A 55,126-nucleotide genomic window follows, 5' to 3' on the forward strand; every position below is an offset into this window, starting at 1 on the left:
CGACGCTACCAAGACCTGCGCCAGCGTGGAAAACCCGCCAAGGTAGCCCTGATCGCCTGCCTACGCGTCTTGCTGATTCGGCTCAATGCCATGCTCAGGGACGGTACTCCTTGGCGATCTGAGCCCGCTTGAGAAGACAGTTGCTCCTACGGGAAGAGGTACGCCGGTTTGACGTGATCTTTGCCGTGGCTGATGGAAACTGAACGCCTGCTCGGATAGCCCCCTCTCCCCTCGGGAGAGGGTTGGGGTGAGGGCCTCCTCGCCACCAAGTCTCCAGTGGAAAAGGCTGCGCCGTTTTCCACGCTACGTGAGGTATCCCCACAGCGATAAGACGGTTGCTCCTACAGGTACCGATTTGTTCCGTAGGAGCGACCGCATCGGCGGACCGCCATGGCTACGATGCGAGCTACCGCCAGCTGAGGATCGGCCAGCCGGCCTGTGCCGCGCGCTCCCGCAGGACCGGGTCAGGGTTCACCACGTGCGGCTTGCCCACCGCTTCGAGCAGCGGCAGGTCGTTGCGCGAGTCGGAGTAGAAGCTGGCAGTCGCCAGCAGACTGCGGTCGCCGTCAAGCAACTCCAGCAGACGGGTCAGCTTGCCTTCGCGGAAGGTCATCACGCCTTCCACCTGGCCACTGTAGACGCCGTGGCTGACCTGCAGGTCGATGGCCAGCACCTCCTCGACGCCCAGTCGTTCGGCGATGGGTTCCACCAGGTGTAACCCGGAGGCCGAGACGATGACCACCCGGTCGCCGGCAGCGCGATGGGCGGCGATACACTTCATGGCATCGCTGAAGATCAGTGGCTCGATGACGTCCTCGACCCAGGGGCCGACCTCGAAGTCCACTTCCTCGGGTGTGCGGCCTACCAGAGGTTCGAGATGGAAGGCCATGTAGTCTTCCATGGCCAGTTCGCCTTGGGCGTAGGCCGCCATCAGCTCGGTGTCGCGCCGCACGAAGGCTTCGCGGTCGACCCAACCGAGCACGCCCATCTGCTGGCTCCAGAGGCTGGAGCAGTCGCCATCGATGAGGGTTTCGTCGAGATCGAAAATCGCCAGGGTCATGCCACTTCTCTCAGGCTGTCGGAATCGACGGCCAGGGTGACGGCTGTGCCGTTCGGCTGCAAGGCCGTCGGGCCATGGTTGAGAACGTCGACATTGAGTTCGCAGGCTTCGGTGGCGATCCGGTAGCGGATCACGTTGCCCAGCAGGCTGTGGCTGACGATGCGCCCGGTGATGCCACCCGCGACGCCCAGGCGAATGGCTTCGGGACGAATCGCCACCTGGTGCTGGAAGGTCTGGCCGAACAGCCGGCTGGCCTGGTCGGCGCTGAGCAGGTTGTAGTTGCCGATGAAGCCGGCGGCGAAGGCGTCCACCGGGGCGGTGTAGAGGGTTTCGGCATCGCCGCTCTGGACGATGCGGCCCTCGCGCATCAGCACGATGCGATCGGACAGGGTCAGGGCCTCTTCCTGGTCGTGGGTGACGAACACAGTGGTCAGGCCCAGCTCCTGCTGGATGGCGCGGATCTGCTCGCGCAGATGACGGCGGATCCGGGCATCCAGCGCCGAGAGGGGTTCGTCCAGCAACAGCAGGCGTGGCCGCACGATCAGCGAGCGCGCCAGCGCCACGCGCTGGCACTGGCCACCGGAGAGCTGGTGCGGATAGCGCTCGGCGAAGCCTTGCAGCTCCACCAGCGTCAGGGCCTCGCTCACCCGCTGGCGGACTTCGTCCTGTGCCAACCGCTGCATGCGCAGGCCGAAGGCGACGTTCCGCGCCACGGTCATGTTGGGAAACAGGGCATAGCTCTGGAACACCATGGCCATGCCGCGGCGCTGGGGCGGCAGCTGGGTGATGTCCTGACCGGCCAACACGATGGTGCCGTGGTCGACCTCGGTGAGGCCGGCCAGGCAGCGCAGCAGGGTGGACTTGCCGCAGCCGGAGGGCCCGAGCAGGGTGACCAGTTCGCCCTGTTCGGCGTGGAATTCGATGTCGGTGAACAGGGTGTTGGCGCCGTAGCGCTTGTGCAGTCCCTTGACCGCGAGATAGCTCATGTCCGCTCCCGATTCAGGCGATTGGCGATCCAGGTCATCAGCAGGACCGCGAGGAAGTAGGAAATCACCAGGGCGCTGGTCAGGTGGCCGCTGCCGTTGCGCAGGTTGTAGAGGTAGATCTGCAGCGTCTCGTAGCGCGTCCCCACCAGGAGATTGGCGAAGACGAACTCGCCGATGAGGAAGGAGAACGACAGGAACAGCGCCACCATCAGACCGGTGCGCAGGTTGGGCAGTACCACCAGCAGGGCGGCGCGCCAGGAGCTGGCGCCTAGCAGGTGGGCGGCGTCCATCAGGTCACGCAGGTTGAGTGCCTGCAGGTTGTTGCTGATGGCGCGGTACATGAAGGGCAGAGCGATGGTGAAGTAGCAGAACACCAGGATCCAGGGCGTACCGGTCAGCGGCAGCGGACCGCTCGCATAGAGCTGCAGCAGCCCTACCGCCGAGACCACCGGCGGCACGGCGAAGGGCAGCAGGATCAGCACGTTCATCAGCGCATCCAGCCGCGGGAAGTGGTAGGCGATAACGAACATGGTCGGCAGGATCAGCACGCAGGACAGCGCCAGGGCGCCGAAGCAGATCGCCAGGGAGCGGCCGAAGGCGGCGAGGAAGCGGGGATCGCTCCAGAGCTGCAGATACCACTTGAAGGTGACGCCTGCTGGCAGCAGCGTCGCCGACCACTGGGTGGCCAGGGAATAGATGAGCGTCGCGGCCAAGGGCGCGACCAGGATCAGGAACAGCAGCCAGACCACTGTCCGATGATAGAGGCGCTCAGTTCTGGACATGACGACTCCGCCGCAGCAGCCATTGATGGACGAGGGTGATCAGGGTCATGAAGGCTACCAGCAGCATGGCCAGCGCCGCGGCCAGGTTGGGTTCCAGGTAGATGTCGCCGGAGACCAGGGCGGCGATGCGCACCGGCACCACGTTGAAGTTGCCGGTGGTGAGGGCATAGACCGTGGCATAGGCGCCCAGGGCGTTGGCCAGCAGGATGATGAAGGTGCCGACCAGCGCCGGGCTGAGCACCGGCAGGCCGATGTGCCGCCAGTACTGCCAGGTGCCGGCGCCGAGCAAGGCGGCGGCGTCGCGCCAGTCCTGCTTCAAGGCCTCGAAGGCGGGAAACAGCAACAGCACGCCCAGGGGAATCTGGAAGTAGGTGTAGATGAGGATCAGGCCGCCCTTGGTGTAGAGATTGAAGCCTTCGATCACGCCGAGTTGCTTGAGGGCCAGGGTCAGGCAGCCGTTGATGCCAAGCAGGATGATGAAGGCGAAGGCCAGCGGCACACCGGCGAAGTTGCTGGTCATGTTGGTGAAGGCCACGACGAAGCCGCGCAGCCGCGAGTCCACCCGGGTCAACGAATAGGCACCGACCAGGGCGATCGGCAGGCCGCAGACGCTGGACCAGAGCGAGATCTCCAGGGAGAAGCGGATGGCCTGCAGGTAGAAGGGCGAGCTGAGGATCTCGGCGTAGTTGCCCAGGCCCCAGCCGCTTTCGCTGGAGTTGAAACTGTTGAAGGCGATCCAGGCCAGCGGCGCCAGCTGGAAGGCGCCGAACACCAGCAGGAAGGGCAGGGTCAGCAGCAGGGCGAGCCAGGGGCGCCTCATGCCAGTAGCTCCCGGCACAGTGGCTTGTCGTGGGCGAGGCCCAGCAGCGTGCAGACGGTGCCGCAGATCTCCACCTGAGCGGGTTTGGCGTCGTCCAGGGAGAAGCCGGCGCCGAAGACGAACAGCGGGACTTCACGCTCTTCCGCCAGCGTTCCGCCGTGACTGCGGTCGTCGTTCATGCCGTGGTCGGCGGTCACCAGCACCTGGTAACCGGCGTCCAGCCAGGTCGGCAGGTAGTGGGAGAGCAGGCCGTCGGCGCGGCGCGCGGCGTTGCGGTATTCGGGACTGGAGAGACCGTGCCTGTGACCGGCGTCGTCGATGTTCATCGGATGCACCAGCAGGATGTCCGGATCATGGGCCAGGCGCAGGTGCTCGGCATCGTCGAACAGATGGGAATCCGGATAGTGGTCGGCGTAGTAGAAATGACCGTGCTGGATGGGCAGGCGGGTGTCGCTGACGTGCCTGTCCCGTGCCCGATCGAAGGGGGTGCGGTTGTAGAGTTCGCTGACCCAGTGATAGGCCGCCGCCGCCGTGACGAGGCCGGCGGCCTGGGCCAGGTGGAAGAGGCTGGCCTGGTTGGACAGCCGATCCACCCCGTTGTGGACGATGCCACTGCGCACCGGCGTTACGCCGGTGAGCAGGCATTCGTAGAGCGGGCGGGAGAGCGAGGGCAACTCGCACTCCAGCCGATAGAGGCGACCCCGGCCGGCCAGGCAGAGCGCCTGGAGGAAGCCGAGCCCGTGTTCGGCGACTCTCAGGGCGAGTCCGTCCAGCACGACCAGGATGACCTTCATGACGTCACTGCTGCATGTTGATCAGAACGTGCTCCTGCCAGAGGCGCGGCAGGCGCTTGGAGGTCTCTTCCCAGGCCTTGGCGTCGGCGATGGGCCGCGCCTTGGCGTACTGAGCCTGGGGCAGCAGCTTGGCCTGGACCTCGGCCGGCAGGGTCAGGTGCTCGGCGCGGATCGGCCGGGCGTAGCCCTGGGCCAGGTTGATCTGGCCGGCGTCGGAGAAGATGTACTCGCGCGTCAGCTTGGCGGCGTTGGGGTGCTTGGCGTACTTGTTGATGATGGTGGTGTAGCCGGAGGTCACCGAGCCGTCGGACGGGATCAGCACCTCGAAGCGCGAACGGTCGATCTGATCGCGATAGTTCAGGGCGTTGAAGTCCCAGACCACGCCGACTTCCACCTCTCCCTTCTCGATGTTGGCCACTACCGGGTTGGTGAAGGACAGGCGACCCTGCTTGGCCAGCTTGGCGAAGAAGTCCAGTGCCGGCTTGATGTTCTTCTCGTCGCCACCGTTGGCATAGGCGGCCGCCAGGACGCCGCTGACCGCCTGGGAGGCCGCGCTGACGTCGCCGATGGTGACCTTGTAGTCACCCTTGAGCAGGTCGGCCCAGGAGTGGGGCACGTCCTTGACGGTCTGCTTGTTGACGATGAAGGCGATGGTGCCGGTGTAGGCCAGTGCCCAGTGACCGTCACTGTCCTTGGCCCAGGCGGGGATCTGCTCCCACGTGCTGGGTTTGTAGGGTTGGGTAACGCCTTTCTGGACGGCGATGGGACCGAAGGAAGCACCGACGTCACCGATGTCGGCCGAGGCATTCTCGCCCTCGGCGGCGAACTTGGCGATCTCCTGGGCGGAGCTCATGTCGGTGTCCTGGTGCTTGAGGCCATACTTCTTGGCCAGGTCGTCCCAGGTGCCTTTCCAGTTCGCCCAGGTGTCGGGCATGCCGACGCTGTTCACCTCGCCTTCCTTGCGGGCGGCGTCTTCGAGGGCTTTGAGATCGACGGTATCGGCGAAGGCGGTACCGGCCTGTACCGCAACGGCGGTGGCCAACAAGGAAGCAAGCAGACGGGTCATACGGGTGCTCCAGGTTCGAGGGCTTGGTCTAGGTCAGCAAGACACAGGCCAATCTAGGAGTCAGGTATGACGGTTTGATGGCAATACGACCCTTTCCGCCGCTGGCACGGGGTCTGCTACCGTCACCTGACGGTCATCTGGCCGTCTTAGTCTCAAGCGAAACCCTGGTCGAGGAGTAGCGGGTGCACCAATCCGAAACTGGTCTAGTCCAAATGAGTGCGTCAGGGGCGGGTGCGATTCGCCAGGCCTTGCGGGAGCAGATCGCCCATGGGCTGCTGCCGGCCATGGGCAAGTTGCCGTCCGAGCGCCAGCTGAGCGAACTCTTCGCCACCACGCGCATCACCCTGCGCGAGGCCCTGCTGCAGCTGGAGGCACTGGGCCTGATCTATCGCGAAGAACGGCGTGGCTGGTTCGTCGCTCCGCCGCGGCTGGCCTACAACCCCCTGGCACGGACCCATTTCCATGCCATGGTGGAGGCCCAGGGACGGGTACCGGCGACCGAGGTACTGGCGGCGCGGCAGATGCTGGCGTCCGCGGAGATCTGCCGCCTGCTGGAGTTGCCGGCGCTGTCCAGCGTCTACCAGATCCGGCGGGTGCGGCGCGTGGATGGCCGGTTGGTGCTCTATGTCGAGCACTACCTCAATGCGGCCTATTTTCCCGGTCTGCTGGAACACGACCTGCAACGCTCCCTTACCGAACTCTATCGGGACCGCTACGACATCCGCTACGGCGAAGTGCGCTTCGAGATCCTGCCCACGGCGCTGCTGCCGGAGGCGGCTCAGGCATTGCGGGTGGCGCAGGGCAGTCCGGCGCTGCACATCACCCGCATCAACCACGATCAGCAAGGGCGACTGATCGACTGCGACCTGGAGTTCTGGCGGCACGATGCCATCCAGGTCAGGGTCGAGGTGCCTTGAGGTGTAGGTGCTGCTCTACCAGCTCAATGAGGATATGAAGGACTTTGATATGTAGCTCCTGGACGCGATCGGCGAACTCGCCACCGGGCGTGCAGATGGTGATGTCTGACAGAGCCTCAAGAGGAGAGTCGCGACGTCCGGTGAGAGCGACCACCGCAAGCCCCATGTCGCGCGCGATCGGCAGCTCGGAGGACGTTAGGACTACCGCCGCTGGTGCTAATGGCGATCAGCACGTCACCCGCGCGGCCATGAGCTTCCAGATAGCGAGAAAAAATCTCCTCGTATCCATAATCATTGGCCACACAGGTGATATGACTGGCATCGGAAATCGCCATGGCCGCGATGGCTGAGCGGTCCTTGCGAAAACGGCCGGTAAGCTCTTCCGCAAAGTGCATGGCATCGCACATTGATCCGCCGTTGCCACAGGAAAACGCCTTGCCGCCATCCTCGAACGTCTCTCCAAGTAGTTTTCCGGCCGCCAAAATTTTCTCCAGCGTCGACGTTTCCTTGAGCAGTGCATCTAGCGCTTCCCTCGCTTCATTCAGGCTATAGCGGATGGTCTCTAGCATGGCAGTTCGCTGCTCGAATAGAAGGCGGTCAGTACCTTGATCAGGTAGCCCAGGTCACGGCTACCGGCCAATTCGCGGATGGAGTGCATGGCGAAGGTGGGCAGGCCGATGTCCACGGTGCGCACGCCCAGCTGCCCGGCGGTGATGGGGCCGATGGTGGAACCGCAGGCCATGTCGCTGCGCACCACGAAGCTCTGCACCGGGACCTCTTCGCGCTGGCAGAGATCGCGGAAGAAGGCGGCGGTTTCGCTGTTGGTGGCGTAGCGCTGGTTGGCGTTCACCTTGATCACCGGCCCGGCGTTCAGTCGCGGTCCGTGATTGCCGTCGTGCTTCTCGGCATAGTTCGGATGCACGCCATGGGCGTTGTCGGCCGAGATCAGCAGGGAGCGTTGCAGGGTGCGGGTGTAGGCATCGCCGGCGGGCAACAGCCGTTGCAGCACCTGCTCGAGGAAGGGGCCGTCCGCGCCGCAGCAGGAGGTGGAACCCACTTCCTCATGATCGGTGCAGACCAGCACGGCGTTCTCGTCGCCCTCGCTCGCCAGCAGGGCTTCCAGACCGGCATGGCAGGACAGCAGGTTGTCCAGGCGGGCGGCGGCGATGAAGTCGTCGTCCAGACCAACCAGGGCGGCGGGTTGGACGTCGTAGAAGCTCAGCTCGAAGTCCAGTACCTCGGCGGTGCCGATGCCGTGTTCCTGCTGCAGGCGCGCTGCCAGCAGCGTGCGGAAGTCACGGCGCTCGCCCGCGGGCAATTGCGCCAGGATAGGCGGCAGCTCGTTCTGGGCGTTGATTGCCCAGCCCTGGTTCGCCTCGCGGTTGAGGTGGATGGCGAGGTTGGGAATGATCGCCAGCGGCTTGCGGAAGTCGATGAGCCGGCTCTGTACCCGGCCCTCGGCGCGGAAGGTCACTCGGCCAGCCAGCGACAGATCACGATCGAACCAGGGCGCCATCAGCATGCCGCCGTACACCTCTACGCCCAACTGCCAGAATCCCTGGCGATAGAGCTCGGGTTGCGGCTTGACCTTGAGGCAGGGGCTGTCGGTATGGGCGCCCACGAGGCGCAGGCCACGCTCCAGGGGTTTGCCACCAAGACGCACGGCGATCAGCGAGGAGTCGTTGCGGGTGACGTAATAGCGGCCCCCCGGCTGCACCACCCAGGTCTCGCGTTCGTCCAGACGCTGGTAACCCGCTGCTGCGAGGCGGCGAGCGAGGCTGGCGGTAGCATGGAAAGGGGTAGGCGAACTGGAGAGGAAATCGATGAGGCCTTGGATCTGATCGGTACGCATGGATGACTCCGGACGACAAGGCGTCCAGTCTAGGTTCTGCACCGAGGGGAGTCGAGGGTAGCGCCCTGGCTCGACGTGACCAGGGCATTCATCGTCGGCGCAATACCAGATGGTGGATATGCCAATGCTTGGGCTTGCCGACGGCGGTGTGACCGTCCTCTTCTTCTTCGCGGTGGTGCAGTACTTCCCAGTCGCGAAGCAGTTCCGTCAGTTCGGCAGGATCCACCACCGTCACGCCGCGGCTGGCCCAGCTGTCCCGTGTGCCGAGGAGTTGGCCGCAGAACAGGCCGCCCGGGCGCGTCGCAGCGGTGATCCGCGCCCAGAGGCCGGGGAAATGGGCGGGGGCACAGAAGGGCAGGGAGAAACTGGCGTTGACCAGCTCGTAGCGGTCCAGCACCAGTGTCTCGAAGCGGGCGTGGCGTGTGTACAACCGGCTGCCCGGAGCGGCAGGCACGCGCTGGCGCAGTTCGACCAGCGCCTCGGCTTCGGCGTCGGTGGCCAGCACCTGCCAGCCACGCTCCAGCAACTCCAGGGTATCGCGCCCGGTGCCGCAGCCGAGGTCCATGGCGATTCCCGGTGGCTCCGACCAGAGTGCCAGGGCACGCAGCAGGGTATCGCGCGGACCGCCGCCCGCCGTGGCGGCGTAGTAGGCTGTCCAATCCGACATAGGCCTGCTCCTGGGATAGCGGCGCCGGTACGTTGGCGCCTAGGGATGGATCAAAATGGCGCTGGGCTGGTGAATCTCATCCGCTCGCCGCTGGAGGGGTGGGTGAGTACCAGTAGGCTCGCGTGCAGACACAGGCGCGAATAGGCGGCCAGGGCCTCGCCCTGGGCATAGAGCTGATCGCCCAGCAGCGGATGGCCGATGCTGAGCATGTGCACCCGCAACTGATGGGAGCGACCGGTGATGGGAGTGAGCTCCACCCGGCTGTAGTGGCCGTGGCGCTCCAGCACCTGCCAGAAGGTCAGGGCATGGCGACCCAGTTCGTGATCGACCACGTGGCGCGGCTTGGTCGGCGGGTCGTAGCGCAACGGCAGCTCGATCCGGCCGCTGTTGGCTTCCGGCTCGCCCCAGCAGAGCGCTGTGTAGGCCTTCTCGGTTTCGCGATCATGGAATTGCCGTGACAGCTCGCGATGGCTGTCGGCATCCCGTGCCAGCACGATGACGCCGGAGGTTTCCCAGTCCAGGCGATGGACGATGCGCGCCTCGGGGTAACCGTTTTCCTGCAGGCGGGTCACCAGGCAGTCACGGTTGTCCTCGGCGCGGCCGGGTACGGACAGTAGCAAGGTGGGCTTGTCGACCACCAGCAGGGCGTCGTCCTGATGAATGATGCGGATGTGGGAGAGGGGCATGGGATTCCTAAACGCCAACGGCGGCCCGAGGGCCGCCGCTGTCATGCGCTACTCGCCTCAGAACCTGTTCACGATCTCGCGAACTGGAGCTAAACGAGGCCTTTTCAACGCCGTTTGGCCGACGCGCAGCAGGTCGTGAACAGGTTCTCAGCGGTCGGGCAGGGTGATGTTGAGTTCCAGGATCGAGCAACTGCCCTGGTTCTCCAGTTCCACCTGGATCTGGTCCTGCTCGATCGGTACGTACTTGCGGATGACCTCCAGCAGGTCCTTCTGCAACTGCGGCAGGTAGTCCGGCTGGGCGTGGCGACCGCGTTCGTGGGCGACGATGATCTGTAGCCGTTCCTTGGCTATCGAAGCGCTGTTCTGCTTCTTCCGATCGCGAAAGAAGTCGAAGATGTTCATTCGCTACCACCTCCGAACAGACGTTGCAGGAAGCCTTTCTTCTTCACGTCGAGGAAGCGGTAGGCCACTTCCTTGCCGAGCAGTCGCTCTACGGTATCAATATACGCCTGACCCGCGTCGCTCTGTTCGTCGAGAATGACCGGGATACCCTGGTTCGACGCCTTGAGTACGGCCTGGGACTCGGGGATCACGCCCAGCAGGCGAATGGACAGGATCTCTTCGACGTCCTCGACGCCGAGCATCTCGCCCTTGGTGACGCGCTCGGGGTTGTAGCGGGTCAGCAGCAGGTGTTCCTTGATGGCTTCCTCGCCCTTTTCGGCGCGGCGCGACTTGCTGGCCAGCAGGCCGAGCATGCGGTCGGAGTCACGCACCGAGGACACCTCGGGGTTGGTGACGACGATGGCCTCGTCGGCGAAATACATCGCCAGGTGGGCCCCCTTCTCGATACCGGCCGGGGAGTCGCAGACGATGAAGTCGAAGGTCTGCTTGAGTTCGTTGATCACGCGCTCGACGCCGTCCTGGGTCAGGGCGTCCTTGTCACGGGTCTGGCTGGCGGCCAGCACGAACAGGTTTTCGAGGCGCTTGTCCTTGATCAGGGCCTGGGTCAGGGTGGCTTCGTTGTTGATCACGTTGACGAAGTCGTACACCACCCGGCGCTCGCAACCCATGATCAGGTCGAGGTTACGCAGACCGACGTCGAAGTCGACGATGACGGTCTTGTGTCCGCGCAGGGCGAGACCGGTACCGATGGCAGCGCTGCTGGTGGTCTTGCCGACGCCGCCCTTGCCGGAGGTGACTACGAGTACTTTGGCCAAACTGATTCACCTTGATCGAAAGTAATAACTGAAGCGACTCGACGCCCTCGATGACGAGATTGCAGGCGTTGTCGCGCTTCGTCCGAGCGTTGGCGGCGCATCCGCCAAGTGGGAAAAATTCGCGGAAGTATCCGTTAAAGACGGGTGATGTTCAACACATCTCCCACCAGACTGACCTGGACCGGATTGCCCCATTGTGGATGGCGTCGCAGGTCTTCGGCGACCTTGTACTGGCCGGCGATGGACAGTAGCTCCGCGGTCAGCTGCTGGCAGAAGATCCGCGCTTTAGTATCACCTTTGACACCGGCCAGGGCACGTCCGCGCATGGGGCCGTAGACGTGGATGTTGCCATCGGCGAGCAATTCGGCGCCTGGACTGACCGGTGCCAGCACCACCAGGTCGCCTGCCGGAGCGTACAGCTGCACCCCGCCGCGTACCGGCGCGGTGATGATCTTGGTCGGATTGATGGTCGGGGCCGGCGGCTTGGGCGGTTCCACGGGCTTGGCCGGTTCGCGGTCGCGCGGTTCGATCTGGCGTTCGCGACCGCCGGCGCTGGGCGGCAGGATCGGCAGGTCGTATTCGTTGGCCGCGGTCAGGTCCTCACTGCGACTGGCGCGCAGGGCGAGGGTACGCAGGCCGTGGCGGCGACAGAGGTCGAGGAGGGCGCCGAGGTCGAGTTGACCTTCGTTCTCGCCCAGCTTGTCCAGGGCCAGCACCAGTGGCGTTTCCTGGAAGAAGTTCGGCGCCTGGGCGACCTTCTGGGTCAACTGCCGGTCCAGGCGCCCAAGGTCGTTGCGGAGAAGCTCCAGGACGGTCACGGCGAGCATGTTGCCCTTGAGCTGGAAGACGGAGTCGCTATCGGAAGGGTCGGCTGCGGTCATGGTGGGTACTTGTGCTTGGATGGCGGGACTTATAGCGGGATGCCCCGCGTGTCGCAACCCTCGCCGGGCGAAGGGGGTTCTGACTGTGAAGGCTACGGGAAAACTGCACGAGGCCTGTAGAATGGCGCGACTTTTTCATGCAGGAGTTCCGATGCAGCGGCCGTCTTTCCGCCCAGCCTTCCTCAATCCCCGCTACTGGCCGCTCTGGCTGGGCCTTGGCCTGCTCTGGCTGCTGGTACAGTTGCCCTATGCCGTCTTGCTGCGGCTGGCCGACGGCCTGGGCTGGGTGTTCTACCGGCTCGCCGGCCAGCGCCGGGCGATCGCCCGGCGCAATCTGGAACTCTGCTTTCCGCAACTGGACGACCAGGCGCGTGATCGCCTGCTGCGGCGCAATTTCGCCAGCAGCGCCATGGCGTTGCTGGAGATGGCCATGAGCTGGTGGTGGCCGCGCCGGCGGCTCGCCCGGCTGGCCCACATCGAGGGACTGGAACACCTGCAGGACGCCCAGCGCGAGGGCCAGGGCGTGATCCTCATGGCGCTGCACTTCACCACCCTGGAGATCGGTGCCGCGTTGCTGGGGCAGCGCCACACCATCGACGGCATGTATCGCCAGCACAAGAACCCGGTGTTCGACTTCATCCAGCGGCGCGGACGCGAGCGCCACAACCTGGATGCCACCGCCATCGAGCGCGAGGATGTGCGCGCCATGCTCAAGGTGCTGCGCGCCGGGCGGGCCATCTGGTATGCGCCGGATCAGGACTACGGCGCCAAGCAAAGCCTGTTCGTCCCGCTGTTCGGCATCTCCGCGGCCACCGTGACCGCGACCACCAAGTTCGCCCGCCTGGGTCGTGCCCGGGTACTGCCCTTCACCCAGGAACGCCTGGCGGATGGTTCCGGTTATCGCCTGGTCATCCATCCGCCGCTGGCGGATTTCCCGGGCGAGAGCGAGGAGGCCGACTGCCTGCGCATCAACCGGTGGGTCGAGCGCTGCGTCAGGGCGCTGCCGGAGCAATACCTCTGGGCGCATCGGCGCTTCAAGACGCGTCCGCCGGGCGAGCCCAAGCTGTATGCCAGGAAGCGGCGCTAGATGAGCGGGTCGTCCGAGCGGCGCACGGGACTCATCCTGGCGGGCGGTGGCGCCCGAGGGGCCTATCAGGTCGGGGTGCTGCAGGCCGTGGCCGCGAACCTGCGCGTTCCCGCCGACAATCCTTTTCCGATCCTGGTCGGGACTTCGGCGGGCGCGCTCAATGCAGCGGTGCTCGGCTGTGGCGCGCTGGATTTCGGACGTGCGGTGCAGCGCCTGGCGGCGGTGTGGTCGGGTCTGGAGACGGGGATGATCTATCGCAGCGACTGGCTCGGGGCGACCCGCCAGGCGACGCGCTTCGGTCTGCAGACGCTGTTCGGAGCCTGGCGCCAGGAACCCCTGGCGCTGCTCGACAACGCGCCGCTACGGACGCTGCTGACGCGGGAGCTGGATTTTTCCGGCATCACGGCGGCCTTGCGCCATCGGGCGCTGCGGGCGGTGGCCGTGACCGCCTTCGGCTACGCCTCGGGCCAGGCGATGACCTTCTACCAGAGCCTGGGCACGCTCGATCCCTGGTTCCGGCATCGGCGAGTCGGCGTGCCGGCCCGGTTGGCGGTGGATCATCTGATGGCCAGCACCGCCATTCCGCTGTTCTTCCCGCCCGTGAAGATCGGGCGCGAGTACCTGGGCGACGGTTCGGTACGGCAGACCGCACCCATCAGTCCGGCCCTGCACCTGGGGGCGGATCGCATCCTGGTGATCGGCTTGGGCGCGCCGGGGGGCAACGAGCGCGGCGTGCAGGGCAGGCCGCCGAGCGTGGCGCAGATCGGCGGTCATCTGCTCAACAGCACCTTCGTCGATGCCCTGGACAGTGACACCGAGACGCTGCGTCGCCTCAATCTGCTGAGCAACGCCCTGCCGGCGGGGGACCCGGTGACCGGGCGTCTGTGTCGACCGGTCGAGATGCTGGTGATCTCACCGAGCGAGCCGCTCGGCGATGTGGCCGCCCGGCATCGCAAGCGCATGCCGCCGGCCTTGCGCCAGCTGTTGCGCGGCGTCGGGGTGAATCGGCCGTCGGGCAGTGCCCTGCTCAGCTACCTGCTGTTCGAGTCTGCCTATTGCCAGGAGCTCATGGCGCTGGGGCGGGCGGATGCCCAGGCCCGGTTGCCCGAGCTCCGGGCGTTCCTGGCCGAGGTCTGAGCGTCACTCGGCGATCTGCAACTCACGCGCCTTGGTGTAGAAATAGCGGATCTTCTCGTACTCGAAGGGCGAGTTGAGCTGGCCGTATCTCATGTCGGTCACGTATCTGAGGTTGATGCCACGCAGCAGGATGATCTCCGGATGGCGGCTGCTCTCGTCGCTGACGTTGAGGAAGTTCACCTGGCCTTCGGCCGCGAAATCCACCGCCAAACCGCCCGTGTCGCGCAGGTTCGACGGACCCAGGATCGGCAGCATCAGGTAGGGGCCGTTGCCGACGCCATAGAAGCCCAGGGTCTGGCCGAAGTCTTCCGGCTGCTTTATCAGCCCCATCTTGGTCGCCGGATCCCATAGGCCGAACACGCCCACGGTGGTGTTCAGCAACAGGCGGCCGGTGGTATCGAGGGCGCGGCGGCCCTTGAACTGCAGCAGGCTGTTGAGCAGGTTGTTGACGTCGCCCAGGTTGCTGAAGAAGTTGCTCACGCCCGAGCGGACGAAACGCGGCGTGATCCAGCGGTAGCCATCGACCACGGGCAGCAGCACCCACTCGTCCAGGCGGTAGTTGAAGTGATAGACGTAGCGGTTCCAGGATTCGAACGGATCATAGACATCCAAGGCGACCAGAGACGCCCGTTCGAATTCGCGCTGGTCCAGGCCCGGGTTGTACTTGAGGGTGGACAGCGGGTTGGTAAAACCATCGGCCCCCACCGGCGCGGCGGGCATGGTGTCGGAGCCGATGGTCAGGGTCGAGGAGGGTGGCGGGCTCGCTTCGGCGGCGAAGGTCGAGGCACTGGCCAGCAGGAGTAGGGCGAGCAGGGACTTAACCACGGGCGAAGAACTCCAGCATGGCGTTGGCATTGACGCGGTAGTTGAGATTGCCGCAATGACCGCCGTGGGGATAGACGGTCAGGCGGTCGCCGAAGGTCTTGCGCAGGAAGCCGAGGTCGCCGGGGCCGAGGATGATGTCGTCGGCATTGTGCATGACGCCGATCTTGTCGCTGTCCTTCAGGTAGTCCTCCAGGGCGGTAAGGCTGGACTTGCGCGCCAGGTCGTCCAGGTTCTGTCCCTTGAAGTTCTTCTGCCAGAAGGGCATGACCTGCTCGGTCATGTAGCAATCGAAGTCGCATTGCAGCGAGCGGGCGAAGAAGCGCGTCAGGCTGGTGCCTTCGTTGATGGGGTAGGTGGGCGGCGTGATCAGGCCGCGCCGGTTGATCAGGTCGGAGGTGAAGGCGATGTCCGCCGCCGAGAAGCGGAAGGACGAGCCGATCAGCATCGCCAGCTCTTCGTTGCTCAGGCGTTCCGGCGAGCGCTGGAAGTCGCGTACCACGGCGTCGTTGAAGTCGACGTAGCCCTTGTCACGGAAGTAGCGAGTCAGCTTGGCCAGGATGAGTTCGTAGAAGGTGCGGTTGTTGGTGACGCCCTTCACCTCGGTCTGCACCAGGCGATCGAGGTTGCGCACCGAGGTCAGCAGGTTGACTGGCGGATTGACCATCAGCACCTTCTTGAAGTTGAAGCTGCGCTGGCTTTCGTCGAGATAGGAGACGAAAGCCGCGTCCAGGCCGCCCAGGCTATAGCCGGTCAGGAAGTACTCGGTGACGGGCAGCTTGGGATGCTGGGCGCGGACCGCCTGCATCGCCCGATAGAGGTCCTCGGCATCGTGCGGGGTGTAGCCCGGGGTGGCGGTGCGCGAGACCGACACCATGAAGTCCCAGCTGGTGGGGGACGACAGCTGTACGACATGGTAGCCGGCCGCGTAGTAGAGCCGCTTGAGGTACTCCTGGGTACTGGAGGAATAGTTGGCGCCGGTGCCCGCGATGAGGAAGATCAGCGGGGCAGGATGATCCTGGCGGGCGAGCCGGTAGTGGAATTTCTTCACCGGCCAGAAGTTGCCAGGGAGCTGGTGCTCGCGCTCAGGCCGCAGATTGAGGCTGTAGTCGTCCTGGTCGATGGTGCTTTCCGGCGGCAGCTCGGGGCGGAGCTTCTCCGGCGTGGTGACGATGGTGGCTTCGAAGGGGTTCACCAGCGGATAGCCGTAGGTGGCGGCATCCACTTCGATCGCCGCCTGCGCGGTACCGTAGAGGCCGGAAAGCAGCGCGCCCAGCAGGGCGGCGACGCGCAAGGGAAGACGCATGGACAGAGTCCTTTCAGAGGGCTGAGAGCGTTAGTAAGACAACGGCCCGCCGATAGGTTGCATCGACCTCCGTAGCTTTTCGCGAGGCGTCGATTACAGAGCGGTCCGGGCGTGGCGTCAAGCGACATCCGCTGTCGTGGAAAGTGCGGCTGTTGTCGTTAACCGGTCGTTACGCGTCGTGCCGATGGTAGTGCCCCGCTTGCGTAAGCCGAATCATTGGTATGGGGCAACCGCCCGGAATTCCATTGCGAGAGGACTGCTGCATGAGCATGGTGAAGAAACTGTTGGGGATGGGACTGGGTGTCGCGCTGACCACTGCCATGAGCCTGGCCCAGGCGGCCAAGCCGGAAATCACCATCGGCTACGTCGATGGTTGGGCCGATAGCGTGGCCACGACCCATACCGCAGCTGAAGTGATCCGCCAGAATCTGGGGTACGAAGTCAAGCTCATGCCGGTCGCCGCGGGCATCATGTGGCAGGGTGTCGCTCGTGGCAAGCTCGATGCCATGCTTTCCGCCTGGTTGCCGGTCACCCACGGCGCCTACTACGACAAGATGAAAGACCAGGTGGTCGATCTGAACGTCAACACCCCCGATGCCAAGATCGGCCTGATCGTCCCCGAGTACGTCAAGGCCAACTCCATCGCCGATCTGCAAGCGATGAAGGACGAGTTCGGTGGCCGCATCGTCGGTATCGACGCCGGCGCCGGCGTGATGCTCAAGGCCGACCAGGCAATCAAGGACTATGGTCTGGACTACAAGCTGGTGGCCAGCTCGGGCAGTGGCATGATCGCCGAGCTGACCCGTGCCGAGAGGGACCAGAAGCCGGTCGTGGTGACCGGCTGGGTGCCGCACTGGATGTTCGCCAAGTGGAAGCTGAAGTTCCTCGAAGATCCCAAGGGCGTGTTCGGCGGTTCCGAGCACGTGGATACCGTCGCCAACCCCGCCCTGGAAGCCAAGGCCAAGCCGGTGTGGGATTTCCTGAAGAAATTCGCCTGGCAGCCGGGCGAAGTGAACGAGGTGATGCTGGCGGTGGAAGAAGGCAAGAAGCCGGAAGAGGCCGCCAAGGCCTGGATCGCCGCGCATCCGGATCGCGTGAAGTCCTGGCTGCCCTGACCGGCAGAGAAATGAAAAACGGGCCCTGCGGGCCCGTTTTTTTGGGCGTCAGCCGTGGAGCTGCTCGGCGGCGTAGAGGGTGTTCTCCAGCAGGCAGGCACGGGTCATGGGACCGACCCCGCCCGGTACCGGGGTGATCCAGCTGGCCCGCTCGCGAGCGCTTTCGTATTCCACGTCCCCTACCAGGCGGCCATCGGCCTGCCGATTGATGCCGACATCGATGACGATGGCGCCGGGCTTGATCCATTCGCCCTTGACCAGGCCCGGCTTGCCGACGGCGACCACCACCAGATCCGCCTGGCGCACATGGTGCTCGAGCGAGCGGGTGAATCTATGGGTGACCGTCGCGGTGCAGCCGGCCAGCAGCAACTCCAGCGCCATGGGGCGACCGACGATGTTGGAGGCGCCGACGACCACGGCATCCAGGCCATAGAGATCGACCCCGGTGCTGTGCAGCAGGGTCATGATGCCCTTGGGCGTGCAGGGGCGCAGCTGCGGGTTGCGTTGGGCCAGGCGGCCCAGGTTGTAGGGGTGGAAGCCGTCCACGTCCTTGTCGGTGCGGATGCGTTCCAGCAGGGGGGTGGCATCCAGGTGCGCGGGCAGGGGCAGTTGCAGCAGGATGCCATCCACGCTGGTGTCGTCGTTCAGGCGATCGATGAGGGCTTCCAGGTCTTCCTGGCGGGCGGTGGCCGGCAGGTCGTGGGCATAGGAGTCGAAGCCGACCTCTTCGCAGTCCTTGCGCTTGTGCGCCACATAGACCCGCGAGGCGGGATCGTCGCCGACCAGAATGACGGCGAGACCGGGGGCGCGCAGTCCGGCGCTACGACGTTGAGAGACTCGCTGGGCAATATCCTGGCGCAGGCGGGCGGCAATGGACTTGCCGTCGATCAGTTGGGCGGTCATGGGCGATTTCTGGGGTGACGGGAAAAAGGTCGCGTATTTTCGCATGGACGGGCCTGCTGGCAACAGCGACCGCTCAGCGACGGCTAACTCATTCTTCTGCTTAAAATTTTTTCAGAAATTTGTTGACGGGCAGGCGGGAGCTTTATAACATGCGCCCCGCTTGCCGAGCACAGCCCAAGTCACTGACGAAGGGCAAAGCCAGAGGCTTCACACCAAAAGAAGTCTCGGCGAGGGCAGCTGCCGAACAGGCGCCCGTAGCTCAGCTGGATAGAGCATCCGCCTTCTAAGCGGATGGTCGCAGGTTCGAGTCCTGCCGGGCGCGCCATTGGCGGTTCGGCGACGGCAAGCAAAAGCGATATGGTGGGCGTAGCTCAGTTGGTAGAGCACAGGATTGTGGCTCCTGGTGTCGTGGGTTCGATTCCCATCGTCCACCCCATATTCTGCGAACGCCAGACCCCGTGTCTGGCGTTCGTCTTTAAGCGTCTCGCGGACGTGGTGGAATTGGTAGACACACCAGATTTAGGTTCTGGCGCCGCAAGGTGTGAGAGTTCGAGTCTCTCCGTCCGCACCAATCAAAGATGCACGTCAGAAGAACCGGCCTCGCGCCGGTTTTTTTGCGCCTGCGATTCGCCCGGCGCGGGCGCACAGGCCGACTCGAATCCCCTGGTTCGTTTTCGTCCCGCTCGAGAATCGCCCCAGGTGCCCGACAGGCAGCGGTCAGGTGAGGCTCAGGCTAGGCGTTTCGCCGATGCCAGCCGGCGCCAGCCTTGGCGTTGCTAGGCTCTGTACGAAAATGCCTGCGCTCGGTGATGCTTCGTTGAAAAAGGCACTCGGAATGCTCATTTACCGCTCGTAAACTCCGCTTCCTCGGCCTTTTTCGCCTCGCCTGACCTTCGCTCGGCGACTTTTCGTACAGAGCCTAATAAAGATGCTGGAGCAGCGGATTGAAGATGGCCCCGAGGTAGGTGAGTGACAGGCCGAGCAGCAGGGTATTGAGGGTTTTCTCCGATTGTACCTGCGCAGGGCGGTCCTGGCTGCGTGGCGAGACGTGGGATGTCGCTGAAGGTATCAGGCCCTGATCGTCGAACAGGGTGATCGAGCGGGTGAGCTGGGTGCGCATGGTTCGGTTCTCCAGGCGTCGACGCTTCTTGTTATTCGAATAGCCTAAGAGTAACGCCCGGGACAGGTATTGCAAGTAACCGAAGCGGCCTTCCGGTGCCTGGATGGGCCCCGCCTGTCCGGGGCGCCAAGTCAGCAGTGCGGCATGCCGACGGGGCGGCAGGCCAGTGATTCAGCCCAGCAGGAAGAAGACGCCACTGATCATGCCGCTGCTGAGCAGGATCAGGCTCATCAGGGTGCCCCCGACTACGTGGGCGATGTCGTCACTGATTTCATAGTCCGATTTCATGCCAGGCTCCAGGGAAGGGGACAGCCAAAAGCTAGCAGCCGTTGGTTACAGCGAAACGACGTGCAGGCACGAACCGGCTGGCGACCTTCTCAACTAGTCGCCCAGCGCAACCAGAGCGCCTGCTCTTCGCTGAGCTGGCCGACCTCGCGCAGAGCCCTTTCCAGATCCTCGCGGACCCGGTGCTTCAATTCGACGTTGAGATCTGCTTGGCCGGCTTCCGCGAGGCGGTCGGCGAGCGAGAGATCGGCCGCGAGCTGGCGTAGGCGTGGATCGGTGAAATCCTTCTGCTGCATGAGTCCCTCCTGTCCCCTTGACCCCCGAGTGTGGCACGCAGTATCCAGGCTGAATATGGGCGGAAAAAATATTGTATGACTTCTTTGGAAGAAACTTTCGGCCGCTCGTGGTCTCAATCGATTCGGATGTCGGCAACTGGAATTAAGCAGTAGGGAAGAAGATGACCATGAGTGGGAGTTCGACGCGCAAGCTGTTGCTGTTGAGTCTGGGGTTCGGCGTGCTGGTCGTGGCGGCGGTGCTGACCACGCATCGTAGCGATTCCACCAGTAGCGAACCTGCGGTGGTGGCCACTACCGCACCGCCGCTGGCAGCCCATGCCCCGACCACGGGAACCCACCCGGTCTCCGAAGAGCACAAGCAGGAGCTGTCGACCTTTCTCGCCCAGACGAGCCTGACGCCCTGCAGTGCGCCGCTGCCGAACAGCGTGACCGAGCCAGCCTGCCGGGAGGCGGTGGAGGCCCATGCCCGTCGCGCGGGGTATGGTCAGGACGAGATCGACGCCTATCTCGATGCCCATCGCGCCCCTGGTGGTGGTCATCCTTAGGTGTGACGCCCTTGCATGATGCGTCCCGGACCTGGGCCGACCTTCGGACCTTACCCGGTGCCGGTTGACGGCGGCATCGGAGAGTAGCAGCTCGTCGCGCCGCTGCCTGGCGAATGGTTATAAGTAAAGATTTTTTTAATATATGCCGACATAAGCCTAATGTTTATGCTGTGCGGCCTCTGAATGAGCCGACAACGGCAATTGGGACGGTAATGGAAGTAGGTGCAATAGGCTTCGTCATCGCGGGGCTGGTAGTGGGATTCATCGTTGGCCTGACGGGTGTGGGCGGCGGCTCCCTGATGACGCCCATCCTGCTCTGGTTCGGCATCAATCCAGCGGCGGCGGTGGGCACCGATCTGCTGTATGCGGCCATCACCAAGGCGGGTGGCGTCTGGGTCCACCAGCGCAATCGCAACATCGACTGGTCGGTGACCGGTTGGCTGGCCGCGGGCAGCGTACCGGCCGCGGCCCTGACGCTGGTCGCGCTCGCGCTGCTGCCAGGCGACCAGCACGCCACCAATGCGCTCATCAAGCATGCCCTGGGCGTCGTGCTGTTGCTGACGGCCAGCGCCATACTCTTCAGGAAGCAGATCTTCGCCTTCGCCAGCCGCCACGCTGGCGACCGCTTCCATCTGAGCGCCGGGCGCCTGAATGGGCTGACGGTACTCACCGGGGCAGTGCTGGGCTTCATGGTCACCCTGACATCCATCGGTGCCGGTGCCCTGGGGACGGTGGCGCTGTTCATGCTCTATCCCTTGATGGCTACCCGGCGCCTGGTAGGGACCGAGATCGCCCATGCGGTACCTCTGACGTTGGTAGCCGGACTGGGCCATGCCGGCCTGGGTAACCTGGACTGGCAGGTGCTGGGCTTCCTGCTGCTAGGCTCGTTGCCGGGCATCTTCTTGGGCAGCCATCTTTCCGGGCGGGTGCCGGACACGGTACTCAGGCCCTGCCTGGCCGTTATGCTGATGGTTATCGGCGCCAAGCTGGTGGTCTGAAACGCCGCCTCGCGCGTGGCGACCATTCGTCGGCCGACTGCTGTCGGCCGTTGAAAAATAACGCTTCGATGATGGCTGTTTGCTCAATTTGTTATCGCAATTGCCGATAGCCTGGGGCACAAGAACCTTTCCCGGAGCTACCCATGATCCCCACCGCTGCTGAGCCCGCTGCCGTCGATGTAGCTTCCGTCTACCAGAGTCTGCGCCAGGCGCTGGACAAGTCCCTGGCCATCATCGAGTTCGATCTCGAAGGCACCGTACTGGCGGCCAACGACAACTTCCTGCAGACCTTTGGCTACACCCTGGACGAGGTACGCGGACGCCATCATCGGCTGTTCTGTCCGCCAGAGGTGCTGGAAAGCGTCGATTACCAGAGCTTCTGGGAGACGCTGGGACGGGGCGAATTCCACAGTGGCGTCTACCGCCGGCAGCGCAAGGAGGGTGGCACCGTCTGGATCCGCGCGACCTACAAACCGCTGCTCGACGCGGCGGGGCGGCCGGTGCGCATCATCAAGTTCGCCACCGACATCACCGAGAGTCGCCTGCAGGCGGTGGAGTACGAGGGCAAGATCGCCGCCATCCATAGATCCCAGGCGGTGATCGAATTCGACCTGCAGGGCAACGTGCTCTGGGCCAACGACAATTTCCTCGGGATGACCGGCTACGCACTGGAAGAGCTGCGCGGCCGCCATCACAGCCTCATGTGCCCGGCCGACTACGCGCGGTCGGCGGATTACGCCTTGCTGTGGAATCGGTTGGGGCAGGGGATCTTCGATTCCGGGGTCTACAAGCGCATCCGCCGTGACGGTCGGCCGATCTGGATCCAGGCGACCTACAATCCCATCCTGGATGCCGAGGGCCGAGCCTACAAGGTGGTCAAGTTCGCCACCGACGTGACGGCTGCGCAACTGCAGGCGGCCGAGTTCCAGGGCAAGATGGCGGCCATCGACCGCGCCCAGGCGGTGATCGAGTTCGATCTGCACGGCAACATCCTCGACGCCAATGAGAACTTCCTGTCCGCGCTCGGCTACAGCCTGGAGGAGGTGCGGGGCAAGCATCATCGGATCTTCTGCGAGCCGGACTTTGCACGCTCGCCGGGCTATCGGCTGTTCTGGGAAAAGCTCGGGCGTGGCGATTTCGATACCGGGTTGTACAAGAGACGCGCCAGCGATGGCCGCCAGATCTGGATCCAGGCCACCTACAACCCCATCCTCGATGCCGAAGGGCATCCGTACAAGGTGGTGAAGTTCGCCAGCGACGTGACCGAGAGCCAACTGCGCAACAGCGACTACGAGGGCAAGGTCGCGGCCATCGACAGGTCCCAGGCGATCGCCGAGTTTTCCCTCGAGGGCACGGTGCTCACTGCCAACCGCAATTTCCTCCTGGCCCTGGGCTACCAGGCCGACGAGGTGGTGGGCAAGCATCACCGGATCTTCTGCCCGGACGACTATGCCCGCTCGGCCGAGTACCGACTGTTCTGGGACAAGCTGGCGCGGGGTGAATTCGACGCCGGGGTGTACAAGAGGCGCAACAGCCGTGGCGAGGAGATCTGGATCCAGGCCACCTACAATCCGATCTTCGACGCCGACGGCAAACCGTGCAAGGTGGTGAAGTTCGCGGTGGACATCACCGAAAGCCAGATTCGCAACAGCGACTACGCCGGCAAGGTGGCGGCTATCGACCGGGGCCAGGCGATGATCGAGTTCGACCTCACCGGCAAGATCCTCGATGCCAATCGCAACTTCCTGGCGACCCTTGGCTATCGCCTGGAGGAAATCCGCCATCAGCATCACCGCATCTTCTGCGAGGACGAATACGTCACCTCGGGCGAGTACCGCGAGTTCTGGGCGCGGTTGGCGCAGGGCGAGGTGTTCGGCGGCCGCTTCATGCGGCTGAGCAAGTTCGGCCAGCGGATCTGGATCCAGGCCACCTACAACCCGATCTTCGATGCCGAGGGCCAGGTGCACAAGGTGGTGAAGTTCGCCACCGACATTACCCGCCAGGTGGAAATGGAGCAGCACGTGCGGCAGAAGATCGAGCAGATGAATCTGTCGCTGCACGCCTTGACCCGTTCGATCAACCAGATCGCCGAGACCACCGACGAAGCCAATCGCATCGCGCGCCGTACCCTGGAGGAGGCGGAACGCGGTTCACTGACGCTGAACCGGTCGCTCGATGCCATGGAGACCATAGGCACTACCGCGGGTGGCATCCAGGACATCGTCCAGGTGATCAGCGACATCGCCAACCAGACCAACATGCTGGCCTTCAACGCCGCCATCGAGGCCGCGCGGGCCGGGGAGCATGGCCTGGGCTTCTCGGTGGTGGCCGACGAGGTGCGCAAGCTGGCGGAGAAGTCGTCCCAGGCGACCAAGGAGATCAACAAGCTGATCCTGGAGTCGGTGAAGAGCATCGCCCAGGGCAGCGAGATCTCGCGCAGTGTCGGGGAAGCCTTCGGCCTGATCGCCGAAGGCATGGGCAAGACCCAGCAGTCCATCGAGGCGATCAATGGCTCAACGGCACTGCAGCTCGACGATGCGGCCCGGGTCAATCAACTGATCCAGGAGCTGGATGCGGCGACCAACGCGGCGAGCCCGACGCTGCCGGGAGGGCGTTCGTGAGTCTGGCGCAGGGCGTGGTCCGGATCGGTGACCTGGAGGTCGCCGTGCCCGCTCTGGCACTGGAGCGCGTGGTGTCCTGGCCGGAGCGCCTGACCGCCCATCCCAGTCCTGCGCCCTGGTCGCTCGGCCTGTTCGAATTGAGCGGTCGGCCGCTGCCACTGGTGGATGGCCATGGGCTGTTGGGATTGCCGCCGCCGGATACGCCGCGCCGGGTCGCGGTGATCCGCCACGGCGGTGGTCGCTTCGGCCTGAGCGTCGATGGGGTGGTGGACGTGCTGCGACTGGCGGACGAACTGATCGATCGCCTGCAGGGCCCGGCTGGCCGATTGCTGGGGCGAATCCACCTCGATCCGGATAGCGGACGGCTGGTGCATCTGCTCGACCTGGATGCCCTGGTGGCGCTGCCGGATTTCGAGCTCAGTAGCGATTCGCTGCGGGACCGGCGGGAACTGGCCGGGGCTGGCAGTGGCCAGGAGCGGCTCTATCTGCTGTTCGAGTGCGATGGCCGCCGCCTGTGCCTGGATGCGGCGGTGGTGCAGGAGCTGGTGGACCGGCCGCAGTTGAGCGCCAGCGACTTCGCCAGCGACTGCTGCCGCCAGGAGGTCGAGCTACGCGGACAGCGATTGCCGGTGCTGGAGTTGTGCGAGCTGTTGGGGCTGGCCCGCTCGGCGCCGACGCAGCGCCAGCAGTTGCTGGTGCTGGTGGCCGGCGAGCAGGGGGAGTATCGCGTGGCCTTCGGTTTCGACCGGCTGCTCGGCATGTGGCGGCGTGATCCGGCGCACTGCGCGCCGCTGCTCGGCTTCGGTCTGCAGCAGCCGGACTTGTTGCGGGGGATCTTCACCGATCCCCAGGGCGAGGCGGCGGTGGTGATCGATCACCTGGCGCTCGGGCGCCTGGAGGCGACGCTGGCCTATGCGCGTATCTATCGAACCGACCGTAATCTGCTGGTCGAGCAGCGTAGCCAGGCGCGTCGCCAGCCCTGCCTGACCTTCCTGGCCGGGTTGGCGTTCGCCGTGCCCCTGGATCAGGTGGCCGAGGTGTTACCGCTACCCGGACATTACCTGCGCCTGGGGCAGCCCGATACCCGGCTGCTGGGCATGATGGAGGTGCGCGGCCAGCAGATCACCCTGATCTGCCTGCGCACCCTGGCGGGCGAGCGGGCCGTCGCGACCGGGAGCGGCGACCAGGTGATCGTGGTCGAGGGCCAGCATCTCCGGCTGGGCTTCGTCGTCGAGCGGGTGGAAGCCATCGATACCTTCACCGGCCTGCGCGAGGACGCGCTGGCGCGCAGCTGGCAAGCGGCCCTCGAAGGAGGCGTGCCACCGGCGCTGCGTGCGCAGAGTTGGGTCGGTGTCGGCGCGCCGGGCAGCAGCCGCCAGGCGACCCTGATCGACCTGTCCAGCCTGGCGCGGCGTCTCGAAGCGGGGACGCGGCAGCCCGTGCCGCGTCCAGCGACCGCCACCTGTGCCTGACCGCTGGTCGTTTCGCTGAACGGTAGTCCGAGACGATTATCCTGACCGTCGCACGGCTACCGGCTGCTTCCAACCAAGGCGATGGGTGCAGGCTAGAGCCGCCGCGGTTTCGCGGCGGGGCGCGGGTGGCCAGCGCCGCCGGGCGTCGCGCGTGGGGCGAGGTCGGACAACTCGTCCGGCGGGGCGTCAAGAAATGTCCTGGCGCGTCGAACCAGAGAAAGACACAACTTTCCTGGGTGATCCCATGTTCAACTCGTCGCTCAAACGTCGTATTGCCGAACTCGAAGCCGAACTGGCGGACCATCGCCAGCTGCGCACGGCGTTCTGTAACGATGCTCTCTGCCTACTGCTGGACGCCCAGGGCCGGATCGAGGATTTCAACGAGAACTTTAGCCTCTGCCTGGGCTATGCCCCCGGCAGCCTGAGCGGTCGCCAGCTGGACGACATCATCCCCGACTACGTGAAGCGGCTGGTCTGCTACCGGGAGTTGAAGCAGAGCTTCAGCGAGGGCCGCCAGGCCAGCGGCATCTACCGCTTGCTGCGCGGAACGGGCGGTGTGGTGTGGCTCTATGCGATCTGGACGCCGGTGCGCGATGCCCAGGGGCGAGTCAAGCAGATCCGCTGCTATGCCTACGACCGGACCGCACAGGTGGAAACCTCCACCGAGCACTCCGGCATCATCAATGCGCTGCTGCGCTCCACCGCGGTGATCGAATTCGACCTGTCCGGCGAGGTGCTCACCGCCAACGAGCGCTTCCTGCAGGGTATGGGTTATTCGCTGGCGCAGATCGTCGGCAAGCACCATCGGATGTTCTGCAGTCGCGAAGAAGCCGACTCGGCCGAGTACCGGGCTTTCTGGGAACGGCTCAACCGGGGTGACTACGTGGCCGGTCGCTTCAAGCGCATCGACAGCCACGGCCGTACGGTCTGGTTGGAGGCTTCCTATAACCCGGTACTCGATACCCGTGGCGAGCTCTACAAGGTGATCAAGTTCGCTACCGTCATCACCGAGCAGGTGGAGCAGGAGCTGGCGGTGGCCGAGGCGGCGCGGGTCGCCTTCGACATCTCCCAGACCACCGATGAAAGCGCGCGCCAGGGCGCCGCCGTGGTGCAGGACACCGTCGCGGTGATGACGCGCATCGCCGATGAGATCCAGGTCGCCGCCAATGGCATCGAGGACCTCGGCAAGCAATCGCTGGTGATCAGTGCCATCGTCAAGACCATCAGCGGCATCGCCGAGCAGACCAACCTGCTGGCGCTCAACGCGGCCATCGAGGCGGCGCGGGCGGGCGAGCAGGGTCGCGGTTTCGCCGTGGTGGCGGACGAGGTACGGCAACTGGCCGGCCGCACCAGCAAGGCCACCGAGGAGATCGTTGGCGTGGTGCAGCAGAACCAGCAACTGGCGCAGACGGCGGTAGCCAACATGGCGGCCAGCCGGCAGCAGGCGGAACAGGGGCTGCAGCTGGCAGGGAATGCCGGCGTACGCATCACCGAGATCCAGGACGGCGCCCGCCAGGTGGTGGGTGCGGTCAGTCAGTTCGCCCGGCGGCTGAGCTGAGGCGGACTTCCGGGTCCGCCGCTTCCTCCGCCCAGCCGGCGGCGCTGTACCAGCGATAGCCGCGCGCGTCGAGTTCGAGCCAGCGGCCCTGGTGGATGACCAGTTGGGTGGCCTCCCGGGGTACGGCCAGGCCGGTCGCCACCAGCAGGCTGCGGATCAGTCCGCCATGGGCCACCAGCAGGGTGGGGCCGGCAAGGCTGGCCAGTAGCGGGCGCAGGCGCTCGGTGACATCCGCGTAGCTTTCGCCGCCCGGTGCTCTGAAGCCGTAGGGCTCGCGGGCGCGTTCGGCATGTTCGCGGGGATAGCGTGCGGCGATGGTCGGCCCATCGAGGCCTTCCCATTCGCCGAAGGCCTTTTCCATCAGGCGATCGTCGGTGCCCAACGTGCGGGGCGTACCTGGCAGTTGCGCCAGGATCAGCGCCAGGGTCTCGCTCGCCCGCGCCAGCGGACTGCTCAGGCAGGCGAAGGTAGTCACGTCGAGGCGATCGCGCAGTGCGCAGCCCACGGCCTGGGCCTGGGCCCGGCCACGTGCGTTCAGCGGGATGTCCTGGCGTCCTTGCAGGCGCCCGCTGGCATTCCAGTCGGTTTCGCCGTGACGGATCACCAGCAGGGGGGAGGGTAGCGACAAGGGTTTCAGTCCAGGGCGGTGGGCAGGGTCAGGGTGAGGCGATTGCGGCCGTCCTGGGTCCGGGCGGTAAGGACGCCGCCATGGCCTCGAACGATTTCCTGGGCGAGGTAGAGCCCGACTTCCAGGCGTGGGGAGGCGTCGGTCCCTGATGTGACCAGCCGCGGCTGGAACAGTTGGGGCAGGGTCGCCGCTTCCAGCGGCGGGCCTGGGTACTCCACCTGCAGCCGATAGGTGCGCTCCTTGATTTCTCCTTGCAGGTGAATGACCCCTCCCGGCGCGCTGCCGGCGACGCCAAATTCCAGCACCGCCTCCAAGGCGCGCAGCAGATGAGGCAGATCGAGGCGCAGGGCACCTGGCGAGGCGGGCAGGGCGGTACTGAAGCGACGGTCCGGGCAGCGCACGACCAGCTCGCCGATCAGTGCCTCGAAGGCTTCGTTCACCCCGTTCACCAGCGTCGGCTTCAACAGCGGTCCATGTCCCAGCCGGGCGCGGACGAAATCCGCGCCGTCGGCGCTGCGGCGTGCCAGTTGCCGGGCTTCGGCCTGCCAGGGGTGCACCGCGGGAAGCTGCTCGGCCCAAGCCGCCGCGGCGTGCGACAGTCGTTGCAAGGGTCGGTGAAGGTCGTCATCGAGGAGTGCCAGCAACTGTTCGCGAAGCGCCTGCAGATCGCTGTCGCTGCGCGGACCAGGCGTTTCGTCGCGCCGCTGTTCCTCGTGGGCGATCAGCTCGCCCAGCAGTCGGGCGAAGCCCTCCAGCGTCACTATCGTGGACGGCTGAGCGAGCAGCGGTGCGGGCACGCGGTCGAAGCCGCACAGGGTGCCGAAGAAGGTACCGTTGGGACGGAACACCGGCAGCGAGACATAGCTACCCCAGCCGTAGAGCTGGGGCAGCGGGTGATCGCAATAGGCGGGATCCTGCGCCACGTCGGCGATGATCACCGGGTCGTGGGAGGAGCGCACATGGCTGCAGAAGGTGGCTTCGAGTTCCAGCTCGGTACCCACCGCCAGGCCGTAGTCCAGGCGGTCGTGGACGGCACAGGCAGTCCAGCGCTGCTCGGAGACTTCCGCCACCGCGGCAAACTTCAGCCCGCTGAGATCGCAGACGACGCGGAGCAGGGTGGTGATGGCGTCGAGCGACGCCAGCAATTCGATGCTTTCGATGGCGCTGGAGGTTTGACTGGGCATCGCATGGCAGCTTTCTGGCTAGTCGAATCCTGAACGCTAGGCCAGGTCGCGGCGAAGGGCAACCGGCATCCGCCGGTTCGCGCCCGGTCGTCGCCCGGAATCACCTGCACCGAAGACCTGGCTAGCCCATGAGATTGGTGGCATAGGCCAGCACGGTGAGGCAGAGCAGGATCAGCAGCAGGTTGCCCGGTGTTATTCTTTTCATCAGCGAGATCCTCTCACACAAGAACTTTTCCCTGTCCAGGCACGCCTGGCATGACGAAAACGGTGGGGGCCACCTTGGCGGTGGGAGCGGACGGATTCATCTCTGCATCTCGATACGGCTGGCAAAGGACAGCTGTCGGAGCGTCACTCTGGCGGTTTGTTCAGCGGTGCGGGCGGAGGTACGACGTTTGGTCGAAGCGGCGGAGCGAGCGGTGTGGTCGTGTCGCGCAGGAGCGGGTTGCCAAGGGCCGGGCGACTCGGTAGCGTGGCGTCCATGCGTATCTTCCTTTGCCCCATCAGCGCCTATTACGACTACCTGACCAACATCGGGTGGTAGGTACTGCGCTGCATGACCGAACCGCCTAGGGCGGCTCGGTCAAGGCAACTTCTCCCGGTCTCCCTGGCACCGTCCAGCCACAGGAGACTTCCATGGACAGCACCACCCAAGACCTGCTCGCCACCCTCGAAGCCCGCGGTTTCGTCCACCAGACCACCGACCGTGACGGGCTCGCCCAGGCCTTCGCCGCCGGGCCAGTCACCGGCTATCTCGGCTTCGACGCCACCGCCGACAGCCTCCACGTCGGCCATCTGCAGGGCCTGATGCTGATGCGCTGGCTGCAGCGCGCCGGCCATCCCATCCTGCTGCTGATCGGTGGCGCCACCACCCGTATCGGCGATCCGAGCTTTCGCGACAGCGGTCGTCCGGTGCTCACCGATGGCCAGATCGCCCGGAACATGGCCGGCATCGCCAAGGCCTTCCACCGGTACCTGGACGTGGGCGACGACCATGGCCGTGCCCAGGTGGTGGATAACGCCGAATGGCTCGATGGCCTCGGCTACCTGAATTTCCTCGGCGCCGTGGGCCGGCATTTCTCCATCAATCGCCTACTGACCTTCGATGCCATCAGGAACCGCCTCGACCGCGAGCATTCGTTGTCCTTCGAGGAATTCGGCTACACCCTGTTGCAGGCCTACGATTTCGTCGAGTTGTCGCGCCGCTACGGCTGCACCCTGCAACTGGGTGGCGCTGACCAGTGGGCCAACATCATCAATGGCTTGGAGCTGTCGCGCCGGCAGGGCGGTCCGCAACTCCATGGCCTGACCATGCCGCTGCTGGCTACCCGCGATGGTCGCAAGATGGGCAAGTCGGCCCAGGGTGCGGTCTGGCTCAACGAGGAGCGGCTGTCGGCCTTCGACTTCTGGCAGTTCTGGCGCAATTGCGACGATGCCGACGTCGAGCGTTTCCTGGCACTGTTCACCGAGCTGTCGCTGGATGAAGTCCGCCAACTGGGCGCCCTGGGCGGCGCGGAAATCAATCTGGCCAAGACAGTGCTGGCCAACGAGGTGACCCGGCTCGCCCATGGCGAGGTCGCCCAGCGTGAAGCCGAGCGAGCCGCGGCCGAGGTGTTCGCCGAGCGGGAAGAGGGCGGTCAATTGCCCGCGCTCGCCTTGAGCCGCGCCCAGTTGGCGGCGGGCGTCAGCTTTGTCGAATTGCTGGTGCAGGCGGGCCTGCAGCCGTCGCGCAGTGCGGTTCGCCGTCTTGCGGAGGGTGGCGGCCTGCGGCTGGATGAGCAGGCGGTGGTCGACCCCGATGTTCGGCTGGTCGTGACCGACGCCGGTCGACGGGTGAGTCTGGGCAAGAAGCGACATCTGCGTATTGCCCTGGTGGATTGAGGAGGAGCGATGAACGTCTGGGTGATCGGTGCCTCGCGAGGCATAGGGCTTGGATTGCTGGAAGATTATCTGGCTCAGGGGGCGTAGGTGCTGGCGGTGGTGCGGACGCCGAATGCGAGTCTGCAGGCGTTGGCGGCGCAGGCCGGTGGGCGGCTGCGGGTGGTGCTCGGCGATCTGTGCGAGTCGCGGCTGGGTGGGCGCCTCGCGGAAGAACTGCAGGGCGAGCCGCTGGACCGACTGATCGTCAACGCCGGCATCATGGGACCGCTGGAGAGCGAGGGGCAGCGCGCGACGGCGGCCGAGCTGGGCGAGCTGTTCCTGACCAATGCCGTGGCACCCCTGCGGGTGCTGGAGGCCCTGGCGCCGTACATGGCTGCCAAGGGCGTCGCGGCCTGTTTGAGTTCGCAGATGGGCAGCGTCAGCCTGGCGCGCGCCGTGGAGATGCCCCTCTATGGCGCCAGCAAGGCGGCGCTGAACAGCCTGTTGCAGAACTGGATGGCCGGGCGGCAGCCGTCCTTCGCGGTGCTGGCGCTGCATCCGGGCTGGGTGCGGACCGAGCTGGGCGGAGCGAGCGCGCCGGTGGCGATCAGTGACAGCGTGGCCGGGCTGGTGACGGTGATCGAATCCCGCGCGGGCCAGGCGGGTTGCGCCTTCCTGGACCATCAGGGCCAGGTATTGCCCTGGTGAAGGGTGGCCGAATCGCTCAGCTCCAGTGAGCGATTCGGCCCTTGTCCGCCCTCTGGGTGCGATCGAAGATGCAGGCAGTCTCTCATGGAGTTCAGGCATGCGTATCGATGAGCGAACCTTCCTGGTCACTGGCGCCGGTTCCGGCCTCGGCGCCGCTACCGCCCAGGCGCTGGTGGCCGCGGGGGCGCGGGTGGCCTTGCTGGATCTGCAGGCCGAGACGGTGCAGGCCCAGGCCGAACGCCTGGGCGGTCAGGCCTTCGCCCTGCCGGTCGACGTCACCGATGCCGAGGCGCTGACGGCGGCGGTCGAGGCCATCCTGGCGCGTTGGGGGGGCTTGCACGGGGCGATCAGTTGCGCCGGCATCGTCGGCGGGGCGCGCATCCTTGGCCGCAATGGCCCGCACGATCTGGCTGCTTTCGCCCGGATCGTCAACGTCAACCTGGTGGGCAGCTTCAACGTCCTGCGGCTGGCCGCAGCGGCCATGGTCGAGAGCGAAGCCGATGTCGGCGGCGAGCGTGGCGTGATCATCAACACCGCCTCCATCGCCGCCTTCGAGGGCCAGGTCGGCCAAGCGGCTTACGCGGCGTCCAAGGGCGGTGTCGCGTCGCTGACCCTGCCGGCCGCCCGTGAGCTGGCCGGGCAGGGCATCCGCGTCATGACTATCGCCCCCGGCGTCTTCGAGACGCCCATGATGGCGGGCATGACCCCCGAGGTACGCGAGGCCTTGGCCGCCAATGTGCCCTTTCCTCCACGGCTCGGGCGCGGCGAGGAATTCGCTGCCCTGGTCCGCCATATCATCGAAAACCCCATGCTCAATGGCGAGGTGATCCGTCTCGACGGCGCCTTGCGCATGGCCCCGCGCTAGTGTGGTGTTTCAGAAGTCAACTGCACAATTTTGGCGGCGCTTTTTTTGCCCGGGCGGCGTTGCCACTCCTCGCCATAGCCCTGCTATGGCTCGTCGCGGCCCCTGGCCCGAGCAGAAGAATCACTCGCCAATTCTTGCGCGAACTTCTGAAACACCACACTAGGACCTGTACGAAAGGTCGCCGAGCGATGGTCAGGCGAGGCGCAATGACCAACGAAAGTAACAGCCAACGGCTGGCCCGAAGGGTGAGCGCCAGCGAATCAAAGCGCTGAGGAAGCGGGCCGGGCTCGCGCTCGAGTTTACGAGTGGTAAACGAGCCTTGCGACGGGGCTGGCCACCAGGCGCTTTTCAACGAAGCATCACTGAGTGTAGGCACCTTTCGTAAAGGGCCTAGGAGAGTTGCCATGAACGATCCCATCGTCATCGTTGCCGCCGCCCGTACGCCCATGGGGGCCCTGGGCGGCGAGCTGGCGGCGTTGTCGGCGCCGCAACTGGGTAGCGCCGTGGTGCGCGCGGTACTGGCGCGGGCCGGCTGGTCGCCGCAGCGGGTCGACGAGGTGCTCCTGGGCTGTGTACTGCCCGCCGGTCTCGGCCAGGCGCCGGCCCGCCAGGCGGCGCTGGGGGCGGGGCTGGCACAGAGCACCCGATGCACCACCCTGAACAAGATGTGCGGCTCCGGCATGCAAGCGGCCATTCTCGGCCATGACCTGCTGCGCGCCGGCAGCGCCGAGGTGGTGGTGGCCGGTGGCATGGAAAGCATGAGCCGGGCGCCCTACCTGCTGGAGAAGGCGCGCAGCGGCTATCGCCTGGGCCATGGTGCCCTGATCGACAGTATGTTCCTCGACGGCCTCGAGGACGCCTACGAACCCGGGCGCCTGATGGGTACCTTCGCCGAGGATTGTGCGGCGCGGCTGGGCATAGCTCGCGAACGCCAGGACGCCTACGCCCAACAGTCCCTCGAACGGGCGCGCCAGGCCCAGGCCAGTGGCGCCTTCGCCAGCGAGATCGTCGCGGTGGAGGTGGCGGGGCGCAAGGAGACCCTGAGCATCGACACCGATGAACAACCCCGTCGCGCCGATCCGGCGCGCATTCCCACCCTCAGGCCGGCTTTTCGCGAAGGCGGTACCGTCACCGCGGCCAACGCCAGCTCCATCTCGGATGGCGCCGCGGCGCTGCTGCTGATGCGGGCCAGCACGGCTGCGCGCGAAGGCCTGAGACCGCTGGCGACGATCCGTGGCCATGCCGCCCATGCCGGCGCCCCGGGTGACTTTCCCACCGCGCCCATCGGCGCCATCCGCACCTTGCTCGCGCGCATCGACTGGCAACTGAGCGACGTCGACCTGTTCGAGATCAACGAGGCCTTCGCCGTGGTGGCCCTGGCCGCCCAGGACGCCCTGGGGCTGGACCCGGAACGCCTGAACGTGCACGGTGGCGCCTGTGCCCTGGGCCATCCCATCGGCGCGTCCGGCGCGCGGATCCTGGTCACCCTGATCCAGGCGCTGCGCCAGCGCGGTCTGCGCCGGGGCGTGGCCGCCATCTGCATCGGCGGCGGCGAGGCCACGGCGATGGCGCTGGAACTCAACGACTAGACAAGGAGAAGACCATGAACGAACCCTCTGCCGAATCGACCCTGCTGCTGGAGATCGAGGCGCGTGTCGCCCTCATCACCCTCAACCGCCCCAAGGCCCTCAACGCCCTCAACGCCCAACTGCTCGGCGACCTGGACGCCATGCTGGCGCGCCTGGACGCCGATCCCGAGGTCGGTTGCGTGGTGCTCACCGGCTCGGCCAAGGCCTTCGCCGCGGGCGCCGACATCAAGGAAATGGCCGGGCAGGGCTATCCGCAGATCTACCTGGACGACTACTTCCGGGTCGCCGACCGCATCGCCGAGCGCCGCAAGCCGCTGATCGCCGCCGTTGCTGGTTATGCCCTGGGCGGCGGCTGCGAACTGGCGCTGCTGTGCGACTTCATCTATGCCGCCGACACCGCCCGCTTCGGCTTGCCTGAGATCACCCTGGGCGTCATTCCGGGGATCGGCGGCACCCAGCGCCTGACCCGCGCCCTGGGCAAGGCCAAGGCCATGGAGCTGTGCCTGACCGGACGGCAGTTGCACGCCGCCGAAGCCGAGCGCGCCGGGTTGGTCGCCCAGGTGTTTCCCGCCGACGAGCTGCTGGAGCGCACTTTGGAAGCCGCCCGCGGCATCGCCAGTCGTTCGCTGCCGGCGACCCTGCTGCTCAAGGAAAGCGTCAATCGCGCCTTCGAGACCAGCCTGGCCGAGGGCATCCGCTTCGAGCGCCGGGTCTTCCATTCGCTGTTCGCCAGCGCCGACCAGAAGGAAGGCATGGCGGCCTTCGTCGAGAAGCGGCCGGCGAAGTTCGAGCATCGTTGAGCGCACCCAATGCTCGCCAGAGGCGCTAGACTGACCGTTTCAGTCCAGCGTCGCAGAGCCTTCGAATGCGTATCGAGCCCTTGCCACCCCTGACCAATCTGATTGCCTTCGAGGCAACGGTCAGGCTCGGCAGCTTTACCCGGGCGGCGCTGGAGCTCAACCTCACGCAGAGCGCCATCAGCCGCCAGGTGGCGCAGCTGGAGGCCTTCCTCGGTCGTGCGCTGTTCCGTCGAGAGCACAAGCGGCTGCACCTGACCGTCTCCGGGCAGCGCTATGCCGAGCGGGTCCAGCATGTGCTCGCGGGTCTCGCGGAAACCACGGCGGATGTCATGGATCTCAGCGGGGAACAGCAGCTGGTGCTGGCCTGCTCCTCGGGCGTGGCCGCTCTGTGGCTGGGCCCGCTGATCGGCCGCTTCGCCAGTGCCTTTCCCGGCATCGACGTGCGCCTGCGGGTGCTGGACAACCTCGATACCCTGCTCAAGCCCGAATTCGATCTGGCGCTCTATTTCCTGCGTGAGCCACCGCCCCCTGGGTTGGCCGGTCGCCAGTTGTTTCCCGAATGGGTGGGCGCCTATTGCGCGCCGGATTACCTGGGTGGGCATCAGCTCTCACCCCCGGAACTGCTCGACCGGCGCCTGCTGATGATCGAGGACGGGCAGCGCCGCTGGCTGTCCTGGGCGGAATGGTTCGCACGCCTGGGCCATCCCGCCCCGCGGATACGCCAGCGGCTCACCGTGAGTCAGTACCCCATCCTGGTCGATCTGGCGGTGGCCGGCCACGGTATCGTCCTGGGTTGGCGCCCCATGATCGATGCCCACCTGCGCTCGGGTGCGCTGGTGGCAGCCTGTAGCGAATGCGTGCAAGGGCAGGGGGGTTACTACCTGCTGTGGCCGGGCGATCGTCAGCCTGGCCTGGCTGCACGCCGTTTCGAGGCCTGGTTGAACGACAGCCTGAGTGCACCGCACTGACACGCCTTGCATGCGCCAGACGCATGCAAACACCTGCAATCAGCGTTTTCCTGCGAGCCGAATAGCCCCTTAAGCTCGGCGGCAGAGGGCAGAGATCCTCGTCCTGTTTCCTTTATCGAAACTGCCGTCGCCGGTGCAGGGACTCCCGAGTTTCCTGCGCGACTCGCATTCAGGGAGCCAACAATGCAGAGCGCTACGACTTTCCCGCAGCCGTCCGTCCTTCAGCGCCGCCAGGCCAACAAGGCGGTGATCGCCACCGTGATCGGCAACGGTCTGGAATGGTTCGACTTCACCGTCTACAGCTTCTTCTCCGTGATCATCGCCAAGGTGTTCTTTCCGAGCGCCAACGAGCTGACTTCCTATCTGCTGGCCCTCGCCACCTTCGGGGTCGGTTTCTTCATGCGGCCGGTCGGGGGCATCCTGCTCGGTATCTATTCCGATCGTCGCGGCCGCAAGGCGGCACTGTCGCTGACCATCCTGCTGATGGCCGCCGGAACCCTGATCATCGCCGTGACCCCGGGCTATGCCCTGCTCGGTCTGTTCGCGCCCGCGCTCATCGTCTTCGCCCGGCTGCTGCAGGGGTTTTCCGCCGGGGGCGAAATGGGCAGCGCTACCGCCTTTCTCACCGAGCACGCACCCGCTGGCCAGAAGGCCTATTACTCCAGCTGGATCCAGGCCAGCATCGGCGTGGCGGTGGCGCTGGGGGCGGGCTTCGGCGCCCTGCTGTCGGCACTGTTGACGCCGGAGCAACTGGAGAGCTGGGGCTGGCGGCTGCCGTTCCTGTTCGGCTCGCTGATCGGCCCCGTCGGGTTCTATATTCGCAGCCGCATCGACGAGACACCGGCCTATGCCACGGTCGAGCGGGCCCAGTCGCCCTTGCGCGAGGTCTTGCGCGTCTACCCGCGGCAGACGGCGACCAGCTTTTCCATGGTCGTGCTCTGGACGGTGTGCACCTATGCCGTGCTGTTCTACCTACCGTCCTATGCGACCCGGGTGCTGGGCCTGCCCAGTGGCCTGGGCTTCACCGCCGGCATGCTCGGTGGCCTGGTGCTGCTGGTGGCGACTCCGCTGGTAGGGCGTCTGGCGGATCGCCATGGCAAGCGACCCTGGCTGCTGGGGTCGGCCGTGGCCATCTTCTGCGCCGCCTGGCCGCTGTTCTGGATGCTCAATCGCTGGCCGGGCCTGGCTTCCCTGCTGGTGTTCCAGGCCGTGCTGGGGCTGCTGATCTCCGGTTATCTGGGCGGCCTGCTGGCGGCCTTCGGCGAATTGTTGCCGACCCGGGTGCTCTCCACCGGGCTGTCGGTGGCCTACAACTTCGCGGTGACCCTATTCGGCGGTTTCGCCACCTTTACCGTGACCTGGCTGATCGCCGCCACCGGCAGCCCGTTGGCGCCGGCTTTCTACATCATGTTCGCCGCGGCCATCAGTGCCGGGGGCGCCGCGCTGTTTCGCGACGCCGCCAGCGGCCAATCATCGGGAGAATCCGCATGACTCAAAGCACCCCCCTGCTGCTGCGCAACGGCAAGCTGCTGGATCTGGCGAGCGGTACCCTGATCACCGGCAAGGAAGTCCTGGTGACAGGTGAACGCATCGCCGCGGTCCGCGACCAGACCGCCACGCCTCCTGCCGCTACCACGGTCATCGACCTTGCCGGGCGCACCCTGATGCCGGGTCTCATCGATTGCCATGTGCATGTGCTGGCGTCCAGTGCCAACCTGGGTTTCAACGCCCTGCAACCCAACGCCATCATCATGTATCGCGCCTTGCCCATCCTGGGCGCGATGCTCGACCGCGGCTTCACCACCGTCCGCGATGCCGGCGGCGCGGACTGGGCGCTGGCTCGCTCCATCGCGCTGGGGTTGGTGCCGGGCCCGCGGATCTTCGCCTCCGGCAAGGCGCTGTCGCAGACCGGCGGCCATGGGGACATGCGGGCGCGTGGGGAGCTCTTGCTGAACGAGCCGTGCAGCTGCTGCTTCCGCGCCGGCGCCATTGCCCGGGTGGTTGATGGGGTGGACAACGTGCGCAAGGCAGTGCGCGAAGAACTACAGCAGGGCGCCAGCCAGATCAAGATCATGGCCTCCGGCGGTGTTTCCTCGCCCACCGATCCCATCGCCAACACTCAGTACAGCGAAGCCGAGATTCGCGCCATCGTCGAGGAAGCCGAGGCGGCCAATACCTATGTGATGGCCCACGCCTATACCGCCCGCGCCATTCGCCGCGCCGTGGCGTGCGGGGTGCGCACCATCGAACATGGCAATCTGGTCGACCGGGAGACGGCGCGGTTGATGCGCGAGCGGGGCGCCTTCGCCGTGCCCACCCAGGTGACCTACGAGATGCTCGCCGAGCACGGCGCCCGCTATGGTCTGCCGGCGGATTCCGTGGCCAAGATCGAAGACGTCCGTCTGGCGGGCCGTCGGGCCCTGGCATTCTTCGCCGAGGCGGGCGTACCCATGGGCTACGGCTCCGACCTGCTGGGCGAGATGCACGAATACCAGACCCAGGAACTGCGCATCCGCGCCGAGGTGCTGGGCAATCTGGAAGCCTTGCGCAGCGCCACCAGTGTCGCGGCACGCATCCTCGAGCGCGAGGGCGAGCTGGGTTGCATCGCGACCGGAGCCCTGGCGGATCTGCTGGTCGTGGATGGCGATCCGCTGACTGATATCTCCTGCCTCGTGGGGCAAGGCGAAAGACTCGACGTCATCCTGCAAGGTGGCCGCCTGGTGAAGAATCGCCTCGGGTGAAGGGAGTCTTGCCGGCCTGGCGCGGTCCCCTGTAGCAGTCAACGCCCATGGAGAACTCGCGATGCCCCTCGCCGCAACCGAACTCGGCAGCCACTATCAGGCCTATCTCGACTGCCTCAACCGCCAGGCCTGGGTGGAGCTTGGCCGCTATGTCGACCAGGCCGTCGAGCATAACGGCCGCCCGCTGGGTTTGACCGGCTACCAGGCCATGCTCGAAGGCGATCATGCCGCCATTCCCGATCTGCGCTTCGCCGCACGCCTCCTGGTAGTCGAGGCGCCCTGGCTGGCCGCGCAGCTTGACTTCGACTGCACGCCGCGTGGCGAGCTATTCGGGCTGGCGGTGAACGGACGACGGGTTCAATTCAGCGAGCATGTCTTCTATCGTTTCGAGAACGATCGAATCCGCGAGGTGCGTTCGCTGATCGACGTGGCAGCGATCAGGGCGCAATTGGAGACGGATTGACGCCTGGCCAGCCTTCCGGTGGTGGTTGGGCCTCTGTGCAAGGCTGAAGGCCTGCCGATGGGCGTTGACTGAGCGACCGAGGGAAACCACCCCACACGGCGTGCCGTGCGGGGTGGCGTCGTCACAGGTGCAAGGCCCGACCCAGCGCCTTCAGCGCCGCTTCCTGAACCGCTTCGCCTAGGGTGGGATGCGGATGCAAGGTAGCGGCGACGTCTTCCAGCTGCATGCCCATTTCCAGACTGTGGGAAAAGGCCGTGGCCAGTTCCGCCACCTGCTGCCCGGTGGCCTGCCAGCCGAGGATGCGATGGTCGTCCGCGCGGGCCACCACCCGCACGAAGCCTTCCGGCGCCTCCAGGGTCAGGGCGCGGCCATTGGCGGCGAAGGGAAAGCTGGCGACCAGTGTCTCCAATCCCTGGGTCTTGGCCTGCTCCGGCGTGAGACCGACCACCACGATTTCCGGATCTGTGTAGCAAACCGCCGGAATGGCCACCGGCGCGAAGCGCCGACGCTTGCCGGCGATCAGCTCGGCTACCACTTCGCCCTGGGCCATGGCGCGATGGGCCAGCAGCGGTTCGCCGGTGAGATCACCGATGGCCCAGACGTCGGTCATGCTGGTGCGGCAGCCGTCGTCGACGCGGATGTAGCGACCGTCGAAATCCAGGGGCAGGCGCTCCAGGCCTTCGGTGCGGGGGCGGCGGCCGGCGGCGACCAGGATGCGCTGGGCTGGCAGGGTACGTTCCTGGCCTGCGGAATTGGTCATCCGCAGACCGGCGCCGTCTTCAGCCAGGCCGGCAACCCGGCAATTCAGATGCAGCTCGATGCCCAGCCGTTCCAGCCGCTGGCGCAGCGGCGTCGTCAGCTCGGTGTCATAGCCGGGTAGCAGCCGCGACTGGGCTTCCACCACCGCGACCCGGGCGCCCAGCTTGCGATAGGCGATGCCTAGCTCCAGGCCGATATAGCCGGCGCCCACCACCACAAGATGCTCGGGAATCTCCGTGGGTGACAGCGCCTCGGTGGCCGAGATCACCGGGCCGCCGAAGGGCAGGTTGGGCAACTCCACCGAGGCGGAGCCCATGGCCAGTACCAGGTGTTCGGTGCGGATGCGTAGTCGCTCACCGCCGGCACGCTGCACCTCGACGGTCTTGCCGTCGAGGATTTCGGCCCAGCCCTCGATCACCGTCACGCCCTGCTTCTTGAGCAGCGCGGCGACGCCGGTGGTGAGGCGGTCGACGATGCCGTTCTTCCAGGCCACGGCCTGGCCGAGGTCCAGTTCCGGACGCCCGTGGCGAATGCCCAGGCTGCCCTGTTCCGCACGATTGCAAGCCCGATGGTATTCCTCGGCCACGTGGATCATGGCTTTTGAAGGGATGCAGCCGACGTTGAGGCAGGTCCCGCCGAGAGCGGCGCCTTCCACCAGGGTGGTGGCGATGCCCAGTTGGGCGGCGCGCAGGGCGGCGACATAACCGCCGGGGCCGCCGCCGATGATGAGGAGTCGGGTGTCCATGGCTACTCCAGGAAAAGGGTGGCGGGTTGTTCGAGTAGCTGGCGCACGGCCTGGATGAAGCTGGCGGCGTCCTGGCCATCGATCAGCCGGTGGTCGAAGGAGGCGGAGAGATTCATCAGCTTGCGCGGTACCACCAGCCCATGGCGGAAGGCCGGGCGCTCGACGATGCGATTGACGCCGATGATGGCCACCTCGGGATGATTGATGATGGGTGTGGAGGCGATGCCCCCCAGGGGACCGAGGCTGCTGATGGTCAGGGTCGAGCCGGACATTTCGTCGCGACCGGCCTTGCCGCCGCGCACCGCGGTCGCCAGCCGGGCTACCTCCTGGGCACAGCCCCAGAGATCCAGGGTCTCGGCGTGGCGCACCACCGGTACTGCGAGACCCTGTTCGCCCTGGGTGGCGATGCCCAGGTGCACCGCGCCGTAGCGGGTCACGGTGCTGCTCTCCTCATCGAAGCGCGCATTCATCTGCGGAAAGTCCCGCACCGCCACTACCAGAGCGCGAGTCAGGAAGGGCAGCAGGGTGAGATGGGCACGACGACCCTGCCAGCGCTGGTTGAGGGTGGCGCGCAAGGCTTCCAGCTCGGTGACATCCACCTCTTCCACATAGGTGAAGTGGGGGATATGCCGCTTGGCGGCCTGCATCTTCTCGGCGATCTTGCGTCTCAGGCCGATCAGCGGGATGCGCTCCTCGCCACTGCGTTTCGCCAGCCCTCCGCCGCCGGTGGCGGGCGGCAACCCGGCGTCGCGTTGCTGCACATAGACATCGAGATCGCCATGCAGGATACGGCCACCCTGACCGGTACCGCTGACGAAGCGGAGCTCGATGCCCAGGTCCCAGGCGTGCTGGCGCACAGCCGGCGAAGCCAGCGGCGGGCTGCCGGGGGCCGGACGGGAAGCCGGTCGGTCGTCGTCGTGAGGGACCTCCAGTTCCGGACGTCGCGGGGCAGGTGCCGCCTCGGGCCTGGACGCTTCCGACCTGGGTGCCGGTGCGGGGGCTGGCTCCGCTGCCGCCGGTCGATTGGCTTCGCGTTGATTGCCGTCGCCGGCCACCTCCAGGCGGATCAGCTCGGCGCCCACGGCCAGGACCTGGCCGGGCGCGCCGCCCAGGGCGACCACCCGACCCACCACCGGGGAGGGGATCTCCACCATGGCCTTGTCGGTCATGACGTCGGCCAGGGTCTGGTCCTCGCCGACTTCATCCCCTACCGCCACGTACCACTTGACCAGTTCCACCTCGGCGATGCCTTCGCCGATGTCGGGCATCTTGATGACATGGGTACCCATCTCAGACCTCCATCACGCGCTTGAGCGCGGCGCCGACCCGGGACGGACCCGGGAAGTAGTCCCATTCCTGGGCGTGCGGATAGGGGGTGTCCCAGCCGGTCACGCGCTCGATGGGCGCCTCCAGGCGATGGAAGCAGTGCTCCTGCATGAGGGACACCAGCTCGGCGCCATAGCCGCAGGTACGGGTGGCTTCGTGGACCACCACGCAGCGGCCGGTCTTGTTCACCGAATCGGTGAGGGTCTGCAGATCCAGCGGCCAGAGGCTGCGGATGTCGATCACCTCGGCGTCGATGCCGGTCTCGGCAGCGGCCGCCAGGGCGACCCAGACGGTGGTGCCATAGGTCAGCACCGTGACCTGCCTGCCGGGACGGACCACGGCGGCCCGTTCCAGCTCGACCCGGTAGTAGCCATCCGGCACGGCACTGGCCGGATGGCCCGACCAGGGCGTCACCGGGCGGTCGTGGTGGCCGTCGAAAGGGCCGTTGTAGAGGCGCTTGGGTTCGAGAAAGATCACCGGGTCGTCGCTTTCGATGGAGGCGATCAGCAGGCCCTTGGCGTCGTAGGGGTTGGAGGGCATCACCGTGCGCAGGCCGCAGACCTGGGTGAACATGGCCTCCGGGCTCTGGCTGTGGGTCTGGCCACCATAGATGCCGCCACCACAGGGCATGCGGAACACCAGCGGCGAGGTGAACTGGCCCACCGAGCGATAGCGCAGCCGCGCCGCCTCGGAGACGATCTGGTCGATGGCCGGGTAGACGTAGTCGGCGAACTGGATCTCCGCCACCGGCCGCAGGCCATAGGCGCCCATGCCCACGGCGGCGCCGGCGATGCCGTTCTCCGAGATGGGCGCATCGAACACCCGCGAGGCGCCGTACTTGGCCTGCAGGCCCTCGGTACAGCGAAAGACGCCACCGAAGTAGCCCACGTCCTCGCCAAACACCACGACGTTGCTGTCGCGTTCGAGCATCACGTCCAGCCCCGAGCGGATGGCCTGGATCATGGTCAGGGTGCTGCGGCTGCCGGCCTGGGTCGGCAGGTCGGTTTCCTGTTGTACGGTCATGGCGTCACTTCCCGAGCTGTTGGCGTTGGCGGCGCAGGTGCGGCGGCAGGTCTTGGTAGACCTCCTCGAACATGTCGGCGGCGCTGGGGGCGAGATCGCTGGCAAAGGTGCCGTGGACTTCGGCGGCCTTCTGCGCGGCGGCCACCTCGGCTTCCAGCTCGGCGGTCAGCGCCTGGTGCTGCGCGTCCGACCAGAGGCCACGACCGATCAGGTGCGCCTTGAGCCGGTCGATGGGATCGCCCAGGGGGAACTGCGTCCAGTCATCGGCGGGACGGTACTTGGACGGATCGTCCGAGGTGGAGTGGGGACCGGCGCGGTAGGTCACCCATTCGATCAGGGTCGGCCCCAGGTTGCGGCGGGCGCGTTCGGCGGCCCAGCGCGAGGCGGCCAGCACGGCGAGGAAGTCGTTGCCATCCACCCGCAGGGCGGCGATGCCATAGCCGAGGCCACGGGTGGCCAGGGTGATGCCCTCGCCGCCGGCGATGGCCTGGAAGGTGGAGATGGCCCACTGGTTGTTGACGATGTTGAGGATCACCGGCGCCCGGTAGACATGGGCGAAGGTGAGGGCGGCATGGAAGTCGCCTTCGGCGGTGGCACCGTCGCCGATCCAGCCAGCGGCGATGCGGGTATCACCCTTGATCGCCGAGGCCATGGCCCAGCCCACCGCCTGGATGTACTGGGTGCCCAGGTTGCCGGAGATGGAGAAGAAACCGAGGTCGCGGTAGGAGTACATCACCGGCAGCTGGCGACCCTTGAGCGGATCCCGGGCATTGGACAGCAGCTGGCAGATCATCTCGTCCAGCGGCGCCTCGCGGGCGATGAGGATGCCCTGCTGGCGATAGGTGGGGAAATGCATGTCGTCCGGGCGCAGTGCCAGGGTCTGGCCGACGGCGATGGCTTCCTCCCCCAGGCACTGCATATAGAAGGAGAGCTTCTTCTGCCGCTGGGCCTTGAGCATCCGCGCATCGAACAGCCGCGTCTTGAGCATGGCCCTCAGGCCCTGCAGCAGCAGTTCGGGCGCTTCTTCGCTGGCCCAGGGGCCGACGGCGCGACCGTCTTCGTCGAGGATGCGGATCAGCTGGGTGGCCAATTCACGGGTATCCACCGGCGCCACGTCCACTGGCGGTCTTTCCGCACGGCCAGCGGGGCAGAGTTGCAGGTAGCTGAAATCGGTGGGGCGTCCCGGCCGGCCGCTGGGCTCGGGGACGTGCAGGCGCAGGGGTGGGTAGTCGCTCATGACCGCCCCTCCGGCTGGATGAGGGGGCGGGCGGGTCGCAGAACGGGTTGACCGTCCGGATGCGCTGCAGGGTGCCACATGGTGGAGGCCTCGGCATTCTTGTTATTGGTCACCTGAGTATAGGCCGGCATTGCTAGCCGTTTTGCCGCAATTTCGGGGTGGGCAGCCTGACCTTTTGGTGTTATTGAACTCCCTACAAGAACAACAGTGGAGGTTTTGCACCATGGCTGGTCTGGACCGTATCGACCTGCGCATCCTCAATGCCCTGTCCGCCGACGGGCGCCTGAGCTGGCGCGATCTGGCGCAGAAGATCGGGTTGTCGCTGACCCCTACCTTGCGGCGGGTCAAGCGGCTGGAAGAGGAGCGCTACATCCAGGGCTATCATGCCCAGCTCGACGAAACCCGGCTGGCCGGTAGCGTCAGCGTCTTCGTCTCGGTACGGTTGGAAAAGCAATCCACCGACTACCTGCGCGCCTTCGAGCGGGAGATCGTCAAGGCGCCCCAGGTGATGAGCTGTTTCCAGATGACGGGGGATGCCGACTACGTGCTGCGGGTGGTGGTGCAGGATTTGGCGGCCTACCAGCATTTTCTGGCAGAAACCCTGACCTGCATCCCCGGGGTGGCCAGCGTAACCTCGGCCTTTTCGCTCAAGGCCGTGCTGCTGCGACCGGCACCGCCGCTCTGATGGCGACTCAGACGGCCAGCGAGCTACGAGCCTGCTGCGCCTGCTGCTCGCAATAGCGAGCGTCCTGCAATCGGGCGATATCGAGTATGAGCGTGACATGGCGCCGACCGTCCTTGTCGCTAAGCCGTACGGGCAGGGCACCGTCGGGCGCGAGGGGACCAAACAGGCAATCGATATTCTTGAGGCAGGAGACGAAGTGCTGGGTCAGGACGTACATGGCGGGCAGAACTGATCGTGAGGTGGCGATGTGACACTATTCACACCGCCATGGTTCCTCAAGCGGCCTGCGACCGAAGGGTCAAACGCTGGGCGTGACGGAGTAGGCGACCCCGTTGACGGTATCGATCAACTGACCGATGGACCAAGGCTTGGGCAGGAAGCGCACCTTGCACTTGATGCTCGCCGTCGACGGCGTCTCGTAGCCAGACATGACGATTATGGGCATGTCAGGCCACCTTTGGCACACCAGATTCGCCAGTTGTGCGCCGTCCATGGAGCCGGGCATGCGGATGTCCGTCAGCAGGATGTCGATGTTGGCCTCTTCTGTTTCCAGAATCGGCAGAGCGGCATCGGCGGAGTCAGCGGCGATGATGTTGAAGCCTTCAGGTTCGAGGATCTCACGGACGAAGTCCGCTACCAGAGGCTCGTCGTCCACCACCAGGAGAGTGGGTCGGAAGACAGGGGTTCCCGGCTGTTCTGCGCGCATGACTGGACCTTATATACAAGACGTTGCTGAGCCTTGGAAAGCGATGGCGGAAGAAAATTCCCCGCGTGGGTCAAGGCCGATCATGGGCGTCAGATTTCTGTCTGGCGGCATTAAGTCTCTCGTCAATCGCCGCTTTTCGGCAGTGCGACCCTAAGTCGCGCACATTTGGTTACGTTTTACCAAGCGCCTCTAGACTGGGGCTTTGGGCGTTGTCCGTGGTGGAAGACCAAAGAATTAAACCTGCGTCAGAAAATAGCTGGCATATGACTTGTATTAGTCATACCAACTGCAGGACGCAGAGATTCTTCGTCACGTCCCAGTGGCCCTACCTTGAACCCAGGCTTCGCTCGTAAAAAAAGGACATCGACGCCACGCCTCCCAAAGCAGTACCTGTCCATGACTCCTATCCGCCCCTTCGTCACCGCCCTCCGTCGCCCGCTTGCTGCGGTCGCTACCGTCATCGCCCTGTCCGCCGCGGTCGCCCAGGCGGAACCCGTCAGCCTGGTCGGGTTGAACCTGTCCGGCGCCGGCTTCGCACCCCAGGTGCTGCCTGGCATCAATGGCACCAACTACATCTTCCCGGTGGAAGCCTACTTCCAGCAGTGGAGTGCCCGGGGCGTCAAGCTGATCCGCTTCCCCATCATCTGGGAGCGTCTGCAGCCGAAGTTGGGCGGACCGCTGGACAGTGCCTACGTGGCTTTGGTGAACCAGACCTTCGGCTACGCGCAGAAGCATGGCATCAAGATCATCCTCGACCTGCACAACTACGCCCGCTATCGCGGTCAGGTGATAGGGACCAGCGGCGTGCCCTATGCGCGCTATCAGGAGATCATGACCCACATCGCGCGGCAGTGGAGCGGCCAGTCGTCGCTGTACGCCTACGACATCATGAACGAGCCTCACGATGCCATGGCCTACTGGCCCACCGCGGCCCAGTACGGCATCAACGGCGTGCGCGCGGTGGACAGTACCCGTCCGGTCATCGTCGAAGGCAACGGCTGGTCCAGCGCTACCCGCTGGGCAGAGTTCAACGACGCGCTGCTGGGCCTCAAGGACCCCGCCAACAACATCATCTTCTCGGCGCATTCCTACTTCGACGAGAACGCCGGTGGCAGCTACGACAAGACCGACGTCAACAAGCTCGATGCCAACTATGGCGTCACCCGCGTCAAGCCCTTCGTCGACTGGCTGAAGAAGAACGGCAAGCGCGGCTACATCGGTGAATTCGGTGTGCCGGACAACAATCCGCGCTGGAACCTGCTGATGGACAACATGCTGGCCTATCTCAAGCAGAACTGCATCCCGGCGTCCTATTGGGCAGCGGGTCCGGGCTGGGGCAGCTACTTCATGTCGGTGGAGCCCATCAACGGCCAGGAGCGCCCGCAGTGGCCGACCCTGCGCAAGTACCTGGACGACAGCAGTTGCACGACCATAGGTCCGGTAGCCAGCGGCGGTACCGCACCGGCCACCGGTAGCGCCGGCAATAGCGGCTCGACGGGTGGCAGCACCGGCAACGTCGGCAACAGCGGCGGTAGCAGCGGCAATACCGATAACGCGGGCAGCAACGCCGGTGTCCAGGTCCCGCCTGCCAGCGGCGGCGCGACCGCCGGCACCGTGACCTCGGTGCTCAATGACTTCACCAATCCGGACTGGCTCAACGGCGTGTTCCGTAGCAAGGCCGCTGTCTCGGTACCCGGTACCGCGGTGAATCGCGCCGCCTTCAAGGCCGGTGCCTACCTGACCACCGCGGACGGCCAGGTGCGGCGGATCTCCTCGGTGCAGGCCGGCAGCAGCCTGGGCGTCTTCACCGAGGGCGCGCCCTTCAACGGCAACGCCGTGGGCTATCCGAAGACGGTGACGGTCTCGCCCACCGGGGTAAGCAGTGCCGCCAGTGTCAGCGCCGCCATCAACGACTTCACCAACGCCGACTGGAATCGCGGCATCTACCGCCGCGCCGCCGCCGTCTCGATCCCGGCCACCGCGGAAAATCGCTCGACCTTCAAGGTGGGCGGCTCGGTACGGCTGAACAATGGCCAGGTGGTCAAGATCAGCTACGTGCAGAACGGCGCCAGCAACCTCGGGGTCTTCCTCGACGCGAGCCGCCTGGATGCCAGCGTCGGCTATCCCAACAAGCTGGTGTCCTTCAGCCGCTGATCGGCCGAGACCCACTGACCGACCCGAGGGCTTAGCGCCCTCGGGTCTTTTTTTGCCTGTCAGAGATGGATGAAGCTGGTGACTTCGCCGGGTTGCAGCGGACACTCGTCCACCGCGTGGATGACCCCGGTCGTCAGGGCCGCTTCCGGGCTGAGCAGCCGGGCGTTGGCCTTGAGGCAGCTATGGATGTCCAGGGCTTCCGCGGCGCCGGCAGTGCGCTCGGCGACGATGCGGGCGTACAGGTCTAGATCGTAATCCAGGCACATGGCGTACTCGGCCATGCGCGCATGATCGACCGAGTTGTTCAGGTTCCAATAGAAGGAGTGGTAGAGGAACTTGCTGTGCCGGCTGGCGGTGCGGTGCTGACCGGCCAGGAACAGGATGTTGCCCATGGATTCCACGGTGCCCAGGTTGTGGGTGTGCACCGGCACGGGCAGGGACAGCAGGAAGTTGTACATCGTGAAGCCGTAGCTGCAGTCGCCGCCCATGGTGGCGATCTTCAGCAGGATGCGCGAGGCGTCCTGCTGGACCGCCTGGGAGCAGTGGGCGATCAGCTGGCCACAGCTGGTGGAATTGATGGGACCGGTGAAATGGATGACATGGGTGCTCATGGGGGCCTACCGACGCGCCAGGGGTCCGGCGGAGGGCCGGACACTACCTAGGCTGCTTCGGCGCCGCGCGCAAAGGCTTGAGCCTGGCCATCGGCTTGCCGACGAAGCGCGTGCCAGACGGATGGGCTGCCGCTCAGCGCAACAACAGCAGCGGCACCTCGGTCTTGTGCAGCAACTGGGTGGTGCGACTGCCGCGCAGGAAGCGCCAGACCGAAGAATGACTGTAGGCGCCCATGATCAACAGATCGGCGCGGCGTTCGTCCAGGTGACGCGGTACGATGCGCTCCACGTCGCCCCGGGCCACCGTGGTGTCGATGCGGCAGCCCGCGCTACGTAGCAGCAGCGCCAGGTCTTCCAGGCGTTTGCGCAGGGTGGGATCGTCTTCGCCGACGCGCAGCAGGGTACCGCTCATGCCGGCCAGCAGGGGGCTGCGGGCGAGGGCCAGCACGCCCTGGTGGGTGGCTTCCCGGCCGTCGTAGGCGATGGTGAACTGGCGGGGTGTCTTGAATGGGCCGGAACACACCAGGATCGGCCGGTGTACGGCGCGCACCACGGCTTCCAGCTGGCTGCCGATGCCGTTGGCGCCGGAGCGCTCGCCGCGCTTGCCGATCACCAGCAGGCGGGTATCGGCTTCCAGGGTCTTCAGGGTGTCGATCAGGCCGTCGGGGCGCTGCAGGATCTGGGCGGGGAGCGTCAGTCCCTGTTGCAGCAGGCGCTGGCGGGCGTTGAGCAGCAGGGCCTTGGCCGCTCCGCTGCCTTCGTCGTCGAGAAACACCGGGGCGCCGTTGGCGACCTTCTGCCCGCTGGCGGCGGCTTCCTGCACATGCAGCAGGGTGACCGGCGCATCCAGCCGCCGCGACAGCCAGGCGGAGTGATCACAGACGCTCTCGGCGTGGGGGGAACCATCGATGCAGGCGAGAAGGGAGGCCATAGCGTTGATCCTTGGCGAAAGCGGGGTACCAGCGCGACCCCAGCCCTGAGCGTAGCACCCGTCGCCGGCCGTCCAGATGACCTGGAGATGTCAGCTTCGGCTTTTGCTGGACAGGTCACGGCCAGCATCCCGGACGCCCTCACATTTCGTAGCGATCGAGTTCGCGGGTGATCGGCAGGCGTTGGATTTCGCTCGATCCTTGGTAGATCTGGGTGATGCCAAGGTCGTGCATGACAGGCCTCGCTCAGGCGTGGCGAAAATCGGCGAAAAAGGCGCTGACGCGGCGGGGATCGAGGTCCTCCCAGCGGGCCGGGCTCCAATGCGGCGTACGGTCCTTGTCCACCAGCATGGCGCGCACCCCCTCGACGATCTCGCCTTTTTCGAACCAGCGGCGATCCAGGTGCAGTTCCAGCGCGAAGCACTGTTCCAGCGATAGGCCACTGCCCTGGCGCAGCAGCTCAAGGGTGGTGGCAACGGCCAGCGGCGAACGCCCATCCAGGGTGGCGAGCGTCTCCCGTGCCCAGTCTTGGAAGGCGGGGCGGCTTTCCGCGTGCAGACCTTCGCGCAGTTCCCCAATCGTCGCGGCGGCGAAGTGTTCGGCGATGGCCGGGCGCAGGTCGGTCAGCCGCGCATCCTCGGCGGGTGCGGTGGCGAATTCGCGGAGCAGGGCGGCCAGGTCGGTGGGGCCCTGGGCGGTGGCGGTTTCCAATCGCTGCAGCAGCTCGTCGTTCGCCGCTTCGGGAATGAAGACGTCGGCCAGGCCTGCCGCCAGGGCATCGGCGGGACCGATCTGCACGCCGGTGAGGCCCAGATAGAGCCCCAACTGATCGGGCAGGCGCGGCAGGAAGTGACTGGCGCCGACATCGGGGAAGTAGCCGATGGCGGTTTCCGGCATGGCCATGCGCGTACGTTCGCTGACGATGCGCAGCCGCGCTGCCTGCACCAGACCCATGCCACCGCCCAGCACCAGCCCCTGGGCCAGCGCCAGGATCGGCTTGGGATAGCGGTGCAGGGCCAGGTCCAGGGCGTACTCTTCGGTGAAGAAGGTTAGGTGCAGGTCATCGCCGCGCTGATAGCTGTCGTACAGCGCCCGGACATCGCCGCCCGCGCAGAAGGCCTTGGGTCCGTTGCCGCGCAGCACTATCACCCGCACGGCCGGGTCCTGCTCCCAGTCGCGCAGCGCGCCATGCAGGGCGCGCACCATCTCCAGGTCCAGGGCATTGAGCCCGGCGGGGCGATTGAGGGTCAGGTAGCCGACCCCACCGCGTCTTTCCCACAGCACCTTGGCGTCGCTCATGCACCGTCCTCGTCCAGGTAGTCCTGAATGATGGCCGAGAAATCCAGGCCGCCGCCACCGGCGCGACTGAATCTCTGATAGAGCTGCTGCGCCACCGCGCCGAGGATCACCGGCTGGCGTACGGCGCGTGCCGCTTCGGTGGCCAGGCCCAGGTCCTTGAGCATCAGGTCGGCAGCGAAACCGCCCTGGTAGCCGCGCGAGGCCGGCGCCTGGGGTAGCACGTCCGGATAGGGATTGTTCACTTCCGAACTCCAGCAACGACCGCTGCTGGTATTGATCACCCCGGCCAGGGTCTTGGCGTCCATGCCCAAGCGGGTGCCCAGGGCCATGGCCTCGGCCACCCCGACCATGGAGATGCCCAGCAGCAGGTTGTTGGCCACCTTGGCCACCTGGCCATTGCCGCTGGCGCCGCAGTGCACCAGATTGCGCCCCATGGCGGCCAGCAGCGGCTGGGCGCGCTGGAAGCCGGCCTCGCTGCCGCCGACCATGAAGGTCAGGGTGCCGGCCGCGGCGCCGCCGGTGCCGCCGGAGACCGGGGCGTCCAGCAATTCCAGGCCGCGTTCGGCGGCGGCGCTGGCCACCGCCCGGGCGCTGAGCGGATCGATGGTGGAGGAATCGATCAACAGGGTGCCCGGGCGGGCCCGGGCGATCAGCCCGTCTTCACCAAGATAGACCGTCTTCACCTGGGCGGCCGCGGGCAGCATGGTGATGATCACTTCCGCGCCGCTCTCCGCCACGGCGGTGGGCGAGGCGGCAACCTCGGCCCCTTCGGCGCGCAGCGCCTCGAGCGCGGCGGCGGAGACGTCGTAGACGGTCAGCTGATGGCCGGCCTTGAGCAGGTTGCGGGCCATGGGCGCGCCCATGTTGCCCAGTCCCAGAAATCCCAGATGCATGCTGGCGTCTCCCGTCATTTGAGGGTGATGGTGGTGTTCACGGCGCCGCCGACGTCCTGCTCGTCGGGCCAGCGCGTGGTGATGGTCTTGGTCTGGGTATAGAAGAGCACCGCCTGCTTGCCATAGGGGCCCAGGTCGCCCAGCTTGGAGGCGCGCGAACCGCTGAAGGAGAACAGCGGCACCGGCACCGGGATGGGCACGTTGATGCCGACCTGGCCGACGTCGATGTCTTCCTGGAAACGCCGCGCGGCGGCGCCGGAGCGGGTGAAGAGGGCCACGCCGTTGCCGTTGGGGTTGGCATTGATCAGGGCGATGGCCTCGTCGAGGGTGGCCGCGTGCATCACGCAAAGCACCGGCCCGAACAGCTCTTCGCGATACAGGGTCATGTCGGTGGTCACCCCGGAAAACAGCGTCGGGCCGACGAAGTTGCCCTTCTCGTAGCGCTCGACCTGGATGTCGCGGCCGTCCAGCTCCAGGGTCGCGCCTTCGCTCACGCCGCGCTCGATCAGGCCGCTGACCCGGTCCAGCGCCTGGCAGGAGATCAGCGGGCCGACGTCGGTGCCATTCTCGTGACCCGCACCCACCTTGAGGCTGCGCGCCTTGGCCACCAGCTCCGGCACCCAGCTGTTGGCCTCGCCGACCAGCACCACCACCGACACCGCCATGCAGCGCTGACCGGCCGCACCGAAGGCCGCACCCACCAGGTTGGCCAGGGTCTGCTCGCGGGGCGCGTCGGGCATCACCACGGCGTGGTTCTTGGCGCCCATCATGCACTGGACCCTCTTGCCGGCCTCGCTGGCGCGGCAATAGACGTGGGTGCCGACACGGGTGGAGCCGACGAAGGACAGCGCCTTGATGTCCGGGTGATCGCAAAGCGCATCCACCACCGCCGCTCCGCCATGGACCACGTTGAGCACCCCGGGCGGCACCCCGGCTTCCAGTGCCAGCTCGGCCAGGCGCATGGTCACCAGCGGGTCCTGTTCCGATGGCTTGAGCACGAAGGTGTTGCCGCAGGCGATAGCCATGGGAAACATCCACAGCGGGATCATCGCCGGGAAGTTGAAGGGCGTGATACCGGCGCAGACCCCCAGGGGTTGCAGCAGTGTATAGGTGTCCACCCCAGTGGCGACATTGTTCGCCAGTTCCCCCAATTGCAGATTGCCGATGCCCGCCGCGTGCTCCACCACCTCCAGGCCACGGAAGACATCGCCTTCGGCGTCCGCCAGGGTCTTGCCCTGCTCGGACGTCAGCAGCGCAGCCAGTTCCGTCATATGCTCGCGGATCAACTGTTGATAGCGCAGGAAGATCCGCGCCCGCGCACCGATGGGCGTCTTGCGCCAGGTGGCGAAGGCCGTCTTGGCACTGGCCACCGCGCGCTGTACCTCCTCGGTGGTGGCGAAGGGTACCCGCGCCAGCACCTCCTGGGTCGCCGGATTGATCACCTCGCGGGTTTCGCGGCTGGTGGAGGTAACGAACTGGCCGTCGATCAGCAGCGGTACGTCTTGGATGGCGGTCTGGGTCATGACAGGGATTCCTGGGCAGTGGAGGCGGGAGCAGGGCGGTCGGCGAAGTCTTCTTCGGCGTAGTCGTGAAGGTCGGGACTGCCGCTGGCGCGGCGCTGGGCCTCGCCCAGACGCAGCTCGATGCGGCGGATCTTGCCCGACAGCGTCTTGGGCAGTTCGCTGACGAATTGCAGACGGCGCACCCGCTTGTAGGGCGACAGGCAGCCACGGGCGAAGCCGAGCAGCTCCTGCGCGAGCGCAGGCGAAGGCGCGTGGCCGGCGGCAAGGATGACGAAGGCCTTGGGCACATTGAGACGCAAGGGGTCGGGGCTCGGTACCACCGCCACCTCCATCACCGCCGGGTGCTCGATCAGCGCACTCTCCAATTCGAAGGGGCTGATGCGGTAGTCCGCCGATTTGAAGACGTCATCGGCGCGCCCGACGAAGGTGATATAGCCCTCGGCATCACGCACCGCGGTATCGCCGGTCCGGTAGTGGCCGTCGCGCATCACCTCGGCGGTCTTTTCCGGACTGTCCTCGTAGCCCAGCATCAGCCCGGCCGGTCGCGGCTGGAGCGACAGGGCCACCTCGCCGTCATCGCCCGGCTGGCCATCGGCATCCAGCAGCTCGACGTGGCACCCGGGCAGCGGGCGCCCCATGGAGCCTGGCTTGAGCGGCTGTCCGGGGGTGTTGCCCACCAGGGCGGTGGTTTCCGACTGGCCGAAGCCATCTCTCAGGGTCAGCCCCCAGGCCGCCTGCAGGCTGTCGATGATCTCGGGATTGAGCGGCTCGCCTGCGCCGACCAGTTCGCGCAGCTCGAGTCGATCACGATAGGCGGCGAGATCTTCCTGGATCAGCATCCGCCATACCGTCGGCGGCGCGCAGAGGCTGGTGATCGGATAGCGCGCCAGCACCTCCAGCAGCGCCTGTGGCTTGAAGCGCGGCACGTCATGGATGAACACGCAGGCGCCGGCGTTCCAGGGCGCGAAGACGCAACTCCAGGCATGCTTGGCCCAGCCGGGCGAGGAGATGTTGAGGTGGACGTCGCCGGGCTGCAGGCCGATCCAGTAGAGGGTCGACAGGTGCCCGACCGGATAGCTGCTATGGCTGTGCAGGACCAGCTTGGGCCGCGAGGTGGTACCCGAGGTGAAATACAGCAGCAGCGGATCCGCGGCGCGGGTCGGGCCGTCAGGCAGGAAATCGCTGGCGCAGGTGGCAGGCGCGTAGGACTGCCAGCCGGCGACCGGCGTGCCGACACAGATTCGCGTCAAGCTCGGATCGAGGCTGGCGCAACGTTCCGTATGGGCACTGCCTACCACCAGGTGAGCGATGCGGCCGCGCTGGACGCGGTCCTGCAGATCGGCGTCGCTGAGCAGGGTAGTGGCGGGCACCACCACGGCGCCCAGCTTGAAGGCGCCGAGCAGGGTCTCCCAGAGCGCCACCTCGTTGCCCAGCATCACCAGGATGCGCTCGCCGCGGCGAACACCCTGAGCGCGAAGGAAATTGGCGGTGCGGTTCGACGCCAGCCGCAGCTCGGCGAAGCTGTACCGCTGCTCCCGGCCTTCGGCATCCAGTCGCCACAGCGCCGGACCGGGCTGCTCTTCGGCCAGCCGATCGAAATGGTCGAGCGCCCAGTTGAAGTGTTCCAGCTGCGGCCAGCGGAAGTCGCGCGCTGCAGTGGCATAGTCCGTGCGATGGCGCAGCAGGAAGTCGCGGGCCTGGCGGAAGGCGTCAGCCGTCATGTCGCATCCCCCTGGCGCTGAGGACGGAAGACGGTTGACGACAGCCGGCGTGATAGCCGGTGGTGGCGTGGTCGTGGGTCATGGTTGCCTGCTCGTTATTGTTGTTGGGTAGCAGATCGTCGCGCCGCCAGCCCTCGTGGCGCGTCCTGGTAGGCAGTATAGTTCCGGCAAAAGTCCCTTGCCTTCCGACAAAAACGCCAAAGCGATATGCAGAAATCCAGTAACCCGGCAGCGCGTCTCGACTGGGACGATCTCAGGTTCTTCCTCGAGGTCGCCCGCACCCAGAAGGCCAGCAGCGCCGCGCGACGGCTGGGGGTCGACTACACCACGGTGTCGCGGCGAATCGCGGCGCTGGAAAAGGCGCTGGGGGCGCTGCTGTTCGAGAAGTCGCGCAGTACCGGCTTCAGTCTCACCGTCGAGGGACAGCGCCTGCTCGGGCATGCCGAAACCCTGGAAAGCACCCTCCAGACCGCGTGCGAACAGATCTCCGACACCCGACTGGCGCCGTCCGGCCAGGTGCGTATCGGCGCCACCGAAGGCTTCGGCAGCTACTTCGTCGCGCCCCAGCTGAGTTTCTTCCAGGATCGCTATCCCGGCATCACCCTGGAGGTGCTGCCGGTGCCGCACTTCGTCAACCTGTCGCGGCGCGAGGCGGACATCGCCATCACCCTGGAACGCCCCGAGCGCGGTCCCTACGTCTGCCGCAAGCTGTGCGACTA

At 66.0% G+C, this 55,126-nt stretch carries 50 protein-coding genes, 3 tRNA genes and 6 pseudogenes (1 of these 59 running past the window's edge); 27 read left to right on the top strand and 32 right to left on the bottom strand.

What is annotated here, in order from left to right:
- Positions 1 to 132, top strand: a pseudogene (locus tag AR540_RS26165) (IS110 family transposase); the annotation flags it as partial.
- A 274-nt stretch (positions 133 to 406) separates the two neighbouring features.
- Here the strand turns inward: AR540_RS26165 and AR540_RS23305 are convergent.
- From AR540_RS23305 to AR540_RS23330, 6 genes are read right to left on the bottom strand one after another with little or no spacing between them, the layout of a single operon-like run.
- Positions 407 to 1,060 carry an HAD family hydrolase gene (locus tag AR540_RS23305; RefSeq protein WP_059232344.1) on the bottom strand — a complete coding sequence of 218 codons (654 nt, stop codon included), beginning with the start codon at positions 1,058 to 1,060 and terminating at the stop codon, positions 407 to 409.
- A complete protein-coding gene (locus AR540_RS23310; RefSeq protein WP_059232345.1) occupies positions 1,057 to 2,046 on the bottom strand; it encodes an ABC transporter ATP-binding protein in 990 nt (329 codons plus the stop codon). Before AR540_RS23310 ends, AR540_RS23305 begins: the two co-directional genes overlap by 4 nt.
- On the bottom strand, positions 2,043 to 2,828 hold the full coding sequence (locus AR540_RS23315) for an ABC transporter permease (protein WP_059232346.1): 786 nt from the start codon (positions 2,826 to 2,828) through the stop codon (positions 2,043 to 2,045). The genes AR540_RS23310 and AR540_RS23315 overlap by 4 nt, the downstream gene beginning before the upstream one ends.
- Complete coding sequence (locus AR540_RS23320; RefSeq protein ID WP_059232347.1) at positions 2,815 to 3,648, bottom strand: ABC transporter permease; 834 nt, start codon at positions 3,646 to 3,648, stop codon at positions 2,815 to 2,817. Before AR540_RS23320 ends, AR540_RS23315 begins: the two co-directional genes overlap by 14 nt.
- Entirely contained in the window at positions 3,645 to 4,442 is a 798-nt protein-coding gene (locus tag AR540_RS23325) for an alkaline phosphatase family protein (RefSeq protein ID WP_059232348.1), read from the bottom strand. Before AR540_RS23325 ends, AR540_RS23320 begins: the two co-directional genes overlap by 4 nt.
- Positions 4,443 to 4,446: 4 nt before the next feature.
- Positions 4,447 to 5,508: an ABC transporter substrate-binding protein gene (locus AR540_RS23330; RefSeq protein WP_059232349.1), complete on the bottom strand. Its 1,062-nt coding sequence runs from the start codon at positions 5,506 to 5,508 to the stop codon at positions 4,447 to 4,449.
- A 212-nt stretch (positions 5,509 to 5,720) separates the two neighbouring features.
- Between AR540_RS23330 and AR540_RS23335 the strand changes: the two genes are divergently transcribed.
- Positions 5,721 to 6,425, top strand: a complete 705-nt coding sequence (locus AR540_RS23335; protein WP_059232350.1) for a UTRA domain-containing protein — start codon at positions 5,721 to 5,723, stop codon at positions 6,423 to 6,425.
- On the opposite strand, the pseudogene AR540_RS23340 reads toward AR540_RS23335, so the two are convergent.
- From AR540_RS23340 to minC, 7 genes and pseudogenes are all read right to left on the bottom strand, one after another.
- Positions 6,406 to 6,994: pseudogene (locus tag AR540_RS23340) on the bottom strand (SIS domain-containing protein). The gene AR540_RS23335 and the pseudogene AR540_RS23340 overlap by 20 nt on opposite strands.
- Entirely contained in the window at positions 6,988 to 8,277 is a 1,290-nt protein-coding gene (locus AR540_RS23345; RefSeq protein WP_059232351.1) for a M18 family aminopeptidase, read from the bottom strand. The pseudogene AR540_RS23340 and the gene AR540_RS23345 overlap by 7 nt, the downstream one beginning before the upstream one ends.
- A gap of 88 nt (positions 8,278 to 8,365) precedes the next feature.
- Positions 8,366 to 8,944: a class I SAM-dependent methyltransferase gene (locus tag AR540_RS23350; protein ID WP_059232352.1), complete on the bottom strand. Its 579-nt coding sequence runs from the start codon at positions 8,942 to 8,944 to the stop codon at positions 8,366 to 8,368.
- Between the two features lie 50 nt (positions 8,945 to 8,994).
- Positions 8,995 to 9,630, bottom strand: a complete 636-nt coding sequence (locus AR540_RS23355) for an RluA family pseudouridine synthase (protein ID WP_059232353.1) — start codon at positions 9,628 to 9,630, stop codon at positions 8,995 to 8,997.
- A gap of 147 nt (positions 9,631 to 9,777) precedes the next feature.
- On the bottom strand, positions 9,778 to 10,032 hold the full coding sequence (minE, locus tag AR540_RS23360; protein ID WP_059232354.1) for a cell division topological specificity factor MinE: 255 nt from the start codon (positions 10,030 to 10,032) through the stop codon (positions 9,778 to 9,780).
- A complete protein-coding gene (gene minD, locus AR540_RS23365; RefSeq protein ID WP_059232355.1) occupies positions 10,029 to 10,847 on the bottom strand; it encodes a septum site-determining protein MinD in 819 nt (272 codons plus the stop codon). The genes minE and minD overlap by 4 nt, the downstream gene beginning before the upstream one ends.
- A 134-nt stretch (positions 10,848 to 10,981) precedes the next feature.
- Positions 10,982 to 11,728, bottom strand: coding sequence for a septum site-determining protein MinC (gene minC / locus AR540_RS23370; protein ID WP_059232356.1), 747 nt, complete (start codon positions 11,726 to 11,728; stop codon positions 10,982 to 10,984).
- 151 nt (positions 11,729 to 11,879) lie between these two features.
- On the opposite strand from minC, the gene AR540_RS23375 reads away from it, so the two are divergent.
- On the top strand, positions 11,880 to 12,815 hold the full coding sequence (locus AR540_RS23375; protein ID WP_059232357.1) for a lipid A biosynthesis lauroyl acyltransferase: 936 nt from the start codon (positions 11,880 to 11,882) through the stop codon (positions 12,813 to 12,815).
- Positions 12,816 to 13,952, top strand: a complete 1,137-nt coding sequence (locus AR540_RS23380) for a patatin-like phospholipase family protein (RefSeq protein ID WP_059232358.1) — start codon at positions 12,816 to 12,818, stop codon at positions 13,950 to 13,952. It begins immediately after the preceding gene.
- A gap of 3 nt (positions 13,953 to 13,955) precedes the next feature.
- On the opposite strand, the gene AR540_RS23385 is transcribed toward AR540_RS23380, so the two are convergent.
- Both AR540_RS23385 and AR540_RS23390 read right to left on the bottom strand, forming a co-directional pair.
- On the bottom strand, positions 13,956 to 14,672 hold the full coding sequence (locus AR540_RS23385) for an MlaA family lipoprotein (RefSeq protein ID WP_236712122.1): 717 nt from the start codon (positions 14,670 to 14,672) through the stop codon (positions 13,956 to 13,958).
- Between the two features lie 97 nt (positions 14,673 to 14,769).
- On the bottom strand, positions 14,770 to 16,080 hold the full coding sequence (locus AR540_RS23390) for a serine/threonine protein kinase (protein ID WP_059232360.1): 1,311 nt from the start codon (positions 16,078 to 16,080) through the stop codon (positions 14,770 to 14,772).
- A gap of 269 nt (positions 16,081 to 16,349) precedes the next feature.
- On the opposite strand from AR540_RS23390, the gene AR540_RS23395 reads away from it, so the two are divergent.
- Positions 16,350 to 17,195 (top strand): glycine betaine ABC transporter substrate-binding protein, encoded by an 846-nt coding sequence (locus AR540_RS23395; protein WP_442963814.1) that lies wholly within the window; start codon positions 16,350 to 16,352, stop codon positions 17,193 to 17,195.
- 48 nt (positions 17,196 to 17,243) lie between these two features.
- Here the strand turns inward: AR540_RS23395 and folD are convergent, their stop codons facing one another.
- Positions 17,244 to 18,098, bottom strand: a complete 855-nt coding sequence (folD, locus tag AR540_RS23400; RefSeq protein WP_059232362.1) for a bifunctional methylenetetrahydrofolate dehydrogenase/methenyltetrahydrofolate cyclohydrolase FolD — start codon at positions 18,096 to 18,098, stop codon at positions 17,244 to 17,246.
- Positions 18,099 to 18,346: 248 nt separating this feature from the next.
- On the opposite strand from folD, the gene AR540_RS23405 reads away from it, so the two are divergent.
- From AR540_RS23405 to AR540_RS23415, 3 genes are all read left to right on the top strand, one after another.
- Positions 18,347 to 18,423, top strand: a tRNA-Arg gene (locus AR540_RS23405).
- A 35-nt stretch (positions 18,424 to 18,458) separates the two neighbouring features.
- Positions 18,459 to 18,534: transfer RNA gene (locus AR540_RS23410), tRNA-His, on the top strand.
- A 50-nt stretch (positions 18,535 to 18,584) separates the two neighbouring features.
- Positions 18,585 to 18,669: transfer RNA gene (locus AR540_RS23415), tRNA-Leu, on the top strand.
- A gap of 348 nt (positions 18,670 to 19,017) precedes the next feature.
- On the opposite strand, the gene AR540_RS23420 is transcribed toward AR540_RS23415, so the two are convergent.
- Positions 19,018 to 19,218 (bottom strand): hypothetical protein, encoded by a 201-nt coding sequence (locus AR540_RS23420; protein ID WP_059232363.1) that lies wholly within the window; start codon positions 19,216 to 19,218, stop codon positions 19,018 to 19,020.
- Positions 19,219 to 19,595: 377 nt separating this feature from the next.
- The gene (locus tag AR540_RS23425) at positions 19,596 to 19,799 is read right to left on the bottom strand and encodes a hypothetical protein (RefSeq protein ID WP_059232364.1); all 204 of its coding nucleotides are present in this window, start codon (positions 19,797 to 19,799) and stop codon (positions 19,596 to 19,598) included.
- Between the two features lie 167 nt (positions 19,800 to 19,966).
- Between AR540_RS23425 and AR540_RS23430 the strand changes: the two genes are divergently transcribed.
- From AR540_RS23430 to AR540_RS26735, 7 genes and pseudogenes are all read left to right on the top strand, one after another.
- Complete coding sequence (locus AR540_RS23430) at positions 19,967 to 20,344, top strand: hypothetical protein (RefSeq protein ID WP_059232365.1); 378 nt, start codon at positions 19,967 to 19,969, stop codon at positions 20,342 to 20,344.
- 212 nt (positions 20,345 to 20,556) lie between these two features.
- Positions 20,557 to 21,342 carry a sulfite exporter TauE/SafE family protein gene (locus tag AR540_RS23435; RefSeq protein ID WP_059232366.1) on the top strand — a complete coding sequence of 262 codons (786 nt, stop codon included), beginning with the start codon at positions 20,557 to 20,559 and terminating at the stop codon, positions 21,340 to 21,342.
- 143 nt (positions 21,343 to 21,485) lie between these two features.
- Positions 21,486 to 23,348: pseudogene (locus AR540_RS23440) on the top strand (PAS domain-containing protein); the annotation flags it as partial.
- A 168-nt stretch (positions 23,349 to 23,516) separates the two neighbouring features.
- Positions 23,517 to 23,963, top strand: a pseudogene (locus tag AR540_RS26725) (methyl-accepting chemotaxis protein); the annotation flags it as partial.
- Positions 23,960 to 25,435, top strand: a complete 1,476-nt coding sequence (locus AR540_RS23445; RefSeq protein WP_059232368.1) for a chemotaxis protein CheW — start codon at positions 23,960 to 23,962, stop codon at positions 25,433 to 25,435. The pseudogene AR540_RS26725 and the gene AR540_RS23445, both read left to right, overlap by 4 nt.
- Positions 25,436 to 25,679: 244 nt before the next feature.
- Positions 25,680 to 26,450, top strand: a pseudogene (locus tag AR540_RS26730) (PAS domain-containing protein); the annotation flags it as partial.
- A 105-nt stretch (positions 26,451 to 26,555) separates the two neighbouring features.
- Positions 26,556 to 26,993, top strand: a pseudogene (locus AR540_RS26735) (methyl-accepting chemotaxis protein); the annotation flags it as partial.
- On the opposite strand, the gene AR540_RS23455 reads toward AR540_RS26735, so the two are convergent.
- Both AR540_RS23455 and AR540_RS23460 read right to left on the bottom strand, forming a co-directional pair.
- Positions 26,965 to 27,621 carry a histidine phosphatase family protein gene (locus AR540_RS23455; protein WP_082707091.1) on the bottom strand — a complete coding sequence of 219 codons (657 nt, stop codon included), beginning with the start codon at positions 27,619 to 27,621 and terminating at the stop codon, positions 26,965 to 26,967. The pseudogene AR540_RS26735 and the gene AR540_RS23455 sit on opposite strands and share 29 nt — an antisense overlap.
- Positions 27,622 to 27,626: 5 nt before the next feature.
- Positions 27,627 to 28,805 (bottom strand): GAF domain-containing protein, encoded by a 1,179-nt coding sequence (locus AR540_RS23460; RefSeq protein WP_059232370.1) that lies wholly within the window; start codon positions 28,803 to 28,805, stop codon positions 27,627 to 27,629.
- 633 nt (positions 28,806 to 29,438) lie between these two features.
- On the opposite strand from AR540_RS23460, the gene tyrS reads away from it, so the two are divergent.
- From tyrS to AR540_RS23505, 9 genes are all read left to right on the top strand, one after another.
- Positions 29,439 to 30,683: a tyrosine--tRNA ligase gene (gene tyrS / locus AR540_RS23465; RefSeq protein ID WP_059232371.1), complete on the top strand. Its 1,245-nt coding sequence runs from the start codon at positions 29,439 to 29,441 to the stop codon at positions 30,681 to 30,683.
- Positions 30,684 to 30,770: 87 nt separating this feature from the next.
- A complete protein-coding gene (locus AR540_RS23470) occupies positions 30,771 to 31,370 on the top strand; it encodes an SDR family NAD(P)-dependent oxidoreductase (RefSeq protein ID WP_236712115.1) in 600 nt (199 codons plus the stop codon).
- Positions 31,371 to 31,467: 97 nt separating this feature from the next.
- Positions 31,468 to 32,235 carry an SDR family NAD(P)-dependent oxidoreductase gene (locus AR540_RS23475; protein ID WP_059232372.1) on the top strand — a complete coding sequence of 256 codons (768 nt, stop codon included), beginning with the start codon at positions 31,468 to 31,470 and terminating at the stop codon, positions 32,233 to 32,235.
- 404 nt (positions 32,236 to 32,639) lie between these two features.
- A complete protein-coding gene (locus tag AR540_RS23480; RefSeq protein WP_059232373.1) occupies positions 32,640 to 33,824 on the top strand; it encodes an acetyl-CoA C-acyltransferase in 1,185 nt (394 codons plus the stop codon).
- Between the two features lie 14 nt (positions 33,825 to 33,838).
- The gene (locus AR540_RS23485) at positions 33,839 to 34,624 is read left to right on the top strand and encodes an enoyl-CoA hydratase (protein ID WP_059232374.1); all 786 of its coding nucleotides are present in this window, start codon (positions 33,839 to 33,841) and stop codon (positions 34,622 to 34,624) included.
- A 65-nt stretch (positions 34,625 to 34,689) separates the two neighbouring features.
- Entirely contained in the window at positions 34,690 to 35,592 is a 903-nt protein-coding gene (locus AR540_RS23490) for a LysR substrate-binding domain-containing protein (RefSeq protein WP_059232375.1), read from the top strand.
- A 183-nt stretch (positions 35,593 to 35,775) separates the two neighbouring features.
- Entirely contained in the window at positions 35,776 to 37,083 is a 1,308-nt protein-coding gene (locus AR540_RS23495; RefSeq protein WP_059232376.1) for an MFS transporter, read from the top strand.
- Entirely contained in the window at positions 37,080 to 38,333 is a 1,254-nt protein-coding gene (locus tag AR540_RS23500) for a metal-dependent hydrolase family protein (protein WP_059232377.1), read from the top strand. Before AR540_RS23495 ends, AR540_RS23500 begins: the two co-directional genes overlap by 4 nt.
- Positions 38,334 to 38,394: 61 nt before the next feature.
- Entirely contained in the window at positions 38,395 to 38,796 is a 402-nt protein-coding gene (locus AR540_RS23505) for an ester cyclase (RefSeq protein WP_059232378.1), read from the top strand.
- 121 nt (positions 38,797 to 38,917) lie between these two features.
- Here AR540_RS23505 and lpdA read toward each other — a convergent pair whose 3' ends face one another.
- Genes lpdA through AR540_RS23525 form a run of 4 tightly spaced genes read right to left on the bottom strand, consistent with a single transcriptional unit; the run spans position 38,918 to position 43,886 of the window.
- Entirely contained in the window at positions 38,918 to 40,300 is a 1,383-nt protein-coding gene (gene lpdA, locus AR540_RS23510; protein ID WP_059232379.1) for a dihydrolipoyl dehydrogenase, read from the bottom strand.
- A 2-nt stretch (positions 40,301 to 40,302) separates the two neighbouring features.
- Complete coding sequence (locus AR540_RS23515) at positions 40,303 to 41,589, bottom strand: dihydrolipoamide acetyltransferase family protein (RefSeq protein ID WP_059232380.1); 1,287 nt, start codon at positions 41,587 to 41,589, stop codon at positions 40,303 to 40,305.
- Between the two features lies 1 nt (position 41,590).
- Positions 41,591 to 42,649: an alpha-ketoacid dehydrogenase subunit beta gene (locus AR540_RS23520; protein WP_059232381.1), complete on the bottom strand. Its 1,059-nt coding sequence runs from the start codon at positions 42,647 to 42,649 to the stop codon at positions 41,591 to 41,593.
- A 4-nt stretch (positions 42,650 to 42,653) separates the two neighbouring features.
- Positions 42,654 to 43,886: a thiamine pyrophosphate-dependent enzyme gene (locus AR540_RS23525; RefSeq protein WP_059232382.1), complete on the bottom strand. Its 1,233-nt coding sequence runs from the start codon at positions 43,884 to 43,886 to the stop codon at positions 42,654 to 42,656.
- 223 nt (positions 43,887 to 44,109) lie between these two features.
- Here AR540_RS23525 and AR540_RS23530 point away from each other — a divergent pair, with 223 nt between their 5' ends.
- Positions 44,110 to 44,571: an Lrp/AsnC family transcriptional regulator gene (locus tag AR540_RS23530; protein ID WP_027597697.1), complete on the top strand. Its 462-nt coding sequence runs from the start codon at positions 44,110 to 44,112 to the stop codon at positions 44,569 to 44,571.
- A gap of 7 nt (positions 44,572 to 44,578) precedes the next feature.
- Here AR540_RS23530 and AR540_RS23535 read toward each other — a convergent pair whose 3' ends face one another.
- Complete coding sequence (locus AR540_RS23535) at positions 44,579 to 44,788, bottom strand: hypothetical protein (RefSeq protein WP_059232383.1); 210 nt, start codon at positions 44,786 to 44,788, stop codon at positions 44,579 to 44,581.
- A gap of 81 nt (positions 44,789 to 44,869) precedes the next feature.
- Positions 44,870 to 45,277 (bottom strand): response regulator, encoded by a 408-nt coding sequence (locus AR540_RS23540; RefSeq protein ID WP_059232384.1) that lies wholly within the window; start codon positions 45,275 to 45,277, stop codon positions 44,870 to 44,872.
- Positions 45,278 to 45,673: 396 nt separating this feature from the next.
- Here AR540_RS23540 and AR540_RS23545 point away from each other — a divergent pair, with 396 nt between their 5' ends.
- Positions 45,674 to 47,431, top strand: a complete 1,758-nt coding sequence (locus AR540_RS23545) for a glycoside hydrolase family 5 protein (protein ID WP_059232385.1) — start codon at positions 45,674 to 45,676, stop codon at positions 47,429 to 47,431.
- Positions 47,432 to 47,490: 59 nt separating this feature from the next.
- On the opposite strand, the gene AR540_RS23550 is transcribed toward AR540_RS23545, so the two are convergent.
- The 6 genes from AR540_RS23550 to AR540_RS23575 form a co-directional block, all read right to left on the bottom strand.
- Positions 47,491 to 48,042 (bottom strand): ATP-dependent Clp protease proteolytic subunit, encoded by a 552-nt coding sequence (locus AR540_RS23550; protein ID WP_059232386.1) that lies wholly within the window; start codon positions 48,040 to 48,042, stop codon positions 47,491 to 47,493.
- Between the two features lie 133 nt (positions 48,043 to 48,175).
- On the bottom strand, positions 48,176 to 48,973 hold the full coding sequence (locus AR540_RS23555) for a universal stress protein (RefSeq protein WP_059232387.1): 798 nt from the start codon (positions 48,971 to 48,973) through the stop codon (positions 48,176 to 48,178).
- Positions 48,974 to 49,217: 244 nt separating this feature from the next.
- Positions 49,218 to 50,270 carry an enoyl-CoA hydratase/isomerase family protein gene (locus tag AR540_RS23560; protein WP_059232388.1) on the bottom strand — a complete coding sequence of 351 codons (1,053 nt, stop codon included), beginning with the start codon at positions 50,268 to 50,270 and terminating at the stop codon, positions 49,218 to 49,220.
- Positions 50,267 to 51,163: a 3-hydroxyisobutyrate dehydrogenase gene (gene mmsB / locus AR540_RS23565; RefSeq protein WP_059232389.1), complete on the bottom strand. Its 897-nt coding sequence runs from the start codon at positions 51,161 to 51,163 to the stop codon at positions 50,267 to 50,269. The genes AR540_RS23560 and mmsB overlap by 4 nt, the downstream gene beginning before the upstream one ends.
- Positions 51,164 to 51,177: 14 nt before the next feature.
- Positions 51,178 to 52,686, bottom strand: a complete 1,509-nt coding sequence (locus AR540_RS23570; protein WP_059232390.1) for a CoA-acylating methylmalonate-semialdehyde dehydrogenase — start codon at positions 52,684 to 52,686, stop codon at positions 51,178 to 51,180.
- The gene (locus AR540_RS23575; RefSeq protein ID WP_059232391.1) at positions 52,683 to 54,407 is read right to left on the bottom strand and encodes an AMP-binding protein; all 1,725 of its coding nucleotides are present in this window, start codon (positions 54,405 to 54,407) and stop codon (positions 52,683 to 52,685) included. Before AR540_RS23575 ends, AR540_RS23570 begins: the two co-directional genes overlap by 4 nt.
- A 207-nt stretch (positions 54,408 to 54,614) precedes the next feature.
- Between AR540_RS23575 and AR540_RS23580 the strand changes: the two genes are divergently transcribed.
- On the top strand, positions 54,615 to 55,126 hold the 5' portion of the coding sequence (locus tag AR540_RS23580) for a LysR family transcriptional regulator (RefSeq protein ID WP_059232392.1). 445 nt of this gene lie beyond the right edge of the window; 512 of the gene's 957 nt are visible here — the first part of the coding sequence; it begins with the start codon at positions 54,615 to 54,617; its stop codon lies beyond the right edge, outside the window.

This window comes from Pseudomonas sp. EpS/L25, from assembly GCF_001512295.1.
Classification (GTDB): domain Bacteria; phylum Pseudomonadota; class Gammaproteobacteria; order Pseudomonadales; family Pseudomonadaceae; genus Chryseomonas.

What these genes read in the sequence shown, in the direction of transcription:
- AR540_RS23320 (WP_059232347.1), bottom strand. Translation starts at nt 3,648, where the DNA reads ATGAGGCGCCCCTGGCTCGCCCTGCTGCTGACCCTGCCCTTCCTGCTG.
- AR540_RS23570 (WP_059232390.1), bottom strand. Translation starts at nt 52,686, where the DNA reads ATGACCCAGACCGCCATCCAAGACGTACCGCTGCTGATCGACGGCCAG.
- AR540_RS23310 (WP_059232345.1), bottom strand. Translation starts at nt 2,046, where the DNA reads ATGAGCTATCTCGCGGTCAAGGGACTGCACAAGCGCTACGGCGCCAAC.
- AR540_RS23535 (WP_059232383.1), bottom strand. Translation starts at nt 44,788, where the DNA reads ATGTACGTCCTGACCCAGCACTTCGTCTCCTGCCTCAAGAATATCGAT.
- AR540_RS23475 (WP_059232372.1), top strand. Translation starts at nt 31,468, where the DNA reads ATGCGTATCGATGAGCGAACCTTCCTGGTCACTGGCGCCGGTTCCGGC.
- AR540_RS23390 (WP_059232360.1), bottom strand. Translation starts at nt 16,080, where the DNA reads ATGCGTCTTCCCTTGCGCGTCGCCGCCCTGCTGGGCGCGCTGCTTTCC.
- AR540_RS23520 (WP_059232381.1), bottom strand. Translation starts at nt 42,649, where the DNA reads ATGACCGTACAACAGGAAACCGACCTGCCGACCCAGGCCGGCAGCCGC.
- minC (WP_059232356.1), bottom strand. Translation starts at nt 11,728, where the DNA reads ATGACCGCAGCCGACCCTTCCGATAGCGACTCCGTCTTCCAGCTCAAG.
- AR540_RS23385 (WP_236712122.1), bottom strand. Translation starts at nt 14,672, where the DNA reads ATGCCCGCCGCGCCGGTGGGGGCCGATGGTTTTACCAACCCGCTGTCC.
- AR540_RS23575 (WP_059232391.1), bottom strand. Translation starts at nt 54,407, where the DNA reads ATGACGGCTGACGCCTTCCGCCAGGCCCGCGACTTCCTGCTGCGCCAT.
- AR540_RS23555 (WP_059232387.1), bottom strand. Translation starts at nt 48,973, where the DNA reads ATGGCCTCCCTTCTCGCCTGCATCGATGGTTCCCCCCACGCCGAGAGC.
- AR540_RS23435 (WP_059232366.1), top strand. Translation starts at nt 20,557, where the DNA reads ATGGAAGTAGGTGCAATAGGCTTCGTCATCGCGGGGCTGGTAGTGGGA.
- AR540_RS23495 (WP_059232376.1), top strand. Translation starts at nt 35,776, where the DNA reads ATGCAGAGCGCTACGACTTTCCCGCAGCCGTCCGTCCTTCAGCGCCGC.
- AR540_RS23490 (WP_059232375.1), top strand. Translation starts at nt 34,690, where the DNA reads ATGCGTATCGAGCCCTTGCCACCCCTGACCAATCTGATTGCCTTCGAG.
- AR540_RS23550 (WP_059232386.1), bottom strand. Translation starts at nt 48,042, where the DNA reads ATGAGCACCCATGTCATCCATTTCACCGGTCCCATCAATTCCACCAGC.
- AR540_RS23395 (WP_442963814.1), top strand. Translation starts at nt 16,350, where the DNA reads ATGGTGAAGAAACTGTTGGGGATGGGACTGGGTGTCGCGCTGACCACT.
- AR540_RS23485 (WP_059232374.1), top strand. Translation starts at nt 33,839, where the DNA reads ATGAACGAACCCTCTGCCGAATCGACCCTGCTGCTGGAGATCGAGGCG.
- mmsB (WP_059232389.1), bottom strand. Translation starts at nt 51,163, where the DNA reads ATGCATCTGGGATTTCTGGGACTGGGCAACATGGGCGCGCCCATGGCC.
- AR540_RS23375 (WP_059232357.1), top strand. Translation starts at nt 11,880, where the DNA reads ATGCAGCGGCCGTCTTTCCGCCCAGCCTTCCTCAATCCCCGCTACTGG.
- AR540_RS23420 (WP_059232363.1), bottom strand. Translation starts at nt 19,218, where the DNA reads ATGCGCACCCAGCTCACCCGCTCGATCACCCTGTTCGACGATCAGGGC.
- tyrS (WP_059232371.1), top strand. Translation starts at nt 29,439, where the DNA reads ATGGACAGCACCACCCAAGACCTGCTCGCCACCCTCGAAGCCCGCGGT.
- AR540_RS23500 (WP_059232377.1), top strand. Translation starts at nt 37,080, where the DNA reads ATGACTCAAAGCACCCCCCTGCTGCTGCGCAACGGCAAGCTGCTGGAT.
- AR540_RS23335 (WP_059232350.1), top strand. Translation starts at nt 5,721, where the DNA reads ATGAGTGCGTCAGGGGCGGGTGCGATTCGCCAGGCCTTGCGGGAGCAG.
- AR540_RS23480 (WP_059232373.1), top strand. Translation starts at nt 32,640, where the DNA reads ATGAACGATCCCATCGTCATCGTTGCCGCCGCCCGTACGCCCATGGGG.
- AR540_RS23505 (WP_059232378.1), top strand. Translation starts at nt 38,395, where the DNA reads ATGCCCCTCGCCGCAACCGAACTCGGCAGCCACTATCAGGCCTATCTC.
- AR540_RS23325 (WP_059232348.1), bottom strand. Translation starts at nt 4,442, where the DNA reads ATGAAGGTCATCCTGGTCGTGCTGGACGGACTCGCCCTGAGAGTCGCC.
- folD (WP_059232362.1), bottom strand. Translation starts at nt 18,098, where the DNA reads ATGACCGCCCAACTGATCGACGGCAAGTCCATTGCCGCCCGCCTGCGC.
- AR540_RS23530 (WP_027597697.1), top strand. Translation starts at nt 44,110, where the DNA reads ATGGCTGGTCTGGACCGTATCGACCTGCGCATCCTCAATGCCCTGTCC.
- AR540_RS23460 (WP_059232370.1), bottom strand. Translation starts at nt 28,805, where the DNA reads ATGCCCAGTCAAACCTCCAGCGCCATCGAAAGCATCGAATTGCTGGCG.
- AR540_RS23540 (WP_059232384.1), bottom strand. Translation starts at nt 45,277, where the DNA reads ATGCGCGCAGAACAGCCGGGAACCCCTGTCTTCCGACCCACTCTCCTG.
- AR540_RS23430 (WP_059232365.1), top strand. Translation starts at nt 19,967, where the DNA reads ATGAGTGGGAGTTCGACGCGCAAGCTGTTGCTGTTGAGTCTGGGGTTC.
- AR540_RS23305 (WP_059232344.1), bottom strand. Translation starts at nt 1,060, where the DNA reads ATGACCCTGGCGATTTTCGATCTCGACGAAACCCTCATCGATGGCGAC.
- AR540_RS23330 (WP_059232349.1), bottom strand. Translation starts at nt 5,508, where the DNA reads ATGACCCGTCTGCTTGCTTCCTTGTTGGCCACCGCCGTTGCGGTACAG.
- AR540_RS23560 (WP_059232388.1), bottom strand. Translation starts at nt 50,270, where the DNA reads ATGAGCGACGCCAAGGTGCTGTGGGAAAGACGCGGTGGGGTCGGCTAC.
- AR540_RS23545 (WP_059232385.1), top strand. Translation starts at nt 45,674, where the DNA reads ATGACTCCTATCCGCCCCTTCGTCACCGCCCTCCGTCGCCCGCTTGCT.
- AR540_RS23355 (WP_059232353.1), bottom strand. Translation starts at nt 9,630, where the DNA reads ATGCCCCTCTCCCACATCCGCATCATTCATCAGGACGACGCCCTGCTG.
- lpdA (WP_059232379.1), bottom strand. Translation starts at nt 40,300, where the DNA reads ATGGACACCCGACTCCTCATCATCGGCGGCGGCCCCGGCGGTTATGTC.
- minE (WP_059232354.1), bottom strand. Translation starts at nt 10,032, where the DNA reads ATGAACATCTTCGACTTCTTTCGCGATCGGAAGAAGCAGAACAGCGCT.
- AR540_RS23380 (WP_059232358.1), top strand. Translation starts at nt 12,816, where the DNA reads ATGAGCGGGTCGTCCGAGCGGCGCACGGGACTCATCCTGGCGGGCGGT.
- AR540_RS23425 (WP_059232364.1), bottom strand. Translation starts at nt 19,799, where the DNA reads ATGCAGCAGAAGGATTTCACCGATCCACGCCTACGCCAGCTCGCGGCC.
- AR540_RS23525 (WP_059232382.1), bottom strand. Translation starts at nt 43,886, where the DNA reads ATGAGCGACTACCCACCCCTGCGCCTGCACGTCCCCGAGCCCAGCGGC.
- AR540_RS23350 (WP_059232352.1), bottom strand. Translation starts at nt 8,944, where the DNA reads ATGTCGGATTGGACAGCCTACTACGCCGCCACGGCGGGCGGCGGTCCG.
- AR540_RS23515 (WP_059232380.1), bottom strand. Translation starts at nt 41,589, where the DNA reads ATGGGTACCCATGTCATCAAGATGCCCGACATCGGCGAAGGCATCGCC.
- AR540_RS23315 (WP_059232346.1), bottom strand. Translation starts at nt 2,828, where the DNA reads ATGTCCAGAACTGAGCGCCTCTATCATCGGACAGTGGTCTGGCTGCTG.
- AR540_RS23345 (WP_059232351.1), bottom strand. Translation starts at nt 8,277, where the DNA reads ATGCGTACCGATCAGATCCAAGGCCTCATCGATTTCCTCTCCAGTTCG.